The organism is Sulfitobacter sp. NFXS29 (assembly GCF_040148765.1).
Lineage (GTDB): Bacteria > Pseudomonadota > Alphaproteobacteria > Rhodobacterales > Rhodobacteraceae > Sulfitobacter.
Map to the genome: position 1 here is coordinate 115,344 of NZ_JAGDED010000006.1, position 56,126 is coordinate 171,469.

Below are 56,126 nucleotides of genomic sequence, written 5' to 3' on the forward strand. Positions count from 1 at the left end.
GCCTCCCCTCCGGTTCATGCGGCGTCTCGAAGGACAAATCCCAAATGGGAGGGGGTGAGTCAACGATTAAATCAATCTAATTTACTTATTGGCAAGGAAGAGCCGCCTGCCCCTGTGGCAAGCGGCCCATTTTCGCGCTTAACCGGCCACCGTGATGCCGATCTTCCCCATGTGGGATTTCTCAAGAAAGGCTTCCTGCGCCTTTTTAAGGTCTTGCAGCGCATAGCTTTCCGCGACGACAGGCCGGATTTCTCCGCGTTCGATATACCCCACAAGGTCGGCAAAAACGCTCGGTTCCTGCCGCGTGCTGCCCATGAGGGTCAGATCTTTGAGGTAGAGCGTGCGTAGGTCCAATTCGACGATCGGCCCGGCAATCGCGCCCGAGGTCACATAGCGCCCGCGCGTCACCAGAGCATCAAGCAGCTTGGGCCAACGCGCCTCGCCAACAAGGTCGAGCACCACGTCAAAGGCATCCTCCGGCAGCGCCGCATCACGGTCGAGCGTCTCATCCGCGCCGAGCGTCTTCAGCGCCTCCATCTTGCCGGGGCTGGTCACCGCCGTGACATGCGCCCCGCGCCGTTTGGCCAGTTGCACCGCAGCCGAGCCGACGCCGCCAGAGGCGCCGGTGATCAACACACGCTCCGCCCCCAATGCCGCGCGCTGGATCATCCCTTCGGCAGTCGAAAAGGCGCAGGGAAAGGAGGCCAGTTCGAGGTCCGTGAGCGCGCTGTCGATCCGCAGCGCGTTGCCGGTCTCGGCGGTGGTATACTCAGCAAAGCCGCCATCCCGCTCCGATCCGAAGGTGACCAAATCATCCGGCCCCGCACCCGCAGGCCTATACATGGGCCGGAGCAGAACCCGCTCGCCAATCCGCCCCGCATCGACGCCCTCGCCCACGGCCACGATCTCTCCGCAGCAATCGGCGCCTTGGATGCGCGGAAAGCTCAAGGCACCCGACCAGCCGCCATCGGCGTCCGACGCGCCGTCGTAGCCCTCGCTCGCCGCCGATCCGGTGTCGCCCCGCACCGCTTTGGAATACCAGCCGGTGCGGGTGTTCACATCCGTGTTGTTCACCGCCGCCGCGCTGACGCGGATCAAAACCTCCCCGGCTGCGGGCTTTGGCACCGCAACGTCTTCGCGCCACTCCAGCTTGTCCAAGCCGCCGTGGCCGGTCAGCAGCATGGCTTTCATCGTCTCTGGTAGGGTCATAGCTTCGGCTCCTTCGGGTGTAGAATGATTACTCTACTTGCGTAGGTAGAGGGATCCCTCTACATCGTCAAGCATGACAGATACCCAAAGCAAAATCGCCGCCGGGCTTGAGCGTGCCTTTGCCGCCCGCGGTTTCGCCGAACCCAGCGTCGAAGACCTGCGCGATGCGGCGGGGGTAAGCCTGCGCACGCTTTATAAATACACCCCGTCCCGTGCTGAGATGGTGCTGGCGGCACTGGAAAACCGCCAACGGCGCTACCTCGCGCTGGTTTTCGACGATCTACCGAAGGCACCCACCGACGCGCTGGAGGCGATCTTGGCGCGTGTCGGGCAGTGGATGGAAACGGAAACCTCTCACGGCTGCCTGTTTCATGCCGCCGTCGCCGCCGACCCCGGCAGCGATAGCCTGCGCGCCCTGCTGACGCGGCATAAGGCCGAGGTCGCGGCCAAGGCCGCCGCGGCCACCAATCTGGCGGGAGCCGAGACGGCGCTCTTGCTCATCATCGAAGGGCTCACGCAGACTTGGCCGCTTCGGGGGGCGGAGGCCGTGACCGCCGCGCAGCGTTTGGCGCGGGCGATGGCCGAAGTATGCTAAGGACGCTCGCATGATGCAGGGTCACCGCTGGGGCGTGATTGCCATCCTTTTCGCGGCCGTCGTCTGGGGCACCACCGGCACCGCCGCCACCTTTGCCCCCGACGTGAGCGCCGCCGCCATCGGTGCTGCGGCCATGGGTCTGGGCGGGATCGCGCAGGCCCTTTGGGCCGGGCGGGGCATCCTGAACCAGCGTGCGCGGCTCTGGCAGCAGCGCCGTCTGCTGGTCATCGGCGCAGTGGCGGTGGCGGTCTATCCGCTGGCCTTTTACGGCGCGATGCGGCTGGCGGGGGTGACGGTGGGCACGGTCATCACCATCGGCTCTGCGCCGCTGCTCTCGGCCCTGATCGAATACTTGCTGGACCGCCGCCGCCTGACCCTGCGCTGGTCCCTTGGCGCGGCGGTGGGGCTGATCGGCATGGGGCTGATCTGCTTGGCCGAAAACGCCGCCCATGGGGAGACGCTGCGCGCGCCATCGGTTCCCTTGGGCGTCTTGCTGGGCCTGATCGGGGGCTTCACCTACGCGCTTTATTCGTGGAGCGCGCGCAAGATGATGCTGCAAGGCACCGGCTCTACCGTGGCCATGGGGGCGACCTTCGGGCTGGGTGGACTGCTGCTGATGCCGGTGCTTCTGATCTCGGGCGGGGCTTTTCTGGCGTCATGGACCAACGCGGCCGTGGGGCTTTATATGGCCGCTGTGCCGATGTTTTTGGGCTATATCGCCTTTGGCTACGGCCTTGCCCGGGTGGAGGCAAGCATGGCCACCGTGATCACCCTGTTCGAGCCGGTCGTCGCCGCGGTGCTCGCCGTGGTCATCGTGGGCGAACGCCTCCCCCCGCTTGGCTGGATCGGCGTGGCGCTGGTGATTGGCTGTCTTGCCATCATCACCCTGCCCTTGCCATCACGGCTGCGCCGCGGCGTGGCTGCGCAGCCTCCCGGCGTCGTTTGACGGGCCGCCGCCGCTACAGCTGATCCGGCGGTGTCTCTCCCCGGAAAAAGTGATCGAGGTTGTCCAGCGCCTTGAAACCCATCGCATCGCGGGTGGCCACGGTGGCGCTGCCCACATGCGGCATCATCATCACGTTGTCATGCGCAGCAAAGGCCGGGTTGCCGCCCGGCTCAGTCACGAAACAATCCAGCCCCGCCGCGCCGACATGGCCCGAGGTCAGCGCCCCAAGCAGTGCCGCTTCATCCACCAGATTGCCACGCGCGGTGTTCACGATCACGCAGCCCTTGGGCAGACGCTCCAGCCGCGCTGCATTCAAAAGACCCACGGTTTCGGGCGTGGCCGGGCAGTGCAGCGACAGGAAGTCTGACACCGCCAGCAGATCATCCAACTCGGCGTGATAGGTCGCGCCCGCCTCCTCCTCCAGGTCCAGTTGTCGGCGGTTGTGGTAATGAATCTCCATATCCAGCCCGCGCGCCTTGCGGGCAAAGGCGCGGCCCACGCCGCCCATACCGATGATCCCAAGCCGCGCACCGGAAAGCTGCTTGCCCACCAGCATCGCGGGTGACCACGACTGCCACTGCCCGCTGCGCACCAGCCGATCACCCGCCACCGCATGCCGCGCGGCCCCCAGCATCAGCACCAGCGCCAATTCCGCCGTAGCATCCGACAGAACGCCGGGCGTGTTCGTCACCACGATCCCCCGCTCCTTGAGGCTGGGCAGATCGCAGTGATCCACGCCGACGGAATGGTTGGCGATGATCTTGAGCCGGGGGTCAAGCTGGGCCACGACCTCCGCGCTGAAATGCTCGGAGTGACAGGGGATCATCCCATCCACCCGCGCGCTCATCGCAATGATATCCTCGGCGCTGCCGGGTGCGTCAGCCGGATCCCAGATCACCTCATAGTCACGCCGCGCCCGGTTGAGCGTGGCGTCAGAAAGCTGCCGGGTGATCCAGATGACAGGCTTGCCCATGGGTCAGTCCCGATCCTTCCGACTGGAGGTGAAGAAATCATAGGCCACAAAGGCCAGCGTCACCGCGACAATGATGATCAGATCAATGCTGGGCACCTCAACCGCGAGGATCAGCAGAAAGATCGCAATCGCGGCGAAGGCGAAAAGAGCAAGTAAGCGGTTCATGTTTCAATCCTCATTGGGTTGCGCCATCGGCCCAGTCGAGAAGCCATTGTGCGCTGCGCATCAGACGTCCGTCTTGGCCGTGACCGCCAACCAGTTGCACGCCCATCGGCAGCCCGTCTTCCGATGTCATCAAGGGCACGTTCACACAGGGGCTGCCACAGAGCGTCCACAGACCATTGAAAATCGGATCGCCGGTCGTCTCCAGCCCGCGCGGCGCGGGGCCGGTGGCCGATGGGCATAAAAGCACGTCACAGCGGGTCAGCAATTCTTCAAGCGCGGCGGTCAGCACCTTGGGCAGGTCGCGGGCCGATTGGTAATCGCGGGCCAACACCTTGTTGCCCGCCTCCATCGCCTCGCGGGTCGCGGGTGACAGCAGGTCGGCCCCATCACGCAGGTAGGGGTAATAGTGATAGGCCATCTCGGCAAAGTTGATGCGTTTGCGCGCCTCTGCTGCCTCGTCGAAGACCGACGGCAGGGGCAGTTCGAACGCCTGATCACCAAGTGCTGCGACCAATTCTTCGAAACCCGCGTGAAGCTGCGGGTCGGCATCCTCCCACCCCGGCGGGCGCACGAAACCAAAGACCGGCGGGATCGGCGGCGCGGTGGTGGTCTGCGCCAAAAGCGCGGGCTTGGGGGCAAGGGTGGTGGCGCTGTCTTCGGGGTCATGGCCGAATAGCACCTCGGCCAGCAGCGCCGCACCGGCGGGATCGCTGGCAAAGACGCCCATGGTGTCGAGCGAGGGTGACTGCGTCAGCACCCCGCGCCGTGGGATCGCGCCGAAGGTGGGTTTATATCCCGTCACCCCGCAAAAAGACGCGGGCCGGATCACCGAGCCGCCCGTCTGTGTGCCGATGGCCAGCGGCACCATTCCATCTGCCACAGCCGCCGCCGAGCCTTGGGATGAGCCGCCGGGGGTATGGTCGGGATTATGCGGATTGGCGGTCTTGCCCGGATGCATGAAGGCCAGTTCGGTCGTGACCGTCTTGCCCATGATGATCGCGCCCTCGGCCTTGAGCCGCTCGACGATGAAAGCATCGCGCAGCGGCACGCGCCCCTTGTCTTGGGCCGCGCCGTTCTCAGTCGGGATGCTGCGGGTGTCGATCACGTCTTTCAGCCCCACCGGCAGCCCGTGCAACCGCCCAAGCGGTCGGCCCGCCCGACGATAACTGTCGAGCGTGCGAGCCTGCGCGCGGGCGAACTCGGGATCGAACCACGCCCAAGCGCCCACGACCTCCTCGCGCGCTTCGATCCGCGCGATGTAGCTTTCCACCAGCGCCAGCGCGTCCAGCGCGCCGCTCGCCAGACGGTCCCGCAACTCGACCACGCCGAGCGCTGCCGCTGCGGTCATCCTTGGCTCAGCGCCCATAGAACACCTCCGGCAGGTAGAAGACGATCTGCGGGAAGACATACATCAGCACCATCGACAGGATCACGCAGAAGAGGAACGGCATCACGCCCGCAAAAATCTGCGTCAGGCGCAACTCGGGCGGGGCGATCCCCTTGAGGTAATAGGCCGACATGGCCATCGGTGGCGTTAAGAAACTGGTCTGCAGGTTCAGCGCCACGAGGATGCCAAAGAACAGCGGATCAATCTCGAACACCGCCAGCAGCGGCAGGAAGATCGGCACGAAGATGATGATGATCTCGGACCATTCCAGCGGCCAGCCCAGCAAGAAGATGATCAGCTGCGCAAGGATCAGGAACATGATCGGCGAGAGGTTCAGCGACTGCACGAACTCGGAAATCACATGCTCCCCCCCAAGGTAAGAGAACACCGCCGAGAAAGTGTAGGAGCCGACGAAAAGCCAGCAGACCATCGCCGTTGTGCGCACCGTGAGGTAGACACTCTCGCGCATCCGCTGCCATGTCATCGCCCGGTAGATGAAGGCGAGGAAGATGCCCCCAAGCGCCCCGATGGAGGCCGCCTCGGTTGGTGTTGCCAAACCAAAGAGGATCGACCCCAGCACCGCGAAGATCAAAAACGCCAGCGGCAGGAAGGATGTCGCGATCATCAACAAGAGCCTGCCCATCGGCATGTCCGGCACCTCATCCGCTGTGGGACGTGGGGCCGAAGACGGCTGCAGCAGCGACCGCCCGATGATGTAGACCAGATAAAGCCCAACCAGCGTCAGCCCCGGCAGCAGCGCCGCCGCGTAAAGCCGCACGATAGAGACGTTGGTCGCCGCCGCATAGACGATCAGCATGATCGAGGGCGGGATCAGAATGCCCAGCGTTCCGCCTGCACAGATGATGCCCGCCGCGAAAGACGGATCATAGCGCGCCTTGAGCATCGCGGGCAGCGCCAAGAGACCCATCAGCGTCACAACAGCGCCAACAATCCCGGTGGCCGTGGCAAAAAGCGCGCAGGTGATCAGCGCGGCCACACCCATTGAGCCGGGGATGTTTTTCGAGGCGATGTTGAGCGTGGTGAACAGCCGGTCGACGATGTTTGACCGCTCCACGATATAGCCCATGAAAAGGAATAGCGGAACCGCGGTCAGCACTTCGTTCGACATCACCGTGAAGGTTTGGTTCACGAAGAGGTCGAATATTCGGTTGTTGAATAACCCCTCGAACCAGGTCGTCCATTGCTCCCACTGGCCGGCCCCCTCGTCCAGCCGGTCAAAGCTGCGCCACATGCGGCGCGCGTCAAAATAGGCGTAGTAGCCAAAGCCGATGCCCATCGCCATCAGCGTGAAAGCAATCGGAAAGCCCAGGAAAACAAAGACGATGAACAGCCCAAGCATCATCAGGGCGATTTGCGGATCGGTCATGTGAGATGGCCTTTCTCGGCCTTATTGGCTTCGCGCATCATGAGGTCTTCGGTCTCAAAGACGTCTTCCTCGGCTTCGAGCCAGTAGTTGGAACGTATGGCGATAAGACAGCGGCAGACCTGCGCAATGCCTTGGATGAACAGCAGGATCCCCGCCGCCACGATGATCGCCTTGAATTGATAGATCGGCACGCCCGCCGGGCTGTTGACCGACACTTCGCCATATGACCAAGACCGGGCGGCGTATTTCCACCCCGCGAGGATCAGCGCCGTGACCCCGGGGAAAAAGAAGATGATGTAGAGCACGAGGTCGATCATGCCTTGGGTGCGCGGCTGGAACAGCCGGTACAGGAAATCCCCCCGCACATGCCCCCCACGCGACAGGGTATAGGCCCCGCCCATCATAAAGAGCGTACCATACATGATGAAGGACACGTCCAGCGCCCAAGCGGTGGGATTGTTCAGCACATAGCGCACAAAAACTTCGTAGCCCGTGCCGATGGACATCAGCAAAATGAGCCAAGCGAAAGCCTTGCCGAACCATGCGGAAAGGTTATCGGCGAACCGAATGAAAGATATCATGATGCCCTCGGTATCTCGCACGAACCCCGGCGCGCTGATGCGCCGGAGTTCGCGGTGATGTTATGGGATTGCGGGATCAGAGTTTGATCTTGCCGGGGAAGTAATGCTCGTAAGCAAGACCGTAATCCGGCGAGTTCATCAACTCGTAATAGGCCACGCGGTCGACCCATTCGCGCTGGCTGTCGAGGGTCTTTTTCATGAAGGGATCGGATTCCAACTCGGGGATCAGTTCATCCCAAGCCTTAAGCTGCGCATCCAAGATATCTTTGGACGTGCGCCGCACGGTCACGCCAGCCTCGTTCTGCAAGAACTGAAGGTCCGCCGAATAGCGGTCCATCGCCTTGGCCGTGTTCGCGGTCGAGACCGCTTCAACAGCGTATTTCAGGATCGCCTGAAGATCGGGATCGAGGTCTTCGAGGAACATCTTGGAGAACAGGAATTCAAAGCTCTCAGACGCTTGGTGATAGGACGACAGGTAGTAGTTCTTGGCCACGTCCTGCGCGCCAAAGTCTTTGTCCGACGACGGGTTGTTGAACTCAAAGGCGTCGATCACGCCACGTTCCATCGCGGGCACGATCTCCCCGCCCGGCAACTGTGCGACCGACATGCCCAGCTTGGCCATCAGATCGGCAGCCAGACCCACGGTGCGGTATTTGAAGCCCTGCAGATCGTCGACGGAGTTCACCTCATCTTTGAACCAGCCAAAGGGCTGCGCAAACATTGGGAAGCCCATGTAGCCCACAACGTCGAGGCCCATGATATCTTGGGTCAGCTCGTTATAAAGCTCCTGACCGCCACCTTGGTAGAACCACGACAGCATGGTGGTGGCAGAGCCACCAAAGACCGGCCCGGTGCCAAAGAGCGACGCGGCTTTGTTTTTGCCGTACCAATAGACGGGCACCGAATGCGCCGCGTCGATCAGACCGTCGTTCACGGCATCGAGCACCTGAAACGCCGCGACTACCGCGCCCGCAGGCAGCACGTCGACCTTGAGACGCCCTCCCGACATCTCCTCCACCCGTGTCGCGTAATCGCGGGCAAAGTCTTGCCAGATGTTGGCGTCGTTCCACGACGTCTGCATCTTGATGACGATCGGCGCTTGGGCCAACACCGCCGGTGCGGCCAGCATGCTCCCGGTAGCGGCCCCCCCAGCAAGTGCGGACTTCGTCAGGAACGAACGTCGATTGAACTTTTTAGTCTCAGTCATGTTTCCTCCTCCCAGAGTGGCCGCCCCTTTGCTTACTTGAAATACGCTATTGGTCGGGCGACCCGAGATCAGAGACTAACCGAATGATCTCATTTGGCAAGAATTGTCCGCTGACGACTGATAAACTGCAACTTTATTGTGCAATTGACATGCGGAACGACACTCTCCTTCGGCGCCCAATGCATGCGGATATCACAGGCTTCCGCCGGGGTGGAACCACGCCCCGCCCGCCCCTTTCACCGTCCAGCAAAAGCCGGTTTCCGCCTCGGCCCACCCACAGTTTGACCAAGGTAGTTTGTCATAGGCATAGGATGTCGCCGATTCAGTTCGTTAAATCCATGCGGCTGCACAATCCCGCCATGAGAATCGCAGGCGGGACCACGGTCAGCGGGGCGATGGGTGTGGGCTATGTCAGCGCCTCGCAATTCAACCGGGAATTCAAGCGCATGTATGGCCAATCCCCCCGTGCATGGGGCGACGCGCAGCAGATGGCTGCCGGGCTGGCGTAGGGGGGAACCGACAGCCCCCTCCGGGCCATCGATCCCTCTTTACGGTGTCAGGCGACAGAACAGACCCGCCGCCAGCTTGGCCCGCTCGGTCAGGCTGTCGATATAGATATGCTCTTGCAAGGTATGCAGCCCCTTGCCGCGGACGCCGATGGAATCCAGCGTTGGCAGCCCAAGGAAACCGGTGAAGTTGCCGTCCGATCCGCCCCCGGCAGAGCTTCCGGTGATTTCAATCCCCAGTTCGCCTCCGACTTCCTGCGCGAGCTTCAGCATGGCCATCGTGCCGGGCTGATCCGGCTCCCAAACCGGGCGGGTCACGCCGCGGCGGATTTCCATGATCACGTCGCCCTCGTCCGAGTTCAGCGCCATCATCTTCTCAACCCCGGCGTCAAGCTGCTCTTGTGTCTTGGCCATGCTAAGCACTTCCGCATCACAGACCGAGGATACACAGTTGACCCATTGCCCCGCGTGAAAAACACCGAGAGAGAAGGTGCAGTCCTCCGTGGTCATGCCTTCGATCGTGCCCACGGCTTTGGCCATCTCCGCAATGGCCGAGCGGCCTTCGGACAGCGCCCAGCCCGCGTGGCTGGGGCGGCCCCGCGTCCGGAGGTTGAAGCGCGCGATGGCATAGCGCCCGATCACCGCGCCGCCGTCGGGCCGCGCAGGTTCGGGGACGAGGATGTATTTATGACGTTTGGCTTCCTCTTCGATCAGCCGGCGGGTGGCGGGGGTGCCGATTTCCTCATCAGGGGTGAACAGCACCGTCACCGGCAGCGGTGTTTCAACCCCGGCGGCCAGCAGTTTGCGCAGCGCATCAAGATAGACGTAATTGCCGCCCTTCATGTCCATCAGGCCGGGCCCATAACAAATTTCGCCTTCGCGTTTGTAGGGCAGTTTGGCCAAGGTGCCGATGGGGTGAACCGTGTCCATATGGCCCAAAAGCAAAATGCCCCCCTCGCCCGCTTTGGGATGAGGCATCTCCGCGCGCAGGCTGTCGCCCAGCCCCATCGGGCTTGGGATACGCTCGGTCCGCGCGCCTAAGACCGCCAGATCGTGCTGCACCACATCCATCATCCGGTTCACCGCCGCCCCGTCGAATGTGGGGCTTTCGGTTTCGATCCAAGGGCGCAGCCCGGTGAGCATTTCTTCGGTATCAAAGGGCAAATCGAGCGGATTGGTCATATTCAAATTCCTTTTCTCCGCCGCGCGACAGCAGGGCGAATGGCTTAAATTAAAGCATGTAGGTGCAAAGACTTAGCTGCCGACCTTCGGCAGGCGCGTCTCAACGATCCGCGCATAGATCGAGGCACCGATGGGCAGGATGCCGTCATCCAACACGAAACCGGGGTTGTGTAAGGGCACGCTGCCCGCATGGCCCACCCGGCAATAGGCGCCCGGCACGACCTTCAGCATATCCGCGAAATCCTCCGACCCGCTGGCCTGCTCGGTCGAGACATGAGCGTTCTCGCCCCCGACCACGCTGGCGGCAGCCTCGACATAGGCGGTGGTGAGTTCCGGATCGTTCATCAACACGTCAAAGACGTTGCGGATATCAACTGCGATCTCGATCCCATAAGCACTGGCCATGCCTGCGCAGAGTTCGCGCATCCGGGCCTCGGCCATCTCGATCACGTCTTGGTGGAAATAACGGATCGTGCCCGCGATGGTGGCAGTGTCAGGCACCACGTTATAGGCCGAACCTGCGTTGAATTTAGTGACAGACAGCACGATCGGCTTGGTCGGCGGGGTGTTGCGGCTGACGACGGATTGCAACTGCTGCACCAGCGCCGTGCCGATGACGATGGGGTCACGCGACTGATGCGGCATCGCCGCGTGGCTGCCGGTGCCTTTGACGGTAATGTCAAAGAATGCCGCCCCCGCCATGGCCGCGCCGGGGGTAACATTGACCACACCCGGCTCCGAGTTTGGATCGTTGTGCATCCCATAGATCTCGTCACAGGGGAATTTCTCGAAGAGCCCCTCCTCCAGCATCCGGCGCGCGCCGCCCAAGCCCTCTTCGGCGGGTTGAAAGATCAGCACCACGGTGCCGTCGAAATCCCGTGTCTCCGCCAAATAACGCGCGGCGCCCAGCAGCATGGTGGTGTGGCCATCGTGGCCGCAGGCATGCATCCGCCCGGGGTTGGTAGAGGTGTAGGGCACGCCGGAATCCTCCACAATCGGCAGCGCGTCCATATCTGCGCGCAGCCCCACACGGCGGTTGCCGCCGCCCGCGCCCTTGATGATGCCGACAACACCCGTGCCGCCCAGCCCTTCGTGCACCTCGTCCACGCCATAGGCGCGCAGCTTTTCGGCCACGATGCCCGCGGTGCGGACCTCTTCGAACCCCAGTTCGGGATGGGCGTGGATATCTTGGCGGATGGCGGTGAGATCGGCGGCAAAGGCTTCGATCTTGGGAAGAATGGTCATGCGGTGGCTCCTGTCGTCATGGCGGCGCTGCCGAGCGCGCGGTAGTTGGCAAAATCCCAATGGCGGCCGGGTGCCGCTTCGATCAGGTTGCGGGTGTAGTCGTGATGTGGATTGGCCAGCACATCGCCTGCGGGGCCGTATTCAACGACCTGCCCGCGCTGCATGACCAACACCTCGTCACAAATCTGCGCCGCGACGCGCAGGTCATGGGTGATAAACAGCATGGCCACGCCGAACTTCTCTTGAATGTCATCCAAAAGGTCGAGCACCTGCGCCTGCACACTCACGTCGAGGGCCGAGACGGCCTCATCCGCGACCAGCAGATCGGGCTTCATCGCCACCGCCCGCGCAATGGCAATACGCTGGCGCTGCCCGCCCGAGAACTGATGTGGATAGCGGTCAAGCGCGTCGCGCGGCAGGTCCACCAGCTCCATCAATTCGGCGGCATGGCGCATCGCTTCGGCACGCGGGGTGCCGAAGTTGATCGGCCCTTCGCAAAGGCTGCGCGCCACGGTCCAACGGGGGTTGAGCGAGCGGTAGGGATCCTGAAACACGATCTGCAGATGTTTGCGGTGGTCGCGCAATTGGCGGCGCGAGAGTTTGGCAATCTCGGTCCCCGCGACATTCACGCTGCCTGCTGTCGGGTCGATCAGCCGCATAATGGCCCGTGCCACAGTGGATTTGCCGGAGCCGGACTCGCCCACAATGCCCAGCGTCCGCCCCGGCTGAATGGTAAAGCTGACATCCTGCGCGGCCTTGACCCCTTCGCTGCGGCGCAGGAAGCCGCCGCCGCCATAGGTCATATCGAGCCCGGCGACACGCACCACCTCGCTCTGCGCTGCCGCCGCCCTTGCGGGGCGCGGGGTGAGGTTTGGCACCGCCGTCAAAAGCGTGCGGGTATAGTCCTTTTGCGGATCGGTCAGCAGCTTTTCGATCGGCGCGCGTTCGACGATCTTGCCCTGCTGCATGACCGTCACGGTATCCGCGATCTCGGCCACCACGCCCATGTCATGGGTGATGAAGAGAACGGCGGTACCGTGCCGCTCTTGCATCTCGGCAATCAGCTTGAGGATCTGCAACTGCGTGGTCACATCCAGCGCCGTTGTCGGCTCATCCGCGATCAGCAGATCGGGGTCGAGGATCAGCGCCATGGCGATCATAATGCGCTGCCGCTGCCCACCGGAAAGCTGGTGCGGGAAGGCCGAGAAGATGCGGTTCACATCCGGCAGATGCACCTGATCCATCATGTCGAGCGTGCGTTTCTTGGCCTCGGACTGGCTGAGATCACTGTGCATGTTGAGCACTTCCATGATCTGCTCGCCCACCCGCAGCACCGGGTTCAGCGCGGTCATCGGCTCTTGGAAGATCATCGCGATCCGCCGCGCACGCAACTGGCGCATCTGGGCGTGGCTGGCGCTGGTGATCTCGAAATCATCCAACGTGATGCTGCCGCCCTGTACCTCTAGGGCCGATTTTGGCAGCAGCCCCATGGCCGCCAGCGAGGTCACGGATTTGCCCGAACCGGATTCACCCACCAAGCAATGCGTCTCACCCGCCCGGATAGTCAGATCGATGCCATCAATCACCGGTTTGGCCTGTGGACGCCCGCTCAACCCAATGCGCAGATCGCGCACTTTGAGCACCTCACGGGCGTCTGAAAAGTCTTTGTTCTTGAACTGCATCTCTCAGCCCTCCCGTTTCTTCATGCGCGGATCGAGCAGATCGCGTGCAGTGTCGCCCAACAGGTTAATCGACAGGATGCAAAGCGACAGCAGCAGGCCCGGCCAGAAGATGAGCCCCGGCTTGATCTGAAAGTAGGTGCGTCCTTCGGCCATGATGTTCCCCCATGTCGGGATCTCGGTGCTGACGCCCGCGCCGAGGAAGCTCAGGATCGCTTCGATCAGGATTGCAGAGGCGCAGATATAGGTGCCCTGCACGATCAGCGGCGCCATGGTGTTGGGCATCAGGTGTTGGATTAGGATTTTGGGCATGGAGGAGCCAAGCGCGATGGCGGCCTCGACATAGGGCTCTTCACGCGCTGAGAGCACGACCGAGCGCACCAGCCTGACCACACGCGGCACCTCGGGCACGGTGATGGCGATGATGACCGAGCCGAGGCTTGGCCCGTTCAGCGCAACCAAGGCAATCGCTAGCAGGATCGCGGGGATCGCCATCAGGCTGTCCATGATCCGCATGATGATGCTGTCGGCCATGCGGAAGAACCCAGCCACAAGGCCGATGGCCAAGCCGATGGCGACGCTGACCAGCGCCGCGCCGACGCCAATGAGCAGCGACACGCGCCCGCCCACCATCACGCGGGAGAATGTGTCCCGCCCGTATGGGTCGGTGCCCAGCAGAAACTCCTCGGACGGTGGTTTGAGCCGCGCAGCCGAGTTCATCGCCAGCGGGTCATAAGGCACGTAGAGTGGCGCCAGAATGGAGGCCAGCACGATGGTTACAAGGGTCAGAGCCGCCAGCATAGGGCCGATACCGACCCTCGCGCCCGCAGGCAGGGAAAGCAGTCCGGTCAGCACCTGAAAGGCGCTGTGACGGGATTGGGGTTGCTCGATCATGTCAGTACCGGATCCTTGGGTCGAAGAATGAATAGGAGACGTCAACCAAGAGGTTCACGAAGACGTAGATGCCCGCGGTCAGCAGGATCATCGCCTGAATGACGGGGTAGTCGCGCGCGAGGATCGCATCGACCGTCAGACGCCCGATGCCGGGGATGTTAAAGACACTTTCCGTCACCACCACGCCCGAGATCAGCAGCGCGAAACCGGTGCCAATGATGGTCAGGATCGGCACCGCGGCATTGCGCAGCGCATGGCGGAACAGCACGACATTCTCCCGCACGCCCTTGGCCCGCGCAGTGCGAATGTAATCCTCGCCCAGCACTTCGAGCATGGAGGCGCGGGTCATCCGCGCGATGAGCGCCACATAAATCGTGGCCAGCGTCAGCGAGGGCAGAATGGCCCGCGAGAAGAACGGCCCGATGCCGTCCGACGGGGCCTTGTAGCCCTGCACCGGCACCCAACGCAGTTCAATCGCGAAGATTTGGATCAGGATATAGCCGATCACGAAGACCGGCACCGAAAAGCCCAGCACCGAGAAGGACATCACCAGAAAATCGACCCATGTCCGGTGACGCCAGGCGGCGATCACCCCCATCGGCACCGCCAGCAGGACAGAGATCGTGATGGTCATCAGCGCGATGTTGATGGTCGGTCCCAGCCGGTCGCCCAACATGCCCGCCACGGAGGTGTTCGACAAAAGCGAGACGCCCAGATCACCGCGCAGCAATTGGCCGATCCATGTGAAAAACTGTGTCAGCAGCGGATCATTCAGACCCAGACGGTCACGGATCCGTTCAAGCTGTGCGGGGGTGGCGGCATCGCCGGCGAGAATGGCTGCCGGATCACCGGGGGTGAGACGCAGCAGAAGGAAGACGAAGATGGCGACGATCAGCATGACCGGGATCGTGGCCAAGACGCGCTTCAGGATATAGACGAGCATTTTCCGGAAGGTCCCTTTCGGCGGAAAGAAGGCAGTCCCGAAGTCGGTTCGGGGCGCTGCCTGCGTGCAGAGATGACGGTGGAGAGCGCGGCGGGCGCGCTCTCCGAGGGCTGGATTATTCCGCCTCTTTGGTCATGTTCCAGAACACCGGCACGGGCGATGGCAGCATGTTCTGGATCGTGTTGCGGCGCGCCTGCGGGATCAGATATTCCCCCATCATGATGTAGTTGACGTTATCCATGACGTGTTTCTGGATTTCGACAGCCACTTCTTTTTGCGCCTCGGGCCCTTCGGCCTTCATGAACATGGCCCGCAGTTCTTCGATCTCGGGATCAGTCGGCCAACCAAACCACGCCTCGTCGCCACGGCCACTGACCATCACGTTGGTCAGCGGGTCCGAAATCTCGGGCACCATCCAGTTGGTAAAGAACATGTTCCAGCCGCCCTCGGAGACCGGGCTTTGCTGGGCGCGGCGCTGCACGACCGATTGCCAGTCCATCGACTGCATGTCGACTTCGAAACCCGCTTCGCGCAGGGCTTGGGCAGCCACAACAGGTTGGTTGATCAGGCTGATCACATCCGTTGGCGCCATCAACACGATCGGCGTGCCGTCATAGCCTGCCTCTTCGAGCAGCGCCTTGGCCTTTTCAGGGTCCGCGCCACCGGTGACGATCTCTGCATCCGCTTCGTCACCCAAGGGTGTCGAACAACCAAAGATCGCACCGCAGACGTTATAATAGGCCGGGTCGCCCTGCATCGTTTGCAGCATGGATTCTTGATCCAGTGCCGCCATCGCCGCCTGACGGACCAGCTTGTTGTCAAAGGGCGGGTGCAGGTGGTTGGGCCGACCGATGGTGACATAGCCAAGATCATCGCGTGTCTCGACAGTGACCTCGGGGCTGCTTTCGAGGATCGGCAGCAAGTCGATCTGCACCTGTTCGAGATAGTCGATCTCCCCCGCCGAGAGCGCGTTGATCGCGGTCAGCGCGTCGGGCATCGTGGTCCAGACCACACGGTCGACATTGACGACCTTGCCGCCCGCCATCCAAGAGGCTTCCTCGTCCCGTGGGACGTAGTCGTCGAACTTCTCATAGGTGACGTTCACGCCGGGCTCGTATTCGTCTTGGTTAAAGACGAAGGGGCCGGAGCCGATGTATTCCGTGATCGTCTCATCCGCCGAGGTTTCGGCCACGCGCTTGGGCATGATGAAAGGCGGCACCGCGGATTGTTTGGAAATCACCGACAAGAGCGGTCCGAAAGGCTCGGTCAGGGTCCAAACGACGGTCTTTTCGTCGCTGGCCTCAAGGCTTTCGGTCACGTCAAAGATCAGCTGGCCACCACCATCACGTTTGCCCCAGCGTTTGAGAGAGGCCACGACATCTTCGCCGGTGACTGGCGCATCATCATGGAACATCAGCCCATCGCGCAGGGTGAAGGTATAGACCAACCCGTCTTCGGAGACTTCCCAGCTGGCCATCTGCGGCTGCGGCTCAAAGTTCTCGTCCACGGCGGTCAGCACGTCATAGATCATATAGCCGTGGTTGCGGGTGATATGCGCGGTGGTGATGACCGGATCAAGAACCCGCAGGCCCGAGTGCATGACCGCCGTGATGGTCGTTTCGCCATCCTGCGCCGCCAGTGAGCCGGGCGCCAAAAGCGCCGTGGTGGCGGCGAAGGCGGCGGCAAGTCCGCGCGACTGTTTCAATGCGGATCGAAGAGGTATCATGTGGTTTTCCCTTGTTGAGTGATCTTTTGATTTTTTATTGGGCCATGGCGGTCTTGCCGCCATGGTCAGGTGGTGCAGAAGGTGCACCGTCGGCCCCGAACCGGGGACCATCTGGGGACAGCCGAAGCCCAGAGCGCAGGCGCGTGAAGGGCAGATCGGCCGGATTGAGGGGCATCGGCCCCGGCGCGCAGGCGACAAGGATGTCGCGCGCGATGGGGGCAAAGTCTGCTCGGAAATGGGTGGAGCTTTTGACCACCAGCAGGTCCATCTCTTCGGGCGGGATGCCGACAAAGCGAAACATCTCCCGGTCGGCCATCTGGGCGATGCGGCTGGTCACGACGACATGAACACCACCGATGCGCAGACAGGCAGAGGGGCCGAGGTTCAGCGCCGTGCCGCCATAATAGGGGCCGGTCGCGCGCAGCGTCCCGTCAGACAGATGCATCACGGTGGCCGTTGTCTGAAACGGCGCGTCGTTCGTCACGCTGGCATGGCCGCCAAGGGCGACATTAACGTCGGCCCCCACCCCGGCCAGATGGGCCGCTTCGGCGGTGGCGGGGTCGACGATCAAACCGATGGCTGCATTCTGCGCCCCTGCCTTGACCAAGGCGCGCAACATGCCGGTGGTCGCTGAAACGCCCCCCGCGCCGGGATTGTCTTGGGTGTCGGCGATGACGACAGGCCCCCTGCCCGGCCCGGCGGCGCGTGAAAGCGCCTCTGCCACCGCCGCGTCGGGGTCATAGGCTTCGTTCTGTAGAAAAGCGGGCGCTGCCGCCTCATAGGACGCCGCAAGCTTGTCGGCGGCGGCATCGGCGTCGGCCTGAGTTTCGCCATAGGCCACGGCCACGGGGCCACAGTCAGGTATATCCGCGGCTGGAAAGCCCATGAACAGGCTGGCCGATAGCGCCCCGGCAACTTCGCAGGCAGCAACACCCTCATAGATCTCGCGCCCCGGCGACATTTCGGTCGATTGAAACGGGATCGGCACCAGATATGACATCTGGCGAAAGGCCTTGGCCGGGCGCAGGCCCGTGGTCATGATCCGGTCAAGATGGCGGGCCGCAGCGGCGCCGGTTTCGGCCATATCCACATGCGGATAGGTACGAAAGCCGACCAGCACATCGACATTCGAAACAAAATCTTCAGAGATATTGCCATGAAGATCGAGCGCCGTTGCGATGGGCAAATCCGGCCCCACGACCTCGCGCAGACGTCGGACCAACTCGCCCTCTCCGTCGTCGAGATGTTCAGCCACCATGGCGCCGTGCAGGTCCAAAAAGACTCCGTCGAGCGGTCCGGCGTTTCGGATGCCTTCGATGATCTCACCGGCGATCATTTCATAGGCGTCGCGGTTTACATGGGCCGAAGGGATCGCCCCCGCCCAAAGGATCGGAACAATATCCCAGCCTTGGGCCTGCCCAACCCGCAGCGCGCCTGCCATGCCAAGATTTACCTCTTGGAAAGCGGGCAACATCGCCGCGCCGTGCACCATGGGGACATAGCCGCCGCCGCGTTGAAAAGCCTCCATATCCGCTGGATTGGGGGCGAATGTGTTTGTCTCGTGCAGAAAGCCCGCAACAGCGACGCGCATTCCAGAACCACTTCCCAAACCTGTCTCCTTCGCCTTGCTCAGCCCGGCATTTGCGAGCCCGCACCTCTTGAGTATCGTATAGCGATACACCTATAGTGCAGAGCAAGCGTAAGCGGCGCATTAACGATTCGTCAACTACAGGCCATTCATGAGTAGTTTTTTCCGAGAAGACGCCCCGCAGGCGGCGCAGAATCAGGCAGATGACGACCGGTTGTTCGTCCGGGCAGCAGATCGCGCAATGCAGGTGTTGGGAGCCTTTCACCACGCGACCGGGCCGATGACGCTTTCCGACATCGCCAAGACCGCGGGGATCGACCGATCCGCGGCCCAACGATTGGTGCATACGCTCACGAAGAGTGGCTATATCCGGCGCAGCGGGGACGACCGCGGATATCTGCCGGGCATCCGCCTGCTGGATCACACGCTTGATCTGCTGCGGCTCGACCCCGTGGTGCAAAAAGCCACCCCGGTCTTGCTGGAACTGCGCAAATCCCTGCGCGAACGGGTCGACCTGAGCCTCTATGACGAGACGCGCCTGATCTATGCCCTGCGGATGCAAAGCAAACGCGAGACCTTTTTCGCGACACTTGTGGGCCACAGCGTGCCAACATTTTGCACCGCAGGCGGGCGCGCGGCGCTTTCGCATCTTCCCGAAGACGAGGCGCGCGAAATTCTCACCCGCGCGCCGCTGCATCCCTTTACCTCCAGCACCAGGACCGACCCTGAAACGATCATGGCCGAACTCAGCCTCGCCCGCGAAAACCGCTTTGCCGTGGTATGCGATGAATACGCGTTGGGCGAGGTGGCGGTGGGCGTTGCCATAACCGACCGCAACGGCGCCCCTCTCAGCGCCATCCACCTTGCCGGTTCCCTGTCGGAATACACGCCGGAAGAGTTTGTCGCCAAAGCAGCGCCCTTGGCCATCGAAGCCGCCAACGCCATCATGGCCGGATGATCCTGTTTTTGGCCGCCCATGCGGGACCGCTCTGCCCCCAAACACTGGCCAGCCGCGCAGGGGCTGCGAAAAGCCTGCAATATAACCAGCCCCGACGACGCCCACGCATTTCGCCGCGAATTTACTTGCGTTGCTAAATTCTTTCTCCGAAGTTCGCGACATCGGGGCGCGGATGCCGCTTAGAAAAAACGACTGAACGAAAGGAACCGGAATGACCGACAGTAAACCGCTTTGGCAATGGGACGCGCAGGAAATCGCAAGCGCAACCCGCGCAGGAAAACTCTCGGCGGTTGAAGCGACCGAGGCGGCGATTGCGCGCATGGAAGAGGTCAATCCGGCTTTGAACGCGGTGGTCGAGAACCTCGCTGCCGAGGCCCGCGCCGAAGCGGCGGCGCTCGATCAAAGCGGCGCGCCCAAGGGGCCGCTGCACGGTGTTCCGGTCACCATCAAGATCAACGTAGATCAAAAGGGCCACGCCACCAGCAACGGTGTCCCTGCCTTTAAAGATGTCATCGCGCCCGAGGATGCGCCGGTGGTGCGCAATCTCAAACAAGCGGGCGCCATCGTGATCGGGCGCACCAACACGCCGGAATTCTCCTTTCGCGCCGATACCGACAACCCGCTTTATGGGCGCACCTACAACCCTTGGGGGCGGCACCTGTCGGCGGGCGGCTCCTCCGGCGGGGCGGGGGCGGCTGTCATGGCGGGGATCGGCGCGCTGGCGCATGGCAATGACATTGGCGGCTCCCTGCGCTTCCCGGCCTCGGCCAATGGGGCGGTGACGGTAAAGCCCGGTCTGGGCCGGGTGGCCGCATTCAACCCAAGCCAGAAGGCCGAGCGGGGCTTCTTGGCGCAATCCATGTCGGTGCAGGGGCTGATTGCGCGCAGGGCAGCGGACCTGCATCTGTCGATGCCCAGCCTGATCGCCGCGGATGCGCGTGATCCGTTTCACGTGCCCCTGCCGTGGCGTGGCGATGCGATCGAAGGCCCGATCCGCGTGGCCTTTACCCGCGATGATTTCGGCTTTGGCCTGCACCCGGACGTGGCCACCGCCCTCGACAAGGCGGCATCTGCGCTCTCCAATGCAGGCTATGCCGTCGAAGAGGTGGAGCCGCCGCTCGCCTATGAAACCGGGAAAAATGGGTATCGCGCCCTCATGGGCGAAGTCGAGGCCCTGATGGGCGAGGATATCCGGGCCCATGGGTCTGACGATCTGAAGGCGATCTTTGAAAATTACTACACCGAATACCCGCCCTTCAAAGGCAATGAACAACTCGCCATGGTCGCCAAACGCACCCATTACGCGCGCGAATGGTCGTTGTTTCTAGAGGATTACCCCCTCGTGTTGACCCCCTTCATGTTTGCCCCGTTCTTCACAGCCGGGCGCGACACCGAAGGTCTGGAAGGTGTTCGTGAGGTCTTGGGCAAGGGGCTTTGGTCTTTCGTCATGAACTTTACCGGCCTGCCCGCGGGCAACATCCCCACGCATATCGCAGAGCTGCCCAACGGACCGCAGCCCATCGGCGTGCAAATCGCAGGCCGCCGCTGGCGCGAAGATCTTATCGTCGACGCAATGGCGGCGATTGAAGGCGAGATTCCTCCGGTCTGCACCAGATTGTGGGGCAATTGAGGCGATCATCGGGGCTGTAACGCGCCGCAGAAACGGAGCGGCGGCAGCCCCGGCTGAGACCTGATCTGGCGGTACCAAGTGAAGGTCACTGGCGCTTAAACAGCGCCAGTCTTCGCCACTGTGGCAGTTGTCAGCGAGATCGCTGCACAATCACGCAAGCCTTCCGCAAGCGGGGCCAGCAGCGATGTTGATCAGGTGAAGTGCAGAGCCGTCTGACCCTCAGTGGGTCCACGCCCCACGCCGTCCGGTCGCGAAATTCTCGCCATAGCCACCGGCGCGGATGTTGGGCTTGCGCTTGTTGGGCAGTTGCACCTGCGCGTCGATGCCGTGATCGCGGGCGTATTCTTCGGCGGCTTCGCGGGTGTCGAACTGCAAGCGCACTTGGCTCTGCGTATCATCGGACGAGGTCCAGCCCATCAGCGGATCAACGCTGCGCGCTTCCGCGGGCGAAAACTCAAGCAACCAAACACGGGTCTTGGCCGTGCCGGAGGACATCGCTGTACGGGCGGGTTGGTAGATACGTGCGCGCATTTCGGGACTCTCGCTTCAGGAACCTCGGGCTTTATCTAATATTCCGTGCCAAGGGGCAAGGGAATGCAGGATCGTGCAAATAAACCCTACCATGCTGCGGTGCAGAGACTACATGATGACTACCCCATTGGAGTGCACGATATGACCCCCTTTACCTTCTTTGCTTTGCAAAGCCAGTTTGCCGCCTTGGCAGTCGAAACCCAGATCGTGATGTCCCTGCGCCTTTTGGCCATGGCCGGTGCGCTGCCCGCGCGCCCCGGTGAAAATAACCGCATGGTCGCCGAGAAAGGCCCCGCCATGGTTAAAGCCTTCAGCGCCGGGACGCAGGCAATGATGCTGGGCAAAAGCCCCGATCAAGTCATGAACGCCTCGCTCGCGCCCCTTGCCCGCAAGGTGCGACAGAATCGCAAACGGCTGATGAAGTAGCGGCAAAAGCGCCCTCCGCGGCCCCCTGCCCCTTGAACCCCGCGTGAAAGAGGGCACCTATGGGAAGCTTGACGAAGGATACCCGCGATGCCCTATGCCCATTCCGACAAATCCGAGGGGATGCCGATGCTGGCAAACCCCGCGCCAGACGTGCGCAGCCGCCCAAAGCTGGAGGGCGGCCATAAGTTCAAGCTGGTGACCGAGTTCGCTCCGGCGGGCGACCAGCCCACCGCGATCAAGGAATTGACCGAAGGGGTGAACTCGGGCGAGCGCGATCAGGTGCTTCTGGGCGCGACCGGCACGGGCAAGACCTTCACCATGGCCAAGGTGATCGAGGAAACGCAGCGCCCGGCGATCATCCTTGCGCCCAACAAGACGCTGGCGGCGCAGCTTTACGGCGAATTCAAAGGCTTCTTCCCCGACAACGCGGTGGAATATTTCGTCTCATACTACGACTACTACCAGCCCGAAGCCTATGTCGCGCGGTCTGATACCTTCATCGAGAAAGAGAGCCAGATTAACGAACAGATCGACCGGATGCGCCACTCCGCCACCCGCGCGCTGTTGGAGCGTGACGACGTGATCATCGTGGCCTCGGTTTCCTGCATCTACGGCATCGGTAGCGTCGAGACCTACGGCGCGATGACGCAAGACTTGAAAGCGGGCGGCATGTACGACCAGCGCAAGGTGATCGCCGATCTGGTCGCCCAGCAGTACAAGCGCAACGATGCAGCCTTTCAGCGCGGCTCTTTCCGTGTGCGCGGTGATAGCCTTGAAATCTTCCCCGCTCACCTTGATGACCGCGCATGGCGGCTCAGCTTCTTTGGCGAGGAACTGGAAAGCATCACCGAGTTCGACCCGCTGACGGGCGAGAAGACGGACACGTTCGACCAGATCCGCGTCTACGCCAACAGCCACTACGTGACGCCGAAACCGACGATGTCCCAAGCCATCATCGGCATCAAGAAAGAGCTGCGCACCCGGCTCGACCAACTCGTTGCCGATGGCAAGCTGCTGGAAGCGCAGCGGCTGGAACAGCGCACCAATTTCGACATTGAGATGCTAGAGGCCACCGGCGTCTGCAACGGGATCGAGAACTATTCGCGCTATCTGACGGGCCGCGCGCCGGGTGAGCCGCCCCCCACCCTGTTCGAATTCATCCCCGACAGCGCCATCGTCTTTGCCGATGAGAGCCACGTTTCGGTCCCGCAGATCGGTGGCATGTACAAAGGCGACTATCGGCGCAAATTCACGCTGGCCGAACACGGCTTCCGTCTGCCGTCCTGCATGGACAACCGCCCGTTGAAGTTCGAGGAATGGGACGCCATGCGCCCGCAGTCGGTCTTTGTCTCGGCCACGCCCGCGGCATGGGAGATTGAGCAGACCGGCGGTGTGTTTACCGAACAGGTGATCCGCCCCACCGGCCTGCTGGACCCCCAAGTCGAGATCCGGCCCGTCGAAATGCAGGTCGATGATCTGCTAGATGAGGTGCGCAAAGTCGCCGCCGATGGCTACCGCACACTCTGCACCGTGCTGACCAAACGCATGGCCGAAGACCTCACCGAATATATGCACGAACAGGGCATCCGCGTGCGCTACATGCACTCCGACATCGACACGATCGAGAGGATCGAAATTCTGCGCGATCTGCGGCTCGGGGCTTTTGATGTGCTGATCGGGATCAACCTGCTGCGTGAGGGGCTCGACATTCCCGAATGCGGATTGGTGGCCATTCTCGATGCGGACAAAGAAGGCTTCCTGCGCTCGGAAACCTCATTGATTCAAACCATTGGCCGGGCCGCGCGAAACGCCGAAGGCCGGGTCATCATGTATGCCGACCGCATCACCGGTTCGATGGAACGCGCCATGGGCGAGACCGAGCGCCGCCGCGTCAAGCAGATCGCCTATAACGAAGAACACGGCATCACCCCGGCCACGGTCAAGAAGAACGTCGAAGACATCCTTGCCGGGCTCTACAAAGGCGATGTGGACATGAACCGCGTCACCGCCAAAGTCGACAACCCCTTGGCGGGCGGCAACCTTCAAACCGTGCTCGACGGGCTGCGCACCGACATGCGCAAAGCGGCCGAGAACCTTGAGTTCGAAGAGGCCGCAAGGCTGCGCGATGAGGTCAAACGGCTTGAAGCAGTGGATTTGGCCGTGGCCGATGACCCGATGGCCCGGCAGCAGGCGGTGGACCGCGCCGTCGATGCGGCCCAGCAAGCCTCGGGGCGCAGCACCTCTGGCCGTGGCGGAATGCGGGGCGGCAACGTCAAGCGCCGCAAACGGTAACGCAAAAGGGCCGCCCCATGGGGTGGCCCATACGCAGGATCAGAATGTCAGAGCGGCCAAGCTACCGTCGAAGTGCCGCCACCAAGGCCAGCACCAGTGCCGCGCCAATCGCCGCCACGACCAGCAGCAAAAGCAAGCCCCCCGCCGCCACCACCGTGACCCCAAGCGCGGCAAGGATAAAGGGCAGCGCGACGGCGCCCACAACCCCCAGAATGAGGTACAGAAGTCGGTTCCGGCCTGCCACGGCGCCAGCAATCGCCCCGGCGGCAAGCCCGACGACCACAAGTGCGATCAGCGCCACCGCGCCGAGCGTATCAAGAAAGGCTTCCATCGAACGGATCTCCTACATCAGATGAATGGTACGAATGGCACGCCGCACCCCGCGAGGGTCAGCAGCAGGCTAAAAGCGATCAATCGGCGCATCGAGAATTCCCTTTCCAGTCACGGCCAAACCCGCCGTCCCGGCATGAGACCCGATCCGCGCCGCGAAAACAATGGGCTGCGCTGAATAACGCCCCCACAAAAAAAGGGAGGCGATGCCGCCTCCCCCATGTCAGTCGGGAATACCGATCAAATCCAGTAGTAAGGCACGCCATAGTGGTCAAACGTGCGCTCTTGCCACGCGCGGTCGCTGTGCCACTGTTCGGTCCGTTCCGGCGCACCTTTGACCGTGGTCTCGTCGATGTTTGTCCTGAAACCGTCGCGGGCTGGGTCATAGTCCAGCGCGTTCCAAGGCACGGGGTAATGCTCTTCTCCGATGCCAAGAAAACCACCGAAACCCATCACGGCATAGGCAACCTTGCCGGATTTCTTGTCGATCATCAGGTGGTCGATATGGCCGATTTCGGTCCCATCCGCGCTGAAAACGGCAGTGCCGTTCACATTGTCCGAAGAAACCAGCGATGCGGGTGCTGTTGTGTCAGTCATGGCCTGTTCCTCTCATGATTGCTGTAACGACAAAACCCAAGGCGGGCGGCGCCGGTTCCCGTCATGCGGGCGGGCTGGCAAAGATCGGCTCACTTCCGCGCGGCGCGGTTCGGGAACAATTTGGCCCGCGCTTGGGTTGATCACTCAATAGAAACACACGCATTCGAGAGGGATCAAACAATGGAATATGGACTTTTAGGGCTCATCGTCCTCATCGCCGACATCTACGCCATCTATCAGGTCATCACCTCAAACGCCTCGGGCGCTGCCAAAATCGCTTGGGTGTTGGGCATCATCATCCTGCCTGTACTCGGCTTCATCGTCTGGCTGATCGCAGGCCCACGTGGCAACAAAGCTCACGTGTAACAGCCCTGACATAGACGACCCCGAAACCCGGTGCCCTTGGCGCCGGGTTTTTACGTTCGACCGTCCGAAGCAACGATTTGTTAACCGCTATTAACCAAGATCGCCGCAGGAGCCTGCCATGCGATCTGCCTTTTGCCTCACCCTGCTGGCCTGCCAGCTAAGCCCCGTCGCCGCCCCGGCCGGACCATGGCTGCGCGAAGAGGGCACGACCTTTATCTCAAGCTCCTTCTCGGCGACCTATTTCTACGACCTCAGCCAAAGCACCTATATCGAATACGGGCTGCGCGAGACCCTAACCCTCGGCTTCGACCTGAACACCGCCCAAAGCCGCTTTGGCCAGCAAAGCGGCCATGCCACCGTTTTCCTGCGTCTTCCCTTGGGAGAGCCGACCGAATTGGGGCGTTGGGCCTATGACATCGGCGCCGGAGCAAGCTGGTCGGGGGATCTGATCTCTTCCCACCTCAGGGCGGGGCTATCTTGGGGCCGCGGCTTTACCTTGAGCGGGCGAAACGGCTGGCTGACCGTCGATACTTCGGCAAGGTGGGAGTTTGGGTTTTCGCAAGAGGTCATCAAGATCGACAGCACCGCCGGGCTGGACTTTACTCCGGTGACCACCGGCATGGCGCAGGTCTTTCTGACCTACACCGGGGGCGAAACCTACGCCAAATTCGCGCCGTCCATCGTCCTGTCGCCCAGCTTCAGCAAGTACCGCCTGCAATTGGGCAGCGAAATTCCAATCGACGCGCCCGAAAATACCGCCCTCACCCTCAGCCTCTGGCGGGAGTTCTGACAAAAAAGGCCGCGCCGATCTCCGGCAGGGCCCTTCAGAGGTTCAGCAAGCCGCCGGGATCAACGGTTGTCCATCCGCACCATCACCGAGACCTTCCCCTTCACCGGCGTCGGCCAGACCACATGAAGCTGATCCCGATCCGGCCCTTCGGCATGTGTCACGTAAGGCATATCGAACTGCGCCACGTTGTTGCCGTTGCGGATCGCACCATGAGCCACCAGCGCATCGCTGTTCAGCGCCTGCCCCTCGAAAGGCAGATGGCCCGCCGTATCGATCACCCAAGTCTCTGACGGCGTGGACTGCGTGAACTCAATCTCGGCCATATTCTCCACCTGCGTGGTCACCGCATGGAAAGAATTACCCTTCATCACCACGTTCTTGCAGCGCGACAGATCAAGGTCGGCAAAGGTCGTATCCACCCGCTCCGCCCGGTCGATGCTGCCGTTCAGGCTGCGGAAACGGTTGCCGGTGATCGCCACCCCGCTCAGGAAATGCCCCGCGCCATGCGGTTTTACCACGATATAGCTGAACCAAGGCGCCACCTCGCCCGATAGAAAGATATTGTCGCTGATGCTGAGTGCACTGAACGAATAGCCCGAAGTGAAGGCGGGGGTCGGGTCCTGCTCATTCGTCCATTCGATAAAGCAGTTGTCGACGTAATTGCCCGTCACCACCGCGCTGGTATGCGCCGAGGCAAGGATAAGCCCCGCCGAGCGCACACCGTTGTCGACCTCATCCCCTTGAAAGAAGTGATTGCCCGTCACGATGCTGTTGCCCCCCGCCAGCAGCGCGAAATGGCGGAACTTGGTGGCGCGGCAGTCGCGCAGCTTCACGTCGTTGGCGTTGGTGTTGAGTGCGATAGAGGTCCGGTTCGGTACGGTCAGCGCATCCTCCGCCGACAGGAACTGGCAGCGGTCGATCAACATGCCCTGACAGCCCCCGCCGATCGACGTGACACCGCGGTCCTTGGGGCGGCTGACGAAACAGTCGCGCAGGTGAAAGATCAGCCCCGCAGGCGCAAGGTTGATCGCGCTACAGCGGTTGTTGCACTGGAATTCGATGTCGGCCATCACGAACTTCGACAGCGAGGCGAAGCCGCTGAAATCCACCATGTGCTGGAACTTGCGGAAGGTGAAATTCTGCGTCCCCTCCGCATCGTAGAGCGGCGCATTAAGGGTGATCTCCTGCGTGGCGACGTTTTTGGAGCGCACATAGATCTCGCGCCCCACCCCGGTGCCTTCAACCAGCGCACCGACGGGCACATTGGCAATATTGGTCACATTTGTCAGCTTGCGCGCGTCCGAGGCGGCGTAGCGCGCCTGCGAGGTCACCACCACCGTGTCCCAATTGCTGCTCGACGCCGCCTCAAGCTGGCCATTGCGGATCACCCGGCGCGTGGCATAGCTGGTTTTGTCCGGCACCGCCGCCTGCATATCCAGCGGACCGGTCACATTCACCTTGCGCCCGCCCATGTCGAGAGAGTCGTGATCCGCGTTGTTCAGAAGCGCCTGAAACGCTTTGAGAAAAGCGGTCTCTTCGTTTTCGAAGGCTTCGATATAGCTGGGCAGGTCAAAGTTGCGGCGCAGCAGCAGAACGGCCCCCACCGGCATGGTGACATGGCCCTCAAACTTGACCGGCGTGTCAAAGGTGACATCCCCGTTCAGCAGATAATTCCCCGCAGGCACCAAGACCGTGCGCCCGTCGGCGGCAGCATTGGCGGCCTCAAAGGCGGCGGTGTCATCGCTCACCCCATTGCCCACCGCGCCAAAGTCGCGCACATCGACCTGCGCCAACATGTCCCGCAGGAAAACCGAGGTGACATCTTCGATCTCAATATCGTCGATCCGAACCACGCCACCGGTCGGCCCGGTCAGGTCCAGCCCGAAATGGCCATAGACGGCCCCGGTGCCCCAAACCATGTCGACGCCGCCCCGGTCGCCGCTGCCGATGATCGCGCTCACCTCGACCACCTCGCCATAGGTTGTAAGCGTCTCCGCGGGGCCAGCTTCCGTCACACCGCTCACCCGGCCCCCGCCCGATTGCGCCGGGTATCCCGCGATACGCACCGTTGGCAGATTGCCACTGATCGCCTTCACCCGCGCCGTCACCCGTAGGTAACACCCCGGCAGCAGCGTGGTTTGTCCCATGTAGCGCAATTGTTGGGTGCTTTGGGTCTTCAGCAATTCCAGCGCCCCGCCGAAATCCTGATCTGCCGGGACAAAGGCCGCATTTGCCGCGTTCTCATAGGTGTCTGACCCCGGCGTGCCATCGCCGCTTGACCAGACATCCAGACCCGCCGCAAAGGGTGTCGGCATCAGCACCACGCCGTCGGTAATCGCCTTATTCATCGCTTTTCCTTTCCCCGGTCCGCACCTCCCACCGGGGCGCGCCGCTCAACTGCTCTGGCTCGGACAGGCCGAACCGCGAGGTCAGGGAAGTATCAACGATGAGTTAATCGCCGCTTGGCCCGCAGTGCGGGCACCGCGCAACAGCGCTCAGACGTTCGCCCCCGGCGCGTCGAGGATCTGCACCCCTCCAATGCGCCAGCCTGCGTCCGTCTGCTCCATCAGATAGCCCAGCAAATGGGTGAACCCCTTGGGGTCGACAACCTGCACCACCTGATAAAAGCGCGACCCATCCGCGCGACGGTCAAGAAACCGCACCTCGGCAGGGTTCTGCACCATGGGATAGCCGTTGCTTACCATGCTGCGAAAGTTCTCGGGGGTCTGGAAAAAGCGCTGCAAATTCGGCGTGGCGAATTCGAGGGCCGCGGCAAAGTCATCCGCGCGAAAGGCGTCGAATTGGCTGTTGATCGTCTCTTCGATCTCGGCCTGCTGCGCCATAGCACCAAAGCTCAGGAGGGCCGACAGCACCAGCCCTCCGAAAAATGTGAACATCCCTTTACGCATCGCCTTTCCCCCTTTGCCCATATTGAATGATCTAAGTCACGCAGGGGCAGAGGCAAAAGTTTCACGTGTTGGTCAGCTTGCCTTCTAGGGCTGCGTCGATCAGCGCCACGGTCTCATCCACGCCGTAAAGCGCGATAAACCCACCAAATCGCGGCCCTTGGCTGGCCCCCAGCAGCACTTCGTAAAGCGCCGTGAACCAGTCGCGCAGCGGGTCGAAACGCTCTTTGCCGACGGCAAAAACCATGCTCTGCAACGCCTCGGCATCCAGACCACTGTCCCAAACCTTCAGCCGCTCGCGCAGGTCTTCCATCGCTTCGCGCTCCAGATCGCTCGGCGCGCGGAACACTTTCGTCGGTTTGACGAAGTCATTGAAATAGCGCACCGCATGGCCCGCCGCCTGATCCATTCCGGGGTTGTTTTCCGGCGTGGCCTCAGGCGCATAGCGCTGGATAAAGCCCCAAAGCTGCGACTTGTCCTCGGCGCTCGACACGCTCGCAAGGTTCAGCAGCATCGAGAAGGGCACCACCATATCCGACTGGGGCACATCGCCGCCATGGATATGCCAAACCGGGTTGTTGAGCCGCGCCTTGGTGTCCTGCGTCTCATAGGCCCGCAGCTGCTGGTGGTATTCGTCCACCGCCTTGGGGATCACGTCGAAATACATGCGCTTGGCCGTTTTGGGCTTTTGGAACATGAAATACGACAGGCTCTCAGTGCTCGCATAGGTCAGCCACTGGTCGATCGAAATGCCGTTGCCAGAGGATTTTGAGATCTTCTGACCGTTCTCATCAAGGAACAGCTCATAACTGAAATGCTCGGGCTTCTTGCCGCCGAGGATCTCACAGATGCGGTCATAGATCGCGGTATTGGTCGCGTGTTCCTTGCCGTACATCTCAAAGTCGACATCCAGAGCGGCCCAACGTGCGCCGAAATCGGGCTTCCATTGCAGCTTCACATTGCCGCCTGTCACCGGCAGGATCATCTCGGTGCCGTCTTCGTCGTCGAAGGTGATCGTGCCGTCCTTGGCGTTGACCTCTTTCATCGGCACATAAAGCACGCGGCCCGTCTCGGGGTGGATCGGCAGAAAGATCGAATAGGTCTGGCGACGCTCCTCGCGCAGCGACTTCAGCATCACCGCCATGATCTCATCATACTTTTCGCAGGCGCGCAGCAGCACCTCATCGAATTGACCAGAACGATAGAACTCACGCGCGGAATAAAACTCATACTCGAACCCAAAGGTATCGAGGAACCGGCGCAGCATGGCATTGTTGTGGTGGCCAAAGCTCTCATGCGTGCCGAACGGGTCCGGCACCACGGTCAGCGGCTTGTGCATGTGCTCTTTCAGCATGTCCTGCTGCGGCACGTTGCCGGGCACTTTGCGCATGCCATCCAGATCGTCCGAGAAACATACCAGCTTGGTGGGAATATCGCTGATCTCTTCAAAGGCGCGCTTGATCATCGTGGTGCGCAGCACCTCACCAAAGGTCCCGATATGCGGCAAGCCGGAAGGGCCATAGCCCGTCTCGAACAGCACATAGCCCTTCTCTGGCAGTTTCTTGGCATAACGTTTGAGCACCCGGCGCGCTTCTTCAAAGGGCCATGCTTTGCTGCTAAGTGCCGCGTCTCGGGTCTCGGACATGTTAGATCATCCATCTTTTGGCGCCCCTGCGCCCAATGCGCACGGGGTCGCCCGTTCCTATTGCTTCGCACCCTCAGGGTCAATATTCTGCACCGCAACATACCTGTGCAAAGGATACCGCGATGCCCGACACATCTTCCCTCTCGCTCAGCGCCCAAGACAGCCTTGTCGCGCTGATGATCGCGGTCTCGGCCTCGGACGAAGACATTCGTACCGCCGAACTGGTGAAAATCGAATCCGCGCTGAACCTGCTGCCGGTGTTCTCGGGCTACGACAACGACCGCGTCGCGACGATCAGCAAGACGGTCTTTGACCTGTTCGAGCAGGAAGACGGGCTGGATGCCCTTTTTGGCCTGATCCGCGAAGCCCTGCCCGAGCGCTTGAATGAGACCGGCTATGCCCTGGCCTGCGACGTGGCCGCCGCCGATGGCACGCTCGACGAAGCCGAACTGCGCCTGCTGGAAGAGATCCGCTATGAACTCAACATCGACCGACTCCACGCCGCCGCGATTGAGCGCGGCGCGCGGGCGCGGCATCTAACCTAAGCGCGGGTTAGGACTCTTCCAGTACGGCTTCCGGCTCTGCCTCGCCCTCGGCGTCAGGCTCGGGGGCCGTCTGCGTTTCAGGCTCGGCTGCGGCTTCCGGCTCGGGTTTTACGGCCACGTTATACAAAAGCCCCCAACGCTCCAGCAGGCCACGCTGCACACGTTTGGCCCGCCCGTTCCACGTCCGCGCCCCCGGCGGACGCTCCCGTTCCGCCCGGCTGATCTTGGCGCGTTCATCGGTGTTCGCGGTCAAGATCGCAAAGGCCAGCACCCGATCTTCGGGCGTGGTCAAAAACCCGGCCAGCGCCGAGACAAAGTTCAGCGTCCCGGTTTTCGCGTCGATCTTGATCGGATTGTCCCGCTCTGGACGGCCCCGGTCATCGCGCAGATAGACCGGCTTCAGAATAGGCCGCAGCCCGGTGCCGTGAATGCGCGCCAGCCCCCCGGCCATGTCATGCACGGTCATCTTGCTGTCATCGCCAAGGCCCGAGTGGTCGATCATCGCCGGTCTTTCCATGCCCAGCTCCTCGACCGCCCATTTGTTCATCTCCGCCGCCGAGGCCCGCAGGCTGGGCACCGTCCCCAGCCGTTTGGCGCTGGCGGCCAAGCCGACCATCTCTGCCGTGAGGTTGGTGGAATATTCCAGCATATCCTTCAGGATCGGCCGCAACTTGGCACTGCGATGGGTGACGAGGGTCTCCCCTTCGGGCAGCGCTTCGGCCAGTTCCGCATCGCCCAACTTGATGCCGTGGCTGCGGGCAATCGTCGCGAAGATATCACCCGCATAGACGCCGGGCCGCCGGATCGGCAGCCAACGCGCGCCGCCCGAGCCCAAGGCGCTCTTTGCCACGGTCCAGACATCGCGGTCGGGTTTGTTCTCATAGGTGTAAACCGGTCCGCTTCGATCGACGACTTCCATCGTCGCGGCGCGCACCGCAGGCGCATAACGCCCCGCGCGGCCCTCCATCGTCACGTCATAACCACCGCCACTGCGTTTCCATTCGAAATGCACACGGTTGTAATTCAGCGCGATGCCCGAAACGCCGGGGTTATAGCCCACGTGGTCGGGCTGTTCGGGATCAATCGCAAAGGTCGCGGGAAATGCGCCCTCATAGACCTTGAACGTGCCCTTTACGCCAATGATGCCCGCCTCTTTCAACTCTTCGGCCATCTGTCCCAGATCGTCGCTGTCGAGCGTCGGGTCACCCCCGCCAACGAGGATCAGATCGCCCTGCACCTCGCCGTTGACCACACCGCCGGTCGCCAGCAACCGCGTCTCGAAAACGTGATCAGGGCCCAGTTGATCCAGCGCATAAAGCGCGGTGATCGCCTTGATGCTGCTGGCGGGCGGGATGCCATCGGTGGCGTTGGACGCCTCCAGCCAGATTCCGCTTTCGACATCGACCACGGCAAAGGCGACAGTGCCGCTGATCCCGCTGTCTGCGATGATCTCGGAAACGTTTGGAATGACCTGTTTATACAGGTCGTCATCACGCCCCAGGGGGCGCAACGAAGTGGTCGGGGACTCGGCCCAAGCAGAGGCCGCCACCATCGCAGCAGCGGCCGTTCCAAGGAAAATGCGTCGTGTAAAACTCTGGCTCATGGGCTTGATATAAACCCCATGCGGCGTTCGGCCACAACCTGTCTGACACGCGCCCCCCTTTCGCGGTTGCACAAAACCGCCGACCTGCTAACCCGACGTTATGCAACGCGCTATTCCGATCATGTTTATCGCCATGTCACTGATCCCCGCAGGGGATAGTGCGGGCAAGATTTTGACCTCGGGCATGGGCGTCGCGCCGGTTTTCGTGGCATGGTCGCGCTTTGCCATCGGCGCGCTGATGGTGCTGCCGTTCCTGCCGCGCGGCACTTGGGGGCTGATGCGCGACTGGCGGCTTTGGCTGCGGGCCGCGACGCTGGCCTTGGGCATCACCTGCATTCAAACCGCGCTCCAGACAGAGGCGATTGCCAATGTCTTTGCCGCCTTCTTTATCGGGCCGATGGTCAGCTACCTTTTGGCCGCGATTTTCCTGCGCGAACGCATCAGCCTGCTGCGCAGCGCGCTGATCCTGCTGGGCTTTTGCGGTGTGCTGCTGGTGGTGCGTCCGGGGCTGGGCGGCGGCACCGGCGGGCCGGGGCTGCTGTTCGCCGTGGCCGCGGGGCTGTTCTACGGGGTTTTCCTAACCTTGTCGCGTTGGCTGTCTGATCTCGCCCCACCCCTCGCGCTGACCTTTACCCAACTGGCAATGAGTGCGGTGATGCTGCTGCCCTTGGGCCTGATGAACCTGCCGCAAGCCACCCTGCCCGTCGCCGGATTGGCGACCGCAAGCGCGCTGTTTTCGATGTTGGGCAATCTGCTGCTGCTCTACGCCTATCGCCGTGCCCCCGCCACACGACTGGCACCTTTGGTCTATTTCCAACTGATCGCGGCGGTGCTGCTGGGGCTCTTCCTGTTCAGCACCCTGCCCGATGCGCTGACATGGGCGGGTCTTGCCGTCATCATCACCGCCGGCATCACCTCGGCACGGCTACGCTGAGCGCCAGCCCCCGGCAGCGCGCAACGCGGTGGACGACACATCGACCATCGGCACATTTACAAAACACCACGCAGGCGCTGTGGCATAGCCCAAGAGCTGGCTGTTCCGCCCCGCGATCCGGTAGGGCGCATAAAGCCTCGCCGCCCGGCTCATCCGGGCCGAGATACGTTGGCCGGGCCGGGCCAGCACGCCCACCGGCACCGTCTCCATAATCTGCCGCCAATCTTGCCACAGGTGGAACTGCGCAAGGTTGTCGGCCCCCATCAGCCAGACGAACCGCACACCGGGGTAGTGCCTCCGAAGGGCCGCAAGCGTCTGAGCCGTGTAGCGGGTGCCAAGCTGCGCCTCGATGTCCGTAATCTCAACCCTCGGGTGATCCATCACCGCCTGCGCCCGCGCTTTGCGCTGCGCCATGGGCGCTGGCCCGTGTTCTTTCAGTGGATTGCCGGGGCTGAGCAGCCACCAGACGCGGTCCAGCCCGAACCGTTTCAACGCCTCGCGGGTGATATGCGCATGCCCCTCATGCGCCGGGTCAAACGACCCGCCCAGCAGGCCGATGACTTGGCCACTTGTGGCGAATGGCATGGTATTGCGCAAGAAAATGGCCCCCGATCGGAAATCAGGGGCCAAAGGAGGGGCATTGCTGCCCTTTGTCAATGCAAGGCGCTTACTTGTGCTTCACGATCTCGCCCGAACGCAGCCGCGCAACATAGCTGTTCAACTCGCGCTTCACGATCGGCATCAGGAAGTAGAGCGCGATGATGTTCACGATCGCCATGGAGAAGAGCATCGCATCGCTAAAGTCGATCACCGGCCCAAGGCTCGCCGCCGCACCGATCACGATGAAGACGCAGAAGATCACCTTGAAGACGAGCTCCTTCACCGCTCCCTCGCCAAACAGATAGGTCCATGCCTTCAGGCCATAGTAAGACCAGCTGATCATGGTTGAGAAGGCAAAGAGCACCACCGCAACCATCAGCAGCACCGGGAACCACGAGAAGGCCCGCGCATAGGCAGCCGAGGTCAGCGCCACGCCGCTTACTTCACCCTCGGTCGCGATCCGGCCCGCCTCGGCGTTCCAGATATAGAGACCGGTTTCGGGGTCTTGGTTGAGCACGCCGCTGATCACGATGACCAAAGCGGTCATGGTACAGATCACCACCGTGTCGATGAACGGCTCCAACAGCGCAACGTAGCCCTCGGTCACCGGCTCTTTGGTACGCACCGCCGAGTGGGCGATGGCCGCCGAGCCGATGCCCGCTTCATTGGAGAAGGCCGCCCGACGGAAGCCTTGGATCAACGCCCCGGTAAAGCCGCCGACAACACCCAGACCGGTAAAGGCGCCCATGAAAATCTGGCCGAATGCCCAGCCGATCATGTCCCAGTTGATGATAAGGATCAGCACCGACACCAGCACATAGAAGACACCCATGAAGGGCACGATCTTTTCCGTCACCCGTGCGATGGATTTCAGACCGCCCGCGATCACGGCAAAGGTCACACCGGCAAGGATCACACCGGTGATCCAGCCCGGATAATCCCCCAGCACGCCCGCAAGCTGCGCATGGGCTTGGTTGGCCTGGAACATATTGCCCCCGCCAAGCGCACCCAGAATGGTGAAGATCGAGAACAGCACCGCCATGAAGCCACCCAGCGGCAGGCCGCGCTCGGCAAAGCCTTTGACGATGTAATACATCGGCCCGCCCGAGACATGGCCGTCGGGGAATTCATTGCGGTATTTCACGCCCAGCGTACATTCGGTGAATTTGGTCGCCATGCCGAAGAGGCCCGCAACCACCATCCAAAAGGTCGCGCCCGGCCCGCCGATGCTGACAGCCACGGCCACGCCCGCGATGTTGCCCAGACCCACGGTGCCCGACAGCGCGGTTGCAAGCGCCTGAAAGTGGCTGACCTCGCCCGCGTCATCCGGGTCAGAATAATCGCCCCGCACCAGTTGGATCGAATGCCAGAAGCCTTTGACCTGAATGGCACCAAAATAGACGGTAAAGACCACCGCCCCCACGACCAGCCACAGCGCGATCCAAGAGAAATTCGTGCCCGGCAGCGGGGCAAAGATGAAGGAGACATACCAACCGGTGTAATCTGCGAAAATCTGGTTGATACGCTGGTCTATGCCCGCAGCCTCTTGCGCAGCGGCAAGGCTCGGCAGCAATGACGCAAAAACGGCCATCACATAGGTAAATAGCTTGTTCATGGCTTATCCTTTCAGGGAATGATCGTGACCGGCACGCTGGAGCCTGCGACCAACCGGCCTGTCACCCCACCAAAGAGCCGCTTGAGCCCGCGCTCACCGACGCGGCCAACAACGATCTGGATCGCACCGCGCTTTTTGGCGACACCTTCAAGGATATCGGCCACATCACCGTGCCGCACGATGCCCTCAACCTCGACACCCGCAGCTTTGGCCTCGGCCACCGCCGGATCAAGCACCACGTCATGGGCGCGCTGCAACTCTTGCTCGCGCCGCATATGGCGCTGCTCGTTCTCTTCCTTGGTCTGAAAGGTGAAAGGCGACCATTCGATCACAAAGCAAACCGTGATCGAACAATCCCCGATCTGTTTGGCCTGCGACTGGGCAAACGCCAAGGCACGCGCGCCGGCCTCCGACCCGTCCAGACCCACAACGATGGTGGATTTTGTCATGAGTATTTCCCTGTTATTATGACTGCCAGTTGATGCCCCCCGAAGGGAAAGCACCGCTCGCAGCCTGCCTACTCCACGTTGGCCGGAAATCGCCGCCCAATCGTAGATTGAATAAATCCTAGCGCGAAAACCGCAGAAAAGTCGACCAGATTTCACTTTTCAGCTGCACGGACCGCCTGCCAAACCGTTGTAAAACCATCCAATAGCCCGCCTCGCCCGCCTTGACCAAGCCGCGTGCGGCACATCGCGCAAGCCATCAGCGGGCCACGGCCTTGCGATGGATAGAGTGTTTGATCTTGCCCTGCCCGGGCGATATTGCACTGCAAACCCCAAATCGCGTTTCGAGGATTCTCCAAATGGCTGCCTATCAATACGTCTATCACATGTCCGGCGTCTCCAAGACCTACCCCGGGGGCAAGAAGACATTCGAAAACATCCACCTGAACTTCCTGCCCGGCGTGAAGATCGGTGTCGTCGGCGTCAACGGCGCGGGTAAATCCACCCTGCTCAAGATCATGGCCGGGCTCGACAAGGATTTCACTGGCGAAGCATGGGCCGCTGAGGGCGCGAAAGTCGGCTACCTGCCGCAGGAGCCCAAACTCGACCCGACCAAGACCGTGCGCGAAAACGTCATGGAGGGCGTGGCCGGGAAAAAGGCCATTTTAGACCGCTACAATGAACTGGCGATGAACTACAGCGACGAGACCGCTGAAGAGATGGCCAAGCTGCAAGACGACATCGACGCCCAAGACCTTTGGGATCTCGACAGCCAGATCGACGTATCGATGGAAGCGCTGCGCTGCCCGCCTGATGACGCGATGCCCGAAAACCTCTCGGGCGGTGAAGCGCGCCGTGTGGCGCTGTGCAAACTGCTGCTCGAAGCGCCCGACATGCTGCTGCTCGACGAGCCGACCAACCACCTCGACGCCGAGACCATCGCCTGGCTGCAACAGCACCTGATCGAGTACAAAGGCACCATCCTGACCGTCACCCACGACCGTTACTTCCTTGATGACATCACCAGCTGGATCCTCGAATTGGACCGCGGCCGCGGCATCCCTTACGAGGGCAACTATTCCGATTGGCTAGAGCAAAAGGCCAAGCGCCTGAGCCAAGAGGCCCGTGAAGACAAATCCAAGCAAAAGACGCTTGAGCGCGAACTTGAGTGGATGCGTCAGGGTGCCAAAGCCCGTCAGGCCAAATCCAAAGCGCGGATCGCGGCCTATAACGAGATGGCCGAAACCTCCGAGCGCGAGAAGCTGTCCCGCGCCCAGATCGTCATCCCCAACGGCCCGCGCCTTGGCAACAAGGTGATCGAGGTCGAGGGCCTGAAGAAACACATGGGCGACAAGCAGTTGATCGACGGGCTCGACTTCTCGCTGCCGCCGGGTGGCATCGTTGGTGTGATCGGCCCCAACGGCGCGGGTAAATCGACGCTGTTCAAGATGCTCACCGGCCACGAAAAGCCCGACGAAGGCACCATCGAATACGGCGACACGGTTGAACTGTCCTATGTTGACCAGTCCCGCGATGACCTGAACCACGATGACACCGTCTGGCAGGCGATCACCGGCGGGGCGGAACTGATTAAGCTCGGCGATGCCGAAGTGAACTCCCGCGCCTATTGCTCGTCGTTCAACTTCAAGGGCGGCGATCAGCAGAAGAAAGTCGGCCTGCTGTCGGGCGGTGAACGCAACCGCGTGCACATGGCGCGTCTGCTCAAAGAGGGCGGCAACGTGCTGCTGCTCGATGAACCGACCAACGATCTGGACGTGGAAACCCTCCGCGCGCTCGAAGACGCGCTGGTCGATTTCGCAGGCTGCGCCGTGGTCATCTCGCACGACCGTTTCTTCCTTGACCGTATCTGTACCCACATCCTTGCCTTTGAAGGCGAAGCGCATGTGGAGTGGTTCGAAGGCAACTTCGAAGACTACGAAGAAGACAAGAAGCGCCGTTTGGGTGCCGATGCGCTGGAACCGAAGCGCCTGAAGCACAAGAAATTCGCGCGGTAAGCGTTCTAAGATCGGATGACAAAAGGGCGCCAAAACTTCGGCGCCCTTTTTCATGTGTACCGCAGCATCGATCACGCACGGTGGCACATCGGGCATCGCCCATCCCTTACCGCCCGAACGCGAAACGCCCGCCCCACCTTTCGGCAGAACGGGCGCGTCCCAAAGCTGAGAACGAGCAGAGCCCTCAGCGTTCTTCGTCGATCGCCGTTTCCAACTGGGCAAAGAGGTTGTCCTCATCATGCCGCGCCAGACCGTGCAGCGGGTCCCAGCCTTGCAGATACTCACGCAGCTTGTTGCTGGCCGAAAGACCCGACCAGAGGCGCTGCTCGGTCACCGAATGCACTTGCAAGGACGGGGCCAGCCCGCCGTTCATACCTTTGCCGTCCCAATTCTTTTCCAGATGCTCGCGCGTGCGATCGGCCATGGTGGCGGTGTTCAACCGGGCGCGGCTCATCACCACTCCGATGAAACGGCCACTGCCCGCATAGGCCAGATGAAAGCGCATGCCTTCCAGCGAATGCACCGAGGCGCGGGCCACCTGCTCCATCTGGCGGCGGAAGGCCGGGGCCTTGACCGCGCGATAAATGCCGCGCGCGCCCTCGACCGAGATCGAAAAGAGGCTCATAGAGAAACAACCGCTCGGCAGGCGCAGCAGGTAATTTTCCAGCTCGGAGACGTTGCTACAGGCGGAGACATCGAGATCGAAATCCTCGTCAAAGCGGATTTGCATCATCTGCGTCAACTCGCTCAGCGTATGCTGCGCCTCACGTTCGCGCAGAAGCGAGGCATTGAGCATGCTGGCGGCATTGATCCGCGCGCTGAGCTCGACACCATCTAACGGCTTGCAGAGGAAATCGGTGGCCCCCGCATCAAAGGCCCGCTGCATCATCGCAGGTTCCTTGCTGGCGGTGATCATGATGATCGGCACGGCGCGGTAGAAAGGCACATCGCGGATCATCTCACACAGGCTGATCCCGTTGATGCCGGGCATCATGATATCAAGCAGAAAGGAATCGAACGGTTGGTTCGATTCCTGCATGATCTCAAGCGCCTCTTCCGAGCTCTCGCAGCAGGTCAGCTCGTAATTGTCATTCTCAGTCAGGCAACCTGTAAGCAGGTCGAGGATGACCGGGTCATCGTCTACGGCAAGGATACGCATCATGTCTCATTACTCCGCATGAGGGGGGCGCTGGCAGGCGCACTTGGGGCTTTCTCAGAAAAAACCACCTATGCCGGGCAGTAATGAGACCAGTTTTAGGCAAACTCGGGACAACGCATCTGGGGCCGGTCCCCGCAAAATATGGGGAAGGCGAAACTTCGTGGCGATAATTTGCCGAAATCCGCGACAGCGCAGACCTGTTGTGGCCCCAAAATGCGATGCCCCTTGAACGAATCCCCTCCTGATGCAATATAGACGGTGCAGACGTTATCTTTTTCGACCCACTGTCTCCCTCATACGGCGCTCAGTCTATCGATCCAGACCAACCACGCCGGGCCATCGCACCAACGCGGATGGCATAAATATGGAGACTACGGATATGGCCACTGGCACCGTAAAATGGTTCAACACAACTAAAGGCTTCGGCTTCATTGCTCCCGATGGCGGCAGCAAAGACGTTTTCGTGCACATTTCCGCTGTTGAGCGCGCTGGCCTGACCGGCCTGGCCGACAACCAGAAAGTGACCTTCGACATCGAAGCAGGCCGTGACGGCCGTGAATCCGCGACCAACCTCGCGCTGGCCTAATGGCCGGGGGCCTCGGCCCTGATGCAAGAATTTGACCGACCTGCTGATACCGGCAGGTCGGTTTTTTATGTCCAGCCTTGCTAAAATGCGCCCCCGTGGCAAAATGCAGGGCGAAACAGCAATAGATTGATGGAGCCTGCCATGCGCCGCCGTAGTTTTCTGACCAGCACCGTGGCCGCAGCCGCCCTTCCCCTGATGGCGCAGGCGCGCACCGCCGCCTACAGTGCCGCCCCGCAAATGGTGCCGATGAAAGCGCAATATGCGCCCGGTCAATTGCTGATCCTGCCGCGCAGTCATTACCTATATTTCGTAACCGCCCCGGGCCAAGCGATGCGCTATGGCGTGGGCGTCGGCAAAGCGGGGCTGGAATTCACCGGCACCGCCACCATCGACGTCAAAAAAGAATGGCCCACATGGCGCCCGACCAATGAGATGATCGAACGCGAGCCGCAGACCTACAAACGTTTCATTGGCAACACTGACGCCCAGCCCGGCGGCCCCGGCAACCCCTTGGGCGCGCGGGCGCTCTACCTGTTCCAGAACGGGCGGGACACCTTTTTCCGCATTCACGGCACCACGCAGCCGAACTCCATCGGCCGTTCGGTTTCTAACGGCTGCATTCGGATGCTGAACGAACATGTGATTGATCTCTATCAGCGTGTGCCGATTGGGACGAAGGTCACGGTGCTCTAAGCCCCTTTTGACAACATCCAGATCGGACTCAAGCCGCAGGCGCCGGGCCATCGCCCGCCCGCCCGTCCAGCCAAAGGCGTGCCGCATATAGGGCGCACCTTTGGTGCGACCGGCTAGGCGACTTGGTGAGGCCGGGTGCGCCATTGCAAAGGCGTGTCACGGCTGAACCTAAAAGTCGTACAAAACGCCGTTGGATCGCCGACCGCGTTCAGGCGCTAACCCTTCACAGCAAAAGAAAGGGCCAGCGCATCGCGCCAGCCCTTCTACTCTCATTACCGTCAAAGCTTACTGAAGCGCTTTATCCGTAATGTCATGGGTCCAAGCCCCCTCAGGCGCTTTGGTGATCATGCCGCCTTCCATGGTGATCTCCGCACTGCGGTCAAACGCAGCCTCGTCCAAGCGGCCATCGCTGCCCTCGGTCAGCTTGGCGATCTCACCCATCATGCGGGTCTGGTGCTTCTCGGTCTGGGCGCCGGTCTGGTCGTTTTCCAGCACGATGTCGGCGGCTTCCTCGACATTCTCCTCGGCGTATTTCCAGCCTTTCATTGAGGCCCGGACGAAACGCGCCAGCTTGTCGACCATCTCGGGGTCTTCGAGGCTCTCTTCGGTGGTGTAAAGACCGTCTTCCAGCGTCGAGATGCCCTCGTCCTCATATTTGAAGACCACCAGATCCTCGGGCGTCAGCCCCGCGTCGATCACCTGCCAATATTCATTGTAGGTCATGGTGGTGGCGCATTCGACCTGCTTTTGCAGCAGCGGGTCGACGTTAAAGTTGATCTTCTGGATCGTCACGCCACCGTCGGAGCCATCGGTGGCATAGCCCAGCTTGCCCATCCAGCTCATCAGCGGGATCTCATTGCCGAAGAACCAAGTGCCCAGCGTGTTGCCGGGGAAATCCTCGGGGCTTTCGATGCCATGCTCTTTGAGGCATGTCAGCATCAGGCCGGATTTCGCGAAAGGCTGGGCAATGTTCACAATCGGCGCGCCCTTTTCGCGCGCGGCCAGCGCCGAGGGCAACCAGTCGACCATCACGTCGGCCCCACCGCCCAGAAGCACCTGCACCGGCGCGATGTCCGGCCCACCGGGCTTGATCGTGACGTCCAGTCCCTCTTCCTCGTAAAAGCCCTTGTCCTTGGCGACGTAATAGCCCGCGAACTGGGCCTGCGTGACCCATTTGAGCTGCAGCGTCAGGTCGTCGGCGGCCTGCGCCACGCCCCCCCAGAGCCCCAAGGCGGCCCCGGCTGCGATCTTCGTGATGGTTTTCATTTTTATCTCCCTGTTGGTTGGTCGTCTCTAGTTCCTCTGGCTGGGGTGCCAAAAGGTCACCCGTCCTTCGATAAGGGCCATGATACCATAGAACGCCGATCCGGCTATTGCCGCGACAACAATCTCGGCCCAGACCAGATCAAGCGCAAGCTGCCCAACCGAGGTAGAGATGCGAAAGCCCATGCCCAGCACCGGAGAGCCGAAGAATTCAGCAACGATGGCGCCGATCAGGGCAAGGGTGGTGCCGATCTTTAACCCGTTGAAGACAAAAGGCATCGCCGCAGGCAGTCGCAGTTTCAAAAGCGTGCGCCAATAACCGGCGGCATAGGTCCGCATCAGGTCGCGCTGCATGGCGTCGCTGGCCTGCAAGCCCTGCACCGTGTTCACCAGCATCGGAAAGAACACCATGACCACGACAATCGCCGCCTTGGACTGCCAGCCAAAGCCGAACCACATCACCATGATCGGTGCCATGCCGATGATCGGCAGCGCGGCCACGAAGTTGCCCACCGGCAAAAGCCCGCGTTGCAGAAAAGGGAAGCGGTCGATCGCCAGCGCCGTCAGGAAGGCCGCGCTGCAGCCGATGATGTAGCCGCTTAGCGCGCCTTTGATCACGGTCTGCACGAAGTCGACCCAGAGGATATCAAGCGACGACGCCATCCGCGCCCCGATTGCCGAAGGGGCGGGCAGAAGCACTTGGTTGATGTCGAAACCACGCACCACCCCTTCCCAAACGGCGATGAGCGTGATGCCAAAGACCAGCGGTGCCGCCAGCGACGCCCCCCGCGAGGGCCGCTGCCGCGCCAGCCAGACGTTCAGTGACAACCCAGCGATCCACGCGAGAATGGCGAAAACAATCCAGCCCATCATGCCATCCCCATTCGTTTTAGCGTCAGCCGCTGGATCAGCCCGATGAGCCCGACCATGGCCGCCGCAAGGGCCGCCGCCATCAAAAGCGCGCTCCAGATCTGGACGGTCTGGCCGTAGTAGCTGCCCGCCAGCAACCGCGCCCCAAGACCCGCAACAGCACCCGTCGGCATCTCGCCCACAATGGCACCAACGAGAGAGGCCGCGACCCCCACCTTCAGCGAGGTAAAGAAATACGGCATCGAAGACGGTAACCGCAGTTTCCAAAAGGTCTGCCAGCCGCTCGCGTTCCATGTCCGCATCTGGTCAAGCTGCATCTGGTCCGGGCTGCGCAGCCCTTTGACCATGCCCACGACCACCGGGAAAAACGACAGATACATGCTGATGATCGCCTTGGGCAGCAGGCCCGAGAGGCCCACGGCATTCAGCACGACGATGATCATCGGTGCGATGGCCAAAATCGGAATGGTCTGGCTGGCGATCACCCAAGGCATCACCGACATGTCCATCGTGCGGTTAAACACGATCCCCACCGCCAGCAGCGTGCCAAGCGCGGTGCCCATGACAAAGCCAAGGAAGGTCGCGCTGAAGGTGACCCATGTGTGATAGACCAGTGAGCGTTTCGACGTGACCTTCTTCATCACAGTGGTCTCCCACAGTTCGGCCCCCACCTGATGCGGTGCGGGCAGTTTGGGCTTATCTTGCGACCATGTGTCGGCCACCAATTCCGAGAATGTCAGCGTCTTGTCCGCCCGCGCCGCCACATCCCGCGCCCATTGCGCGTTAAGCGCGACGGCAGCGCCATACCAAACGACAATCAACAGCCCCACGACCGTGAGAACGGGGATAATGTTACGCATCAATCGTCCCCATGCCCGGCGCGCAGCCCCCCGCGCACGCGATGCGCGATCTCTAAAAACTCAGGGCTTTCGCGGATTTCCAAGGGGCGTTCACGCGGCAGCGGGCTTTCGATCACATCGGCGATCCTGCCGGGGCGCGGGCTCATCACCACGATCTTGTTCGACAGATACACCGCCTCAGGGATCGAGTGCGTGACGAAAGCAATGGTCTTTTCCGTCCGCGCCCAGAGCTTCAGCAGTTGCTCGTTGAGGTGGTCGCGCACGATCTCATCCAACGCGCCGAAGGGTTCGTCCATCAGCAAGATATCGGCGTCGAACGACAACGCCCGCGCGATGGAGGCGCGCTGCTGCATCCCGCCCGACAATTGCCAAGGGAATTTCTTTTCAAACCCGCTGAGTTCCACCAGTTCCAGCACGCGCTGCACCCGTTCGGCCTGCTCAGCACGGGGAATGCCCATGATCTCAAGCGGCAGCCGGATATTGCCGCCGATGGTGCGCCACGGATAGAGCCCCGCCGCCTGAAAGACGTAGCCGTAGGCCCGGGATTTGCGCGCCTCCTCGGGCGAGACACCGTTAATGGTCACGGTGCCGCCCGTGGGCTGCTCAAGGTCGGCCATCACCCGCAGAAAGGTCGTCTTCCCGCAGCCCGAGGGGCCGATAAAGCTGACGAAATCCCCTTTGTGGATCTCAAGGTTCACGTCTTTCAACGCATGGACCGGCCCGTCATTGGTTTGAAAGGTCAGATCTAGATTGCTGGCGCTGATCACGCTCTGGCTGTCATTCACAAATTTTACTTCCCTGTTGGTCGGCCGCTTTTAGCGCGGCACTTTACCTGATTGTCGTGGCGGTTTTACATCGCTCAGATCCCCGCCGGAATGTTCAGCGGATCGCGCTTGATCATCTTGGGGCTGTTGAGCTCCTTCCACTTGCTGAGCGCGACATTGGCGCTCGGGAAGGCTGGGCGCGGCACGAAACGCCCACGTCCCGGTTGCGGCTGGCTGTTTTGACCCCAAGCCCAGATCACCTCACCACGGCTGAGGGTATAGCGGCTCTGTGCCTTGACCTCGAAGCCCTCAAAGACGTTGTAATCAAGGATGGAATGGTGGTTCGCCGGGCTGATCGTCTTGCTGATTTTCGGGTCCCAAACCACGATATCGGCATCGGCCCCTTCAACGATCGCGCCCTTCTGCGGATAGATGTTGAGGATCTTGGCGATATTGGTCGAGGTCGCGGCGACGAATTCATTGGGCGTAAGCCGCCCCGTCTCTACCCCTTCGGTCCAAAGCACGGCCAGACGTTCTTCCAGCCCGTTCGAGCCGTTGGGAATGATCCGGAAATCATCGCGGCCCGCACGCTTCTGCTCGGTGCTGAACGCCGCGTGATCCGTCGCCACGACCTGCAAACTGCCCGCCTGCAACCCGGCCCAAAGGCTGTCTTGGTGGTCTTTCGAGCGGAACGGCGGCGACATGACGCGCCGCGCGGCGTGGTCCCAATCTTTGTTGAAATACTCAGACTCATCCAGCGTCAGGAATTGGATCAGCGGCTCGCCATAAACCCGCATCCCCTTCTGCCGCGCACGCCGGATCGCCTCATGGGTCTGCTCGCAAGACACATGCACGATATAGAGCGGCACGCCCGCGGTATCGGCAATGGTGATCGCCCGGTTCGCGGCCTCGCCCTCAAGCTCGGGCGGGCGGGAATAGGCGTGGCCCTCCGGCCCGGTGATGCCCTGATCGAAATACTTCTGCTGCAACTCGGCCACCAGATCGCCGTTCTCGGCATGGACCATCGGCAGCGCGCCCAACTCGGCACAGCGTTTGAAGGAGGCGAACATCTCATCATCCTCGATCATCAACGCGCCTTTGTAAGCCATGAAGTGCTTAAAGCTGTTCACCCCCATGTCGACGGCGTCTTTCATCTCGTTAAAGACGTTTTCGTCCCAGCCGGTGACGGCCATGTGATAGCCGATGTCGCTGCAAATCTGCGGTGCCGACTTGCGGTGCCATTCGTTGATCGCGTTCTTGATGCTGCCATCGGCGCCTGGCAGGCAGAAATCGACCACCATCGTGGTGCCGCCCACTGCGGCGGCCCATGTGCCGGTCTCAAAGGTTTCGGCTGCCGTTGTGCCCATGAAAGGCATCTCTAGGTGCGTATGCGGATCGATCCCGCCGGGGATCACATAGGCGCCCTCGGCGTCGATATATTCATCGCCCTTCAGGTCTTCACCGATCTGCTTGATCTTCTCGCCCTCGATCAGGACATCGGCTTTCCATGTGCGGTCCGCCGTGCAGACCATGCCACCCTTGATTACCTTGCTCATGTTCTTCCTCCCTCTCCGATCAATAGAAATGCAACCAGCGCTAGACCAATACCGATCGTGAAAAGCAGGATAGCGAAACGATAAAGGTGCGCCCGTGTTGATGCCGTTTTCTCATTTTCGGCAATGTCGAGATCGAAGTTTTGGCAAAACCCCAGAAGCACACCATGGTAGTCCGCGTCGTCGTCGATCGCCTTTTCAAGCTCGCTCGCAGTCCCGCCTGCCGAATATAATTTGCCTGGCATCGCAGAAAGTGACGAGAACAGCGCAGCACCACTAAAAAATACTGCTGATCCAATCCGTAGAAAAATGCTTCCTGCATCTGCCAGTGCACCAAAAACTAGTGCTGCGGCAGCAATCGATAGCGTGGAAGACACTAGTGCTCGCTGGTCGGCAGCGCTTGCAATACTGGCCTGAAGTTGAAGTCGATCATAGCACCGGCTATAGCTTAGCTCTATCAACGTTTTAGCATTATCCGATAAGGTATTTGTCATGAGCGATAAACCAAGTGACGGTGGCGGCCCGAAAAAGCCTGCACAAGCCATCGCAATCCCGCGCCAAAAACCGCTGACACGTAGCGCACATCTGACGTACACTCAAAAGCCATCAAAAAAACCGCCGAAGAAGAAATAGTCACTGGATAATCCCCGCTGTCTCCAGCACCGCATGGAGCAGCACATCCGCCCCCGCCTTGGCCCAATCCTTGGTGATCTCTTCGGCCTCATTGTGGCTCAGCCCGTCAACGCAAGGGCACATCACCATCGCCGTGGGCGCCACCCGGTTGATCCAGCAGGCATCATGCCCCGCGCCCGAAATCAGGTTCATATGGCTATAACCCAACCGCTCTGCCGCGTTGCGCACGGCGGTGACGCAGCCATCGTCAAAGGCCACGGGATCAAATCCGCCAACCTTTTCAAACTCGATCTGCACTTCCATATCATCGGCGATTTTTTGGCCCTCGTCGCGCAGACGGGCCTCCATATCCTCGATCACCGCCAGTTCGGGTGACCGGAAATCGACAGTAAAGACCGTCTTGCCCGGGATCACGTTGCGCGAGTTCGGGTAGACTTCGATATGGCCTGCCGCCCCCACCGCATGGGGCGCATGGCTCAGCGCGATTTCGTTCACCTTTTCCAGCACCCGCGCCATGCCCAGCCCCGCATCGCGGCGCATCGGCATCGGGGTGGAACCGGTGTGGCTGTCCTTGCCGGTGATCGTCACCTGCGTCCAACTCAGGCCCTGCCCGTGGGTGACAACGCCGATGTCCTTGCCCTCGGATTCCAAAATCGGGCCCTGTTCGATGTGCAATTCAAAGAAGGCATGCATCTTGCGCGCGCCCACTTCCTCGTCGCCCTTCCAGCCGATCCGCTGCAACTCATCGCCAAAGGTTTTGCCCTCGGCATCGGTGCGCGCGTAGGCCCAATCCTGCGTGTGGATGCCAGCAAAAACCCCCGACGACAGCATCGCGGGGGCGTAACGGGTGCCTTCTTCGTTGGTGAAATTGGTCACGACGATCGGGTGTTTGGTCTTGATGCCCAGATCGTTCATCGTGCGGATGATCTCCAACCCGCCGAGCACGCCAAGGATGCCATCGTATTTCCCGCCCGTCGGCTGGGTGTCGAGGTGGCTGCCCACATAGACCGGCAGCGCATTGGGGTCGGTGCCCTCCCGCTGGGCGAACATATTGCCCATCTGGTCAAGACCCATGGTGCAGCCCGCAGCTTCGCACCACTTTTGGAACAGGGCGCGGCCTTCGGCATCTTCGTCGGTCAGCGTCTGACGGTTATTCCCCCCCGCAACGCCGGGGCCGATCTTGGCCATTTCCATCAAGGAATCCCACAGACGGTCAGGATCAATCTTGAGGTTCTCTCCGGGCGCGGGCATAGGTCACTCCTCTGTCATCGGCTTGGGCCGTGTTGTTTTTTTACCATTTGGTAAATCCACGATTGCGATTAGGTTAGGGTCTGTCAAGAACTGGTTTGAAACAACCCACCGCCGATCCGGCAAACGCCTTTTTTAGCAGCACCAAGGATCATTGCCTTGCCCGAAAGCACCGCCAAAAAACCCAGCCGCATCCAAAGACGCAACCGCCGGGTGATTCTAGATGCCGCGCTCGAAGTCTTCTCGAAACATGGCTACCGGGGCGCCACGCTGGATCAGATCGCCGCCGAGGCTGGGCTGAGCAAACCGAATATTCTCTATTACTTCAATGGCAAAGAAGACATTCACGTCACTTTGCTGTCGCAGCTTATGGAGACTTGGCTCGACCCGCTGGTGGAACTAGACCCCGACGGCGACCCCCGGCGCGAGATTTTGGACTATGTCGAACGCAAGCTGACCATGTCGCGCGAATTGCCGCGCGAAAGTCGGCTGTTCGCCAACGAAATTCTGCAGGGCGCGCCGCGGATTGAGCCAGAGCTGCACCGCCACCTCAAACCCCTATTCGACGAAAAATGCGCCGTGATCGCGGGCTGGGTGAGCGAGGGGAAGCTGCCCCCGCTGGATCCGCAGCATCTGATATTTTCCATCTGGGCCACGACGCAGCACTACGCGGATTTCGAGGCGCAGGCGCAAGTCCTGCTCGAGCCCGAGACCGATCCCCGCCCCCGCGCGCAGGCGCATCTTCAGGCGATGTTTGGCGCGCTTTTGGACCTTCCGGCGCAGTAAACGTGCCGTTAACCTTAACCTCCGAAACGGGCGTCGCTTAACGGCTTGTTAGCGGGTTTCGCGCAGTCTGCCCGTGGGTGTGGGCTCCTTAAGATGAAAAGGGGCAGTGATGAATGTAGGTTTTTTGAACGGCGCAAAGGCTGCGCAACAAACTAAGGGGTCTGATGAGGCGGCGATTGACCGAACCAGAAAGCACGACCAGATGGCACTCGATGCGGCCATGGCGCTGCTTGCCGCGCGGGGTAATCTGGCAGAGATGAGCTTGCCACCGGCCACGCATACCGCCGCCCCGACGCTCAGGAAATCCTGAACGCGGGGCGACGGATCTCGCCTTACTCCGCTGGCTCAACTGCTTTGGCAGAAGGGTTGTTGGGGTGCGTGGTCCAGTTGGCGTAGTCGGGCGTGACTGTCTTGCCAGTCCGCAGGTCAGTCGCGCCCGCGGCCAGTGACTCCATCGAGATACAATCCTCGACCGGGCAGACATTGACGCAAAGGTTACAGGCCACGCATTCCTCGTCGATCACCGTGAATGTGCGATCTTCGGACATGGCAATCGCTTGGTGGCTGGTGTCTTCGCATGCGGCAAAGCAGCGGCCACAAGAGATGCACAAGTCCTGATCGATCTTCGCCTTGGCGACGTAGTTCAGGTTCAGCTGGTTCCAGTCGGTGACATTCGGCACCGCGCGGCCCACAAGCTCATCGACCGAGGTCATGCCCTTCTTGTCCATATACTCCGACAGGCCCGAGATCATCTCTTGGACCACCTTGAAGCCATAGGTCATCGCCGCCGTGCAGACCTGCACGTTGCCCGCGCCAAGGGCCAGAAACTCCGCCGCGTCGCGCCATGTGGTGACGCCGCCGATGCCGCTGATCGGCAGGCCATGGGTCTCAGGATTACGCGCAATCTCGGCCACCATGTTGAGCGCGATGGGCTTCACCGCCGGGCCGCAATAGCCGCCATGGGTGCCCTTGCCGTCGATCATCGGCTCGGGCGCAAAGAGATCCAGATCGACCGAGGTGATCGAGTTGATTGTGTTAATCAGGCTTACCGCATCCGCGCCGCCGCGCTTGGCGGCCTCGGCCGGATAAAGCACATTGGTGATGTTCGGCGTCAGCTTCACGATCACCGGCATCCGCGTGTACATCTTGCACCAGCGGGTGACCATTTCGATATATTCCGGCACCTGCCCCACGGCAGAGCCCATGCCCCGCTCGGCCATGCCGTGCGGGCAGCCGAAGTTCAGCTCGATCCCATCCGCGCCGGTCTCTTCCACATGCGGCAGGATGGCTTTCCACGCCTCTTCCTCGCAAGGCACCATGATTGACGCGATCAGCGCGCGATCCGGGTAATCACGTTTGACCGCCTTCATCTCGCGCAGGTTCACTTCCAGCGGGCGGTCGGTGATGAGCTCAATGTTGTTGAGCCCCAGCAGACGCCGATCCGCGCCATAAATCGCGCCATATCGCGGGCCGTTGACGTTCACCACGGGCGGGCCTTCCATGCCGAGGGTCTTCCAGACCACCCCGCCCCAGCCCGCCTCATAGGCGCGGCGCACGTTGTATTCTTTGTCCGTCGGCGGGGCAGAGGCCAGCCAGAACGGGTTGGGGGATTTGATCCCGATGAATTCGCTTCTCAGATCAGCCATGTTATGTCTCCCTCTCGGCGCGGCCTCAGCCCGCCGCCCCCATCAATGTGGTGTGAATGTCGATCGCGGCATCGCGGCCCTCGGCCACGGCGGTCACGGTCAAATCATCGCCACCACTGGCGCAGTCACCGCCCGCCCAGACACGATCAAGGCTGGTGCGCCCGGTGCCATCGACTTTGATCTTGCGCCCGTCGAGATCGGGCAGCCCGTCGCCCAACAGCGTCTGACCAATAGCCTTGAACACCTGATCCGCTTGCAGGCGCAGGGTCTGGCCCGTGCCTTTCATGGCCTCATCGACATATTCAAATTCAATCTCGCGCACCGAGCCATTGCCATGCACCGCAATCGGCACCGCATGGGTCACGATCCGCACCCCTTTCGAGGCTGCGAGGTCTTGCTCAAACACACTCGCGTTCATCCGGTCCCGCCCACGGCGGTAGACCAGCGTCACGTTCAGCGCGCCCAGCAGTTTCGCCTGCACCGCCGCGTCCACCGCCGTCATCCCGCCGCCGATCACCACCACGTCGCGGCCAATCGGCACGCCTGACATGTCGCCCGACTGGCGCAGCTCCGAAATGAAATCGACCGCATTGGCGACCCCGGCCTTATCCTCGCCTTCGGCCCCAAGCGCATTGACGCCCACCAGCCCCATGCCGAGGAAAACCGCGTCATAGTCGGTCTTCAATTCCTCAAGCGTGACATCCCGACCCACGGCAACCTCATGCCGGAAGGTGATGCCACCGATCAGCATCAGCCAATCCACCTCGGCCTGCGCAAAGCCGTTCGGCGTTTTGTAAGCAGCGATGCCATATTCGTTGAGCCCGCCCGGCTTGGGCCGTGCATCAAGGATTTCGACCTCATGGCCCAGCATCGCCAGACGGTGGGCGCAGGACAGACCCGCAGGGCCCGCACCAACCACAGCGACACGTTTGCCCGTCACGGCCGCACGCTCAAAAGGATGCACGCCTTGGGCCATCAGATGATCCGTCGCATAGCGCTGCAATTGGCCAATTAGCACCGGCTTGCCCTCGGCCACCTCACGCACGCAGACCTCCTCGCAAAGCGTCTCTGTCGGGCAGACCCGCGCGCACATGCCGCCAAGGATGTTCTGGCTCAGGATCGTCTTGGCCGCCGCATCCGGCGTGCCGGTGGCGATTTGCCGGATGAACAGCGGAATGTCGATGTCGGTCGGACAGGCCGTCATGCAAGGTGCATCATGGCAGAAGTAACAGCGGTCCGCCGCGACCAGTGCCTCGTGTTCGTCCAAGGGTGGATGGAGATCCGAAAACCCCTCTGCGTAGTTCTGCGGCTCTAACCGCCCCGGAACGATCCCCGGCTCAAAGACATCACGTGCCATATCAAAATCCCTGTCGTTTTCTTGGTGTTTTGAAAATGCTCACACGGAATCATTTTTTTATCAACTGGTAAATTTTTGAAAAACGCGTCTTCCCGAAAAACCCGTGACGCCTGCCAGTTTTGTAACAGGCAGGTTATATTTCATGGGCGCTTCCTTGCTTGCCCCATGCCGCCCCGTAAAAAACCTTGATTTTAAAATTAGAGATTCCAATATCACAACTGCGACGCGAAGACTTTTCGACCCGGCTGCCCTAAGGCTCCAGCGATCACGAATTCGACCGAGCCGCGCTGCCGCATGTTGCGGGCAGATCAGACAGAGGGAGACACGGGTCATGGCTACTGGCACCGTCAAATGGTTCAACACGACAAAAGGCTACGGCTTCATCGCGCCGGACAGCGGCGGCAAAGACATCTTTGTCCACATATCCGCAGTAGAGCGCGCAGGCCTGACCGGGCTTGCCGACAATCAAAAGGTTACCTTTGATGTCGAAGCAGGCCGTGATGGCCGCGAAAGCGCGAGCAATATCGCGCTGGCCTGACCGGGCCACATTTCGATGATCGAAACGGACGCTGCGGCGTCCGTTTCTTGTTAGCGGGTCTCTGCGGCCTGTGCGGCAAGCTCAGCCACCGCCGGGCCGATATCATCCACGATCAGCGCCACGCCTTCGGCATTGGGATGGATGCCATCCCCTTGAAAATAGCGTTGGATCGTCTCGCTCCGCGCGCTGGCCGCGCCCTTTTCCTCGGCAAGAAGTCCGGTAAAGAAATCCGGGTAGAACTGCGTTCCATGGGCTTCGGCCAAGTCGGGATAGAGCGCTTCGAAATCGGCCTTATACCCCGCGCCGTAGTTGCCCGGTGCCGACATGCCGACCAGCAGCACCTCAACCTCGGCGCGCTTTGCCGCCGCAAGAATGTCTTCAATGTTGCCGCGCGCCTGCGCCGGGTCCAGCCCGCGCAGCATGTCATTACCCCCGAGTGTCACGATCATCGCGTCGACATCGGGCGTCAGGGTCCAATCCACCCGCGCCCGCCCGCCAGCGGTCGTATCGCCCGAAACACCCGCGTTAACGATCTTCGCCTCAACGCCTTCGGCATCCAGCCAGGCCTGCAATTGCGGCACGAATCCCTCTTCGGCGGGCAGGCCATAGCCTTGGGTCAGACTGTCGCCAAGGGCGGCGATCACCACCTCTTCGGCCTGTGCGGCGCTGCCTAAAATAAAGGCACAACAGATCAATACCTTGCGCATCCTTCACGGACCTCCATATCCAACTGATACTCAGAACAAAGGCGGCCCGATGAGCGACCCAGTCTATGACCTTCAAGATGTCACGCTAAGCCTCAAGGGCAATGCTGGAACCGTCGATATTCTGCGCGGCATTTCGCTGCAGGTCCAGCAAGGGGAAAGCATCGCGCTGACCGGGGCGTCGGGATCGGGCAAATCTTCGCTGCTGATGGTCATGGGCGGGCTGGAGCGTGCCACGGGCGGTAAGGTTATGGCCCTCGGCCATGATCTCAGCGCGCTGCGCGAGGATGGGTTGGCCCAGTTTCGGCAAGGCCGCATGGGGATCGTCTTTCAGTCCTTTCACCTCATTCCCACCATGACCGCGCTGGAGAATGTCGCCACCCCGCTGGAGCTTTCGGGGGCGGAAGATGCCTTTGACCGTGCGCGCAGCGAGTTGGAGGCTGTCGGTCTTGGCCACCGCATCGATCAATACCCTGCGCAGATGTCAGGCGGCGAGCAGCAACGCGTGGCCCTCGCCCGCGCCGCCGCCCCGCGCCCGGCGATCCTGCTGGCGGATGAGCCGACAGGCAGCCTCGACAGCCGCAATGGGGCCGCGATCATGAACCTGCTGTTTGAGCTGCGCGACCGCCATGGCGCCACACTGGTGTTGGTGACCCATGCCGACGATCTGGCCGCGCGTTGTGACCGGGTGGTGCAATTGGCCGACGGGCGTCTCGCATGAGCCTGTCCCTCGCGGCCCGTTTTGCCCGCCGTGAAATGCGCGGCAGATTGCGCGGTTTCCGTCTGCTGCTGGCCTGCCTCGCGCTCGGCGTGGCCGCTTTGGCCGCCGTCGGCTCGGTCCGCGCTGCGATTGAGGCGGGGCTGGAAGCCGAGGGTGCCGCACTTTTGGGCGGCGATGCCGAGCTTGATTTCACCTATCGATCGGCCAGCCCTGATGAGCAGGCGTGGATGGCCGAGCGGGCCGAGCGTGTCTCCGAAATCGTTGAGTTCCGCTCCATGGCGGTGGTCGGCGCGGGAGACACCTCAGAACGCGCTTTGACGCAGGTCAAGGCGGTGGACGACCTCTATCCATTGATCGGTGAGATGGTGTTGGACCCGGCCTTGCCGCTGGAGCAGGCGCTTGAGATCGGGCCCGAAGGACGGCCCGGCGCCGTGATGGAACGTGCCTTGTCGGACAGGCTCGGCCTTGCCCCGGGGGATGTTTTTGCCCTCGGCGAAACCGAATTTCGCCTTACGGCCCTGATTGAACGCGAACCAGATTCCGCCGCCAGTGGCTTCTCGCTCGGTCCTCGCACGCTGGTGCGGCGCGCCGCGTTGGATGGCTCGGGCCTGCTCGCACCGGGGACGCTCTTTAACAGCAAGTATCGGCTCGATCTGCCCGAAGGCACCGCGCTTGATCCGTTGGAAGCCGAGGCCGAGGCGCGGTTTGCCGACGCCGGGATGCGCTGGACCGATGCCCGGAACGGCGCGCCCGGCGTGGCGCGTTTCGTCGAACGGCTCAGCGCCTTTCTGGTGCTGGTGGGGCTGTCGGGCCTCGCGGTGGGCGGGGTTGGCGTGGCGGCAGCGGTGCGGGCCTATCTGCAACGCAAGACCGCTGTGATCGCCACCTTCCGCGCCATGGGCGCAACCCGGGCGACGATCTTTCAGACCTACTTCATTCAGGTCGGGCTGCTGGCCGTGATGGGCGTGGCGCTTGGCCTGCTGATCGGTGCCGGGCTGCCTCTGTTGCTTTCCCCGCTGATCGAAGCGCAACTGCCCCTCCCCGCCCGTTTCGCGATTTACCCCGCCCCGCTGGCCGAGGCCGCGCTATACGGGTTGCTCACGGCCGCGCTTTTCACCCTTTGGCCGCTGGCCCGCAGCGCTGACGTGCGTGCCGCCACCCTGTTTCGCGATGATTGGCAGAGCCAATCGCCTCTGCCCGGCGCGCCCTACCTCGTGGCGATGGCGCTGCTCCTGTCCGCGCTTTTGGCGCTGGCGGGCTGGTTTAACGGATCGTGGTCGCTCACGCTTTGGACGCTTGGCGGCTTGGCGGCGACGCTGGCTGTGCTGGCGCTGGCGGCAGCCGTGTTGCGGCTGATCGCGCGGGCCGCAGCCAAACGCGTGCGGGGGCATCCCCGCCTGCGGTGGGCGCTCGCCGCGATTGGCGGGCCGGGCGAAGGGGCCACGGCGGTGGTGCTGGCGCTTGGGCTGGGCCTGTCGGTCTTGGCGGCGGTGGGCCAGATCGACGGCAATCTGCGCCGTGCGATTTCGGGCAATCTGCCGGATGTGGCGCCGTCTTATTTCTTTGTCGACATCCAGAAGGATCAGATCGACGGCTTCACCGAAAGGCTCACCAGCGACGCGGCAGTCGGCCGGGTTGAAAGCGCCCCGATGCTGCGCGGCGTGGTGACCGAGATCAATGGCCAACCGGCCCAAGAAGTGGCGGGCGATCACTGGGTGGTGCGCGGCGACCGGGGCATCACCTATGCCGCAGAGCCGGGCGAAGACACGCGGATCACGGCGGGCGACTGGTGGGCCGAAGACTACACCGGCCCGCCGCAGATCAGCTTTGCCGCCGAAGAGGCCGAGGAACTGGGGTTGAGCCTTGGCGACAGCCTGACCCTCAACGTGCTGGGTCGCGCCATCACCGGCGAGATCACCAGCTTCCGCGAGGTTGATTTCTCCACCGCCGGGATCGGCTTTGTGCTGACGATGAACCCCGCTGCACTGGCCGGCGCGCCGCATAGTTTCATCTCGACCGTCTATGCCGCGCCAGAGGCCGAAACCGCGATCCTGCGCGATCTAGCCGAAGCCTACCCCAACATCACCGCGATCCGGGTGCGCGATGCAATCGACCGGGTGGCGGGAGTGCTGGCGGGGCTGGCCTCGGCGATCTCGGTGGGGGCGCTGGCGACGCTGGTGACAGGCTTCATGGTGCTGATCGGCGCGGCAGCCGCAGGCACGGGCGCGCGCAGCTATGAGGCGGCCTTGCTGAAAACCATGGGCGCTTCGCGACGAACCATTGCCAGCAGCTTTGTGCTGCGT

55 protein-coding genes (1 of these 55 only partly in view) are annotated in these 56,126 nt (G+C 61.7%); 20 read left to right on the forward strand and 35 right to left on the reverse strand.

The features are described 5' to 3' along the window. Window positions 1–138: 138 nt before the first annotated feature. Complete coding sequence (locus J3456_RS11350) at window positions 139–1,209, reverse strand: alcohol dehydrogenase family protein (protein ID WP_349580351.1); 1,071 nt, start codon at window positions 1,207–1,209, stop codon at window positions 139–141. A 73-nt stretch (window positions 1,210–1,282) separates the two neighbouring features. Between J3456_RS11350 and J3456_RS11355 the strand changes: the two genes are divergently transcribed. Then, window positions 1,283–1,804 carry a TetR/AcrR family transcriptional regulator gene (locus tag J3456_RS11355; protein WP_349580352.1) on the forward strand — a complete coding sequence of 174 codons (522 nt, stop codon included), beginning with the start codon at window positions 1,283–1,285 and terminating at the stop codon, window positions 1,802–1,804. Between the two features lie 10 nt (window positions 1,805–1,814). Then, the gene (locus J3456_RS11360; protein ID WP_349580353.1) at window positions 1,815–2,750 is read left to right on the forward strand and encodes a DMT family transporter; all 936 of its coding nucleotides are present in this window, start codon (window positions 1,815–1,817) and stop codon (window positions 2,748–2,750) included. A 13-nt stretch (window positions 2,751–2,763) separates the two neighbouring features. Here the strand turns inward: J3456_RS11360 and J3456_RS11365 are convergent, their stop codons facing one another. From J3456_RS11365 to J3456_RS11390, 6 genes are all read right to left on the reverse strand, one after another. After that, window positions 2,764–3,723: a 2-hydroxyacid dehydrogenase gene (locus J3456_RS11365; RefSeq protein ID WP_349580354.1), complete on the reverse strand. Its 960-nt coding sequence runs from the start codon at window positions 3,721–3,723 to the stop codon at window positions 2,764–2,766. A gap of 3 nt (window positions 3,724–3,726) precedes the next feature. Beyond that, on the reverse strand, window positions 3,727–3,888 hold the full coding sequence (locus J3456_RS11370) for a hypothetical protein (protein ID WP_165935563.1): 162 nt from the start codon (window positions 3,886–3,888) through the stop codon (window positions 3,727–3,729). 10 nt (window positions 3,889–3,898) lie between these two features. Next, entirely contained in the window at window positions 3,899–5,236 is a 1,338-nt protein-coding gene (locus J3456_RS11375; RefSeq protein ID WP_349580355.1) for an amidase, read from the reverse strand. 7 nt (window positions 5,237–5,243) lie between these two features. Then, window positions 5,244–6,662, reverse strand: coding sequence for a TRAP transporter large permease (locus J3456_RS11380; RefSeq protein WP_349580356.1), 1,419 nt, complete (start codon window positions 6,660–6,662; stop codon window positions 5,244–5,246). Beyond that, window positions 6,659–7,243, reverse strand: coding sequence for a TRAP transporter small permease subunit (locus J3456_RS11385; protein ID WP_093928097.1), 585 nt, complete (start codon window positions 7,241–7,243; stop codon window positions 6,659–6,661). Before J3456_RS11385 ends, J3456_RS11380 begins: the two co-directional genes overlap by 4 nt. A 76-nt stretch (window positions 7,244–7,319) precedes the next feature. Next, on the reverse strand, window positions 7,320–8,450 hold the full coding sequence (locus J3456_RS11390; protein ID WP_259947559.1) for a TRAP transporter substrate-binding protein: 1,131 nt from the start codon (window positions 8,448–8,450) through the stop codon (window positions 7,320–7,322). 179 nt (window positions 8,451–8,629) lie between these two features. Here J3456_RS11390 and J3456_RS11395 point away from each other — a divergent pair, with 179 nt between their 5' ends. Next, window positions 8,630–8,959, forward strand: a complete 330-nt coding sequence (locus tag J3456_RS11395) for a helix-turn-helix domain-containing protein (RefSeq protein WP_349580444.1) — start codon at window positions 8,630–8,632, stop codon at window positions 8,957–8,959. Between the two features lie 39 nt (window positions 8,960–8,998). Here J3456_RS11395 and J3456_RS11400 read toward each other — a convergent pair whose 3' ends face one another. From J3456_RS11400 to J3456_RS11430, 7 genes are all read right to left on the reverse strand, one after another. Next, window positions 8,999–10,138: a M20/M25/M40 family metallo-hydrolase gene (locus J3456_RS11400; protein ID WP_349580357.1), complete on the reverse strand. Its 1,140-nt coding sequence runs from the start codon at window positions 10,136–10,138 to the stop codon at window positions 8,999–9,001. Window positions 10,139–10,210: 72 nt separating this feature from the next. Beyond that, window positions 10,211–11,383, reverse strand: coding sequence for a M20 aminoacylase family protein (locus tag J3456_RS11405; RefSeq protein WP_349580358.1), 1,173 nt, complete (start codon window positions 11,381–11,383; stop codon window positions 10,211–10,213). Next, complete coding sequence (locus J3456_RS11410) at window positions 11,380–13,065, reverse strand: ABC transporter ATP-binding protein (protein WP_349580359.1); 1,686 nt, start codon at window positions 13,063–13,065, stop codon at window positions 11,380–11,382. The genes J3456_RS11405 and J3456_RS11410 overlap by 4 nt, the downstream gene beginning before the upstream one ends. Before the next feature lie 3 nt (window positions 13,066–13,068). Next, window positions 13,069–13,956 (reverse strand): ABC transporter permease, encoded by an 888-nt coding sequence (locus J3456_RS11415; protein WP_067625113.1) that lies wholly within the window; start codon window positions 13,954–13,956, stop codon window positions 13,069–13,071. Window position 13,957: 1 nt separating this feature from the next. Beyond that, window positions 13,958–14,899, reverse strand: coding sequence for an ABC transporter permease (locus tag J3456_RS11420; RefSeq protein WP_120350187.1), 942 nt, complete (start codon window positions 14,897–14,899; stop codon window positions 13,958–13,960). A 115-nt stretch (window positions 14,900–15,014) separates the two neighbouring features. After that, window positions 15,015–16,625, reverse strand: coding sequence for an ABC transporter substrate-binding protein (locus J3456_RS11425; protein WP_349580360.1), 1,611 nt, complete (start codon window positions 16,623–16,625; stop codon window positions 15,015–15,017). 34 nt (window positions 16,626–16,659) lie between these two features. After that, entirely contained in the window at window positions 16,660–18,216 is a 1,557-nt protein-coding gene (locus tag J3456_RS11430) for a M81 family metallopeptidase (protein ID WP_349580361.1), read from the reverse strand. Between the two features lie 148 nt (window positions 18,217–18,364). On the opposite strand from J3456_RS11430, the gene J3456_RS11435 reads away from it, so the two are divergent. Together J3456_RS11435 and J3456_RS11440 are read left to right on the forward strand one after the other, a co-directional pair. Continuing rightward, on the forward strand, window positions 18,365–19,171 hold the full coding sequence (locus tag J3456_RS11435; protein WP_349580362.1) for an IclR family transcriptional regulator: 807 nt from the start codon (window positions 18,365–18,367) through the stop codon (window positions 19,169–19,171). Window positions 19,172–19,382: 211 nt separating this feature from the next. Then, entirely contained in the window at window positions 19,383–20,801 is a 1,419-nt protein-coding gene (locus J3456_RS11440; RefSeq protein ID WP_349580363.1) for an amidase, read from the forward strand. A gap of 219 nt (window positions 20,802–21,020) precedes the next feature. On the opposite strand, the gene J3456_RS11445 is transcribed toward J3456_RS11440, so the two are convergent. Beyond that, complete coding sequence (locus J3456_RS11445; RefSeq protein ID WP_067622040.1) at window positions 21,021–21,332, reverse strand: ETC complex I subunit; 312 nt, start codon at window positions 21,330–21,332, stop codon at window positions 21,021–21,023. 63 nt (window positions 21,333–21,395) lie between these two features. Here J3456_RS11445 and J3456_RS11450 point away from each other — a divergent pair, with 63 nt between their 5' ends. After that, window positions 21,396–21,758 (forward strand): antifreeze protein, encoded by a 363-nt coding sequence (locus tag J3456_RS11450; protein WP_349580364.1) that lies wholly within the window; start codon window positions 21,396–21,398, stop codon window positions 21,756–21,758. Window positions 21,759–21,845: 87 nt separating this feature from the next. Further along, the gene (gene uvrB, locus J3456_RS11455; RefSeq protein ID WP_120350182.1) at window positions 21,846–24,050 is read left to right on the forward strand and encodes an excinuclease ABC subunit UvrB; all 2,205 of its coding nucleotides are present in this window, start codon (window positions 21,846–21,848) and stop codon (window positions 24,048–24,050) included. Window positions 24,051–24,111: 61 nt separating this feature from the next. On the opposite strand, the gene J3456_RS11460 is transcribed toward uvrB, so the two are convergent. Then, window positions 24,112–24,381 carry a hypothetical protein gene (locus J3456_RS11460; protein ID WP_067622034.1) on the reverse strand — a complete coding sequence of 90 codons (270 nt, stop codon included), beginning with the start codon at window positions 24,379–24,381 and terminating at the stop codon, window positions 24,112–24,114. 239 nt (window positions 24,382–24,620) lie between these two features. After that, the gene (locus J3456_RS11465; protein ID WP_349580365.1) at window positions 24,621–24,977 is read right to left on the reverse strand and encodes a PRC-barrel domain-containing protein; all 357 of its coding nucleotides are present in this window, start codon (window positions 24,975–24,977) and stop codon (window positions 24,621–24,623) included. 180 nt (window positions 24,978–25,157) lie between these two features. Here J3456_RS11465 and J3456_RS11470 point away from each other — a divergent pair, with 180 nt between their 5' ends. Together J3456_RS11470 and J3456_RS11475 are read left to right on the forward strand one after the other, a co-directional pair. Further along, entirely contained in the window at window positions 25,158–25,343 is a 186-nt protein-coding gene (locus J3456_RS11470) for a PLDc N-terminal domain-containing protein (RefSeq protein WP_067622028.1), read from the forward strand. A gap of 118 nt (window positions 25,344–25,461) precedes the next feature. Continuing rightward, window positions 25,462–26,133, forward strand: a complete 672-nt coding sequence (locus J3456_RS11475; protein WP_349580366.1) for a hypothetical protein — start codon at window positions 25,462–25,464, stop codon at window positions 26,131–26,133. A gap of 59 nt (window positions 26,134–26,192) precedes the next feature. On the opposite strand, the gene J3456_RS11480 is transcribed toward J3456_RS11475, so the two are convergent. From J3456_RS11480 to J3456_RS11490, 3 genes are all read right to left on the reverse strand, one after another. Beyond that, window positions 26,193–28,481: a glycosyl hydrolase family 28-related protein gene (locus tag J3456_RS11480; protein WP_349580367.1), complete on the reverse strand. Its 2,289-nt coding sequence runs from the start codon at window positions 28,479–28,481 to the stop codon at window positions 26,193–26,195. Between the two features lie 147 nt (window positions 28,482–28,628). Continuing rightward, window positions 28,629–29,030 carry a DUF4864 domain-containing protein gene (locus tag J3456_RS11485; RefSeq protein ID WP_067941556.1) on the reverse strand — a complete coding sequence of 134 codons (402 nt, stop codon included), beginning with the start codon at window positions 29,028–29,030 and terminating at the stop codon, window positions 28,629–28,631. Between the two features lie 73 nt (window positions 29,031–29,103). Further along, a complete protein-coding gene (locus J3456_RS11490) occupies window positions 29,104–30,684 on the reverse strand; it encodes a lysine--tRNA ligase (RefSeq protein WP_349580368.1) in 1,581 nt (526 codons plus the stop codon). 122 nt (window positions 30,685–30,806) lie between these two features. Between J3456_RS11490 and J3456_RS11495 the strand changes: the two genes are divergently transcribed. Beyond that, a complete protein-coding gene (locus J3456_RS11495) occupies window positions 30,807–31,229 on the forward strand; it encodes a tellurite resistance TerB family protein (RefSeq protein WP_259947520.1) in 423 nt (140 codons plus the stop codon). Window positions 31,230–31,236: 7 nt separating this feature from the next. On the opposite strand, the gene dacB is transcribed toward J3456_RS11495, so the two are convergent. Further along, on the reverse strand, window positions 31,237–32,832 hold the full coding sequence (gene dacB / locus J3456_RS11500) for a D-alanyl-D-alanine carboxypeptidase/D-alanyl-D-alanine endopeptidase (protein WP_349580369.1): 1,596 nt from the start codon (window positions 32,830–32,832) through the stop codon (window positions 31,237–31,239). A gap of 100 nt (window positions 32,833–32,932) precedes the next feature. On the opposite strand from dacB, the gene J3456_RS11505 reads away from it, so the two are divergent. Then, a complete protein-coding gene (locus tag J3456_RS11505; protein WP_349580370.1) occupies window positions 32,933–33,766 on the forward strand; it encodes a DMT family transporter in 834 nt (277 codons plus the stop codon). Here J3456_RS11505 and J3456_RS11510 read toward each other — a convergent pair. From J3456_RS11510 to J3456_RS11520, 3 genes are all read right to left on the reverse strand, one after another. Beyond that, window positions 33,758–34,351 (reverse strand): nicotinate-nucleotide adenylyltransferase, encoded by a 594-nt coding sequence (locus tag J3456_RS11510; protein WP_349580371.1) that lies wholly within the window; start codon window positions 34,349–34,351, stop codon window positions 33,758–33,760. The two genes, J3456_RS11505 and J3456_RS11510, sit on opposite strands and share 9 nt — an antisense overlap. 82 nt (window positions 34,352–34,433) lie before the next feature. Further along, on the reverse strand, window positions 34,434–35,981 hold the full coding sequence (locus J3456_RS11515) for an alanine/glycine:cation symporter family protein (protein WP_349580372.1): 1,548 nt from the start codon (window positions 35,979–35,981) through the stop codon (window positions 34,434–34,436). 11 nt (window positions 35,982–35,992) lie between these two features. Next, a complete protein-coding gene (locus J3456_RS11520) occupies window positions 35,993–36,430 on the reverse strand; it encodes a universal stress protein (RefSeq protein ID WP_349580373.1) in 438 nt (145 codons plus the stop codon). Between the two features lie 356 nt (window positions 36,431–36,786). Between J3456_RS11520 and ettA the strand changes: the two genes are divergently transcribed. Next, a complete protein-coding gene (gene ettA / locus J3456_RS11525) occupies window positions 36,787–38,442 on the forward strand; it encodes an energy-dependent translational throttle protein EttA (RefSeq protein ID WP_349580374.1) in 1,656 nt (551 codons plus the stop codon). A 184-nt stretch (window positions 38,443–38,626) separates the two neighbouring features. Here ettA and J3456_RS11530 read toward each other — a convergent pair whose 3' ends face one another. Beyond that, window positions 38,627–39,604, reverse strand: coding sequence for a response regulator (locus J3456_RS11530; RefSeq protein WP_349580375.1), 978 nt, complete (start codon window positions 39,602–39,604; stop codon window positions 38,627–38,629). Between the two features lie 376 nt (window positions 39,605–39,980). Between J3456_RS11530 and J3456_RS11535 the strand changes: the two genes are divergently transcribed. Together J3456_RS11535 and J3456_RS11540 are read left to right on the forward strand one after the other, a co-directional pair. Next, window positions 39,981–40,187, forward strand: a complete 207-nt coding sequence (locus tag J3456_RS11535; protein ID WP_067265226.1) for a cold-shock protein — start codon at window positions 39,981–39,983, stop codon at window positions 40,185–40,187. Window positions 40,188–40,328: 141 nt separating this feature from the next. Continuing rightward, window positions 40,329–40,880, forward strand: coding sequence for a L,D-transpeptidase (locus J3456_RS11540; protein ID WP_067623420.1), 552 nt, complete (start codon window positions 40,329–40,331; stop codon window positions 40,878–40,880). A gap of 285 nt (window positions 40,881–41,165) precedes the next feature. On the opposite strand, the gene J3456_RS11545 is transcribed toward J3456_RS11540, so the two are convergent. The 6 genes from J3456_RS11545 to J3456_RS11570 all read right to left on the reverse strand — a co-directional run bounded on the left by J3456_RS11545 (window position 41,166) and on the right by J3456_RS11570 (window position 46,684). Continuing rightward, window positions 41,166–42,146, reverse strand: coding sequence for an ABC transporter substrate-binding protein (locus J3456_RS11545; protein WP_349580376.1), 981 nt, complete (start codon window positions 42,144–42,146; stop codon window positions 41,166–41,168). 27 nt (window positions 42,147–42,173) lie between these two features. Further along, on the reverse strand, window positions 42,174–43,013 hold the full coding sequence (locus J3456_RS11550; protein WP_120352138.1) for an ABC transporter permease: 840 nt from the start codon (window positions 43,011–43,013) through the stop codon (window positions 42,174–42,176). Then, window positions 43,013–43,873: an ABC transporter permease gene (locus J3456_RS11555; protein ID WP_205570897.1), complete on the reverse strand. Its 861-nt coding sequence runs from the start codon at window positions 43,871–43,873 to the stop codon at window positions 43,013–43,015. The genes J3456_RS11550 and J3456_RS11555 overlap by 1 nt, the downstream gene beginning before the upstream one ends. Beyond that, window positions 43,873–44,658 (reverse strand): ABC transporter ATP-binding protein, encoded by a 786-nt coding sequence (locus tag J3456_RS11560; protein WP_349580377.1) that lies wholly within the window; start codon window positions 44,656–44,658, stop codon window positions 43,873–43,875. The genes J3456_RS11555 and J3456_RS11560 overlap by 1 nt, the downstream gene beginning before the upstream one ends. 74 nt (window positions 44,659–44,732) lie before the next feature. After that, window positions 44,733–46,193 carry a dihydropyrimidinase gene (gene hydA / locus J3456_RS11565; RefSeq protein WP_349580378.1) on the reverse strand — a complete coding sequence of 487 codons (1,461 nt, stop codon included), beginning with the start codon at window positions 46,191–46,193 and terminating at the stop codon, window positions 44,733–44,735. Next, window positions 46,190–46,684 carry a hypothetical protein gene (locus J3456_RS11570; protein WP_349580379.1) on the reverse strand — a complete coding sequence of 165 codons (495 nt, stop codon included), beginning with the start codon at window positions 46,682–46,684 and terminating at the stop codon, window positions 46,190–46,192. Before J3456_RS11570 ends, hydA begins: the two co-directional genes overlap by 4 nt. Between J3456_RS11570 and J3456_RS11575 the strand changes: the two genes are divergently transcribed. Continuing rightward, window positions 46,683–46,823, forward strand: a complete 141-nt coding sequence (locus J3456_RS11575; protein WP_349580380.1) for a hypothetical protein — start codon at window positions 46,683–46,685, stop codon at window positions 46,821–46,823. The genes J3456_RS11570 and J3456_RS11575 overlap by 2 nt on opposite strands. On the opposite strand, the gene J3456_RS11580 is transcribed toward J3456_RS11575, so the two are convergent. Next, the gene (locus J3456_RS11580) at window positions 46,824–48,074 is read right to left on the reverse strand and encodes a Zn-dependent hydrolase (protein WP_349580381.1); all 1,251 of its coding nucleotides are present in this window, start codon (window positions 48,072–48,074) and stop codon (window positions 46,824–46,826) included. It lies immediately after the preceding gene. Window positions 48,075–48,230: 156 nt separating this feature from the next. On the opposite strand from J3456_RS11580, the gene J3456_RS11585 reads away from it, so the two are divergent. Together J3456_RS11585 and J3456_RS11590 are read left to right on the forward strand one after the other, a co-directional pair. Then, entirely contained in the window at window positions 48,231–48,857 is a 627-nt protein-coding gene (locus J3456_RS11585) for a TetR family transcriptional regulator C-terminal domain-containing protein (RefSeq protein WP_349580382.1), read from the forward strand. A gap of 109 nt (window positions 48,858–48,966) precedes the next feature. After that, window positions 48,967–49,167, forward strand: coding sequence for a hypothetical protein (locus tag J3456_RS11590; protein ID WP_349580383.1), 201 nt, complete (start codon window positions 48,967–48,969; stop codon window positions 49,165–49,167). Window positions 49,168–49,189: 22 nt separating this feature from the next. Here J3456_RS11590 and preA read toward each other — a convergent pair whose 3' ends face one another. Together preA and J3456_RS11600 are read right to left on the reverse strand one after the other, a co-directional pair. Then, a complete protein-coding gene (gene preA, locus J3456_RS11595) occupies window positions 49,190–50,503 on the reverse strand; it encodes an NAD-dependent dihydropyrimidine dehydrogenase subunit PreA (protein ID WP_349580384.1) in 1,314 nt (437 codons plus the stop codon). A 25-nt stretch (window positions 50,504–50,528) separates the two neighbouring features. Beyond that, window positions 50,529–51,860 (reverse strand): NAD(P)-dependent oxidoreductase, encoded by a 1,332-nt coding sequence (locus tag J3456_RS11600; protein WP_349580385.1) that lies wholly within the window; start codon window positions 51,858–51,860, stop codon window positions 50,529–50,531. Window positions 51,861–52,191: 331 nt separating this feature from the next. Here J3456_RS11600 and J3456_RS11605 point away from each other — a divergent pair, with 331 nt between their 5' ends. Then, window positions 52,192–52,398 carry a cold-shock protein gene (locus J3456_RS11605; RefSeq protein WP_067623368.1) on the forward strand — a complete coding sequence of 69 codons (207 nt, stop codon included), beginning with the start codon at window positions 52,192–52,194 and terminating at the stop codon, window positions 52,396–52,398. Between the two features lie 50 nt (window positions 52,399–52,448). Here the strand turns inward: J3456_RS11605 and J3456_RS11610 are convergent, their stop codons facing one another. Next, a complete protein-coding gene (locus J3456_RS11610; protein ID WP_349580386.1) occupies window positions 52,449–53,105 on the reverse strand; it encodes an arylesterase in 657 nt (218 codons plus the stop codon). A gap of 49 nt (window positions 53,106–53,154) precedes the next feature. Between J3456_RS11610 and J3456_RS11615 the strand changes: the two genes are divergently transcribed. Then, window positions 53,155–53,823, forward strand: coding sequence for an ABC transporter ATP-binding protein (locus J3456_RS11615; RefSeq protein WP_349580387.1), 669 nt, complete (start codon window positions 53,155–53,157; stop codon window positions 53,821–53,823). Beyond that, on the forward strand, window positions 53,820–56,126 hold the 5' portion of the coding sequence (locus J3456_RS11620; protein ID WP_349580388.1) for an ABC transporter permease. The gene runs 225 nt beyond the window's last position; 2,307 of the gene's 2,532 nt are visible here — the first part of the coding sequence; its start codon is at window positions 53,820–53,822; its stop codon lies beyond the right edge, outside the window. Before J3456_RS11615 ends, J3456_RS11620 begins: the two co-directional genes overlap by 4 nt.

Excerpts from the sequence above, each read along its gene's own strand:
- J3456_RS11385 (WP_093928097.1), bottom strand. The coding sequence starts at position 7,243 with ATGATATCTTTCATTCGGTTCGCCGATAACCTTTCCGCATGGTTCGGC.
- J3456_RS11575 (WP_349580380.1), top strand. The coding sequence starts at position 46,683 with ATGAGCGATAAACCAAGTGACGGTGGCGGCCCGAAAAAGCCTGCACAA.
- J3456_RS11405 (WP_349580358.1), bottom strand. The coding sequence starts at position 11,383 with ATGACCATTCTTCCCAAGATCGAAGCCTTTGCCGCCGATCTCACCGCC.
- J3456_RS11430 (WP_349580361.1), bottom strand. The coding sequence starts at position 18,216 with ATGCGCGTCGCTGTTGCGGGCTTTCTGCACGAGACAAACACATTCGCC.
- hydA (WP_349580378.1), bottom strand. The coding sequence starts at position 46,193 with ATGAGCAAGGTAATCAAGGGTGGCATGGTCTGCACGGCGGACCGCACA.
- J3456_RS11410 (WP_349580359.1), bottom strand. The coding sequence starts at position 13,065 with ATGCAGTTCAAGAACAAAGACTTTTCAGACGCCCGTGAGGTGCTCAAA.
- J3456_RS11550 (WP_120352138.1), bottom strand. The coding sequence starts at position 43,013 with ATGGGCTGGATTGTTTTCGCCATTCTCGCGTGGATCGCTGGGTTGTCA.
- ettA (WP_349580374.1), top strand. The coding sequence starts at position 36,787 with ATGGCTGCCTATCAATACGTCTATCACATGTCCGGCGTCTCCAAGACC.
- J3456_RS11570 (WP_349580379.1), bottom strand. The coding sequence starts at position 46,684 with ATGACAAATACCTTATCGGATAATGCTAAAACGTTGATAGAGCTAAGC.
- J3456_RS11535 (WP_067265226.1), top strand. The coding sequence starts at position 39,981 with ATGGCCACTGGCACCGTAAAATGGTTCAACACAACTAAAGGCTTCGGC.
- J3456_RS11475 (WP_349580366.1), top strand. The coding sequence starts at position 25,462 with ATGCGATCTGCCTTTTGCCTCACCCTGCTGGCCTGCCAGCTAAGCCCC.
- dacB (WP_349580369.1), bottom strand. The coding sequence starts at position 32,832 with ATGAGCCAGAGTTTTACACGACGCATTTTCCTTGGAACGGCCGCTGCT.
- J3456_RS11480 (WP_349580367.1), bottom strand. The coding sequence starts at position 28,481 with ATGAATAAGGCGATTACCGACGGCGTGGTGCTGATGCCGACACCCTTT.
- J3456_RS11600 (WP_349580385.1), bottom strand. The coding sequence starts at position 51,860 with ATGGCACGTGATGTCTTTGAGCCGGGGATCGTTCCGGGGCGGTTAGAG.
- J3456_RS11380 (WP_349580356.1), bottom strand. The coding sequence starts at position 6,662 with ATGACCGATCCGCAAATCGCCCTGATGATGCTTGGGCTGTTCATCGTC.
- J3456_RS11360 (WP_349580353.1), top strand. The coding sequence starts at position 1,815 with ATGATGCAGGGTCACCGCTGGGGCGTGATTGCCATCCTTTTCGCGGCC.
- J3456_RS11395 (WP_349580444.1), top strand. The coding sequence starts at position 8,630 with ATGCATGCGGATATCACAGGCTTCCGCCGGGGTGGAACCACGCCCCGC.
- uvrB (WP_120350182.1), top strand. The coding sequence starts at position 21,846 with ATGCCCTATGCCCATTCCGACAAATCCGAGGGGATGCCGATGCTGGCA.
- J3456_RS11420 (WP_120350187.1), bottom strand. The coding sequence starts at position 14,899 with ATGCTCGTCTATATCCTGAAGCGCGTCTTGGCCACGATCCCGGTCATG.
- J3456_RS11490 (WP_349580368.1), bottom strand. The coding sequence starts at position 30,684 with ATGTCCGAGACCCGAGACGCGGCACTTAGCAGCAAAGCATGGCCCTTT.
- J3456_RS11415 (WP_067625113.1), bottom strand. The coding sequence starts at position 13,956 with ATGATCGAGCAACCCCAATCCCGTCACAGCGCCTTTCAGGTGCTGACC.
- J3456_RS11530 (WP_349580375.1), bottom strand. The coding sequence starts at position 39,604 with ATGATGCGTATCCTTGCCGTAGACGATGACCCGGTCATCCTCGACCTG.
- J3456_RS11515 (WP_349580372.1), bottom strand. The coding sequence starts at position 35,981 with ATGAACAAGCTATTTACCTATGTGATGGCCGTTTTTGCGTCATTGCTG.
- J3456_RS11445 (WP_067622040.1), bottom strand. The coding sequence starts at position 21,332 with ATGCGCGCACGTATCTACCAACCCGCCCGTACAGCGATGTCCTCCGGC.
- J3456_RS11580 (WP_349580381.1), bottom strand. The coding sequence starts at position 48,074 with ATGCCCGCGCCCGGAGAGAACCTCAAGATTGATCCTGACCGTCTGTGG.
- J3456_RS11485 (WP_067941556.1), bottom strand. The coding sequence starts at position 29,030 with ATGTTCACATTTTTCGGAGGGCTGGTGCTGTCGGCCCTCCTGAGCTTT.
- J3456_RS11460 (WP_067622034.1), bottom strand. The coding sequence starts at position 24,381 with ATGGAAGCCTTTCTTGATACGCTCGGCGCGGTGGCGCTGATCGCACTT.
- J3456_RS11555 (WP_205570897.1), bottom strand. The coding sequence starts at position 43,873 with ATGCGTAACATTATCCCCGTTCTCACGGTCGTGGGGCTGTTGATTGTC.
- J3456_RS11450 (WP_349580364.1), top strand. The coding sequence starts at position 21,396 with ATGCAGGATCGTGCAAATAAACCCTACCATGCTGCGGTGCAGAGACTA.
- J3456_RS11400 (WP_349580357.1), bottom strand. The coding sequence starts at position 10,138 with ATGACCAATCCGCTCGATTTGCCCTTTGATACCGAAGAAATGCTCACC.
- J3456_RS11440 (WP_349580363.1), top strand. The coding sequence starts at position 19,383 with ATGACCGACAGTAAACCGCTTTGGCAATGGGACGCGCAGGAAATCGCA.
- J3456_RS11365 (WP_349580354.1), bottom strand. The coding sequence starts at position 3,723 with ATGGGCAAGCCTGTCATCTGGATCACCCGGCAGCTTTCTGACGCCACG.
- J3456_RS11520 (WP_349580373.1), bottom strand. The coding sequence starts at position 36,430 with ATGACAAAATCCACCATCGTTGTGGGTCTGGACGGGTCGGAGGCCGGC.
- J3456_RS11540 (WP_067623420.1), top strand. The coding sequence starts at position 40,329 with ATGCGCCGCCGTAGTTTTCTGACCAGCACCGTGGCCGCAGCCGCCCTT.
- J3456_RS11615 (WP_349580387.1), top strand. The coding sequence starts at position 53,155 with ATGAGCGACCCAGTCTATGACCTTCAAGATGTCACGCTAAGCCTCAAG.
- J3456_RS11470 (WP_067622028.1), top strand. The coding sequence starts at position 25,158 with ATGGAATATGGACTTTTAGGGCTCATCGTCCTCATCGCCGACATCTAC.
- J3456_RS11390 (WP_259947559.1), bottom strand. The coding sequence starts at position 8,450 with ATGACTGAGACTAAAAAGTTCAATCGACGTTCGTTCCTGACGAAGTCC.
- J3456_RS11590 (WP_349580383.1), top strand. The coding sequence starts at position 48,967 with ATGAATGTAGGTTTTTTGAACGGCGCAAAGGCTGCGCAACAAACTAAG.
- J3456_RS11465 (WP_349580365.1), bottom strand. The coding sequence starts at position 24,977 with ATGACTGACACAACAGCACCCGCATCGCTGGTTTCTTCGGACAATGTG.
- J3456_RS11435 (WP_349580362.1), top strand. The coding sequence starts at position 18,365 with ATGAGTAGTTTTTTCCGAGAAGACGCCCCGCAGGCGGCGCAGAATCAG.
- J3456_RS11425 (WP_349580360.1), bottom strand. The coding sequence starts at position 16,625 with ATGATACCTCTTCGATCCGCATTGAAACAGTCGCGCGGACTTGCCGCC.
- J3456_RS11355 (WP_349580352.1), top strand. The coding sequence starts at position 1,283 with ATGACAGATACCCAAAGCAAAATCGCCGCCGGGCTTGAGCGTGCCTTT.
- J3456_RS11495 (WP_259947520.1), top strand. The coding sequence starts at position 30,807 with ATGCCCGACACATCTTCCCTCTCGCTCAGCGCCCAAGACAGCCTTGTC.
- J3456_RS11505 (WP_349580370.1), top strand. The coding sequence starts at position 32,933 with ATGCAACGCGCTATTCCGATCATGTTTATCGCCATGTCACTGATCCCC.
- preA (WP_349580384.1), bottom strand. The coding sequence starts at position 50,503 with ATGGCTGATCTGAGAAGCGAATTCATCGGGATCAAATCCCCCAACCCG.
- J3456_RS11350 (WP_349580351.1), bottom strand. The coding sequence starts at position 1,209 with ATGACCCTACCAGAGACGATGAAAGCCATGCTGCTGACCGGCCACGGC.
- J3456_RS11610 (WP_349580386.1), bottom strand. The coding sequence starts at position 53,105 with ATGCGCAAGGTATTGATCTGTTGTGCCTTTATTTTAGGCAGCGCCGCA.
- J3456_RS11545 (WP_349580376.1), bottom strand. The coding sequence starts at position 42,146 with ATGAAAACCATCACGAAGATCGCAGCCGGGGCCGCCTTGGGGCTCTGG.
- J3456_RS11510 (WP_349580371.1), bottom strand. The coding sequence starts at position 34,351 with ATGCCATTCGCCACAAGTGGCCAAGTCATCGGCCTGCTGGGCGGGTCG.
- J3456_RS11605 (WP_067623368.1), top strand. The coding sequence starts at position 52,192 with ATGGCTACTGGCACCGTCAAATGGTTCAACACGACAAAAGGCTACGGC.
- J3456_RS11370 (WP_165935563.1), bottom strand. The coding sequence starts at position 3,888 with ATGAACCGCTTACTTGCTCTTTTCGCCTTCGCCGCGATTGCGATCTTT.
- J3456_RS11375 (WP_349580355.1), bottom strand. The coding sequence starts at position 5,236 with ATGACCGCAGCGGCAGCGCTCGGCGTGGTCGAGTTGCGGGACCGTCTG.